At 67.6% G+C, this 56,691-nt stretch carries 53 protein-coding genes (2 of these 53 running past the window's edge); 23 read left to right on the top strand and 30 right to left on the bottom strand.

The window, feature by feature from the left end; genetic code table 11:
* Both NO931_RS04045 and NO931_RS04040 read left to right on the top strand, forming a co-directional pair.
* On the top strand, positions 1-231 hold the final stretch of the coding sequence (locus NO931_RS04045; RefSeq protein WP_256391338.1) for a Na+/H+ antiporter NhaC family protein. Its footprint begins 1,335 nt before the window's first position; 231 of the gene's 1,566 nt are visible here — the last part of the coding sequence; its start codon lies off the left edge, out of view; its stop codon occupies positions 229-231.
* Complete coding sequence (locus NO931_RS04040) at positions 228-506, top strand: DUF7513 family protein (protein ID WP_256391337.1); 279 nt, start codon at positions 228-230, stop codon at positions 504-506. Before NO931_RS04045 ends, NO931_RS04040 begins: the two co-directional genes overlap by 4 nt.
* A gap of 105 nt (positions 507-611) precedes the next feature.
* Here NO931_RS04040 and rpl12p read toward each other — a convergent pair whose 3' ends face one another.
* Genes rpl12p through NO931_RS04025 form a run of 3 tightly spaced genes read right to left on the bottom strand, consistent with a single transcriptional unit; the run spans position 612 to position 2,674 of the window.
* On the bottom strand, positions 612-968 hold the full coding sequence (gene rpl12p, locus NO931_RS04035; protein ID WP_256391336.1) for a 50S ribosomal protein P1: 357 nt from the start codon (positions 966-968) through the stop codon (positions 612-614).
* 7 nt (positions 969-975) lie between these two features.
* The gene (locus tag NO931_RS04030; RefSeq protein ID WP_256391335.1) at positions 976-2,034 is read right to left on the bottom strand and encodes a 50S ribosomal protein L10; all 1,059 of its coding nucleotides are present in this window, start codon (positions 2,032-2,034) and stop codon (positions 976-978) included.
* Position 2,035: 1 nt separating this feature from the next.
* Positions 2,036-2,674, bottom strand: a complete 639-nt coding sequence (locus NO931_RS04025; protein ID WP_256391334.1) for a 50S ribosomal protein L1 — start codon at positions 2,672-2,674, stop codon at positions 2,036-2,038.
* Positions 2,675-2,878: 204 nt separating this feature from the next.
* Here NO931_RS04025 and NO931_RS04020 point away from each other — a divergent pair, with 204 nt between their 5' ends.
* Entirely contained in the window at positions 2,879-3,616 is a 738-nt protein-coding gene (locus NO931_RS04020; RefSeq protein ID WP_256391333.1) for a hypothetical protein, read from the top strand.
* Positions 3,617-3,671: 55 nt separating this feature from the next.
* Here NO931_RS04020 and NO931_RS04015 read toward each other — a convergent pair whose 3' ends face one another.
* Positions 3,672-4,151, bottom strand: coding sequence for a 50S ribosomal protein L11 (locus tag NO931_RS04015; RefSeq protein ID WP_256391332.1), 480 nt, complete (start codon positions 4,149-4,151; stop codon positions 3,672-3,674).
* A gap of 177 nt (positions 4,152-4,328) precedes the next feature.
* Entirely contained in the window at positions 4,329-4,520 is a 192-nt protein-coding gene (locus tag NO931_RS04010; RefSeq protein ID WP_256391331.1) for an HEWD family protein, read from the bottom strand.
* Between the two features lie 263 nt (positions 4,521-4,783).
* Here NO931_RS04010 and NO931_RS04005 point away from each other — a divergent pair, with 263 nt between their 5' ends.
* Positions 4,784-7,909, top strand: coding sequence for an FAD-binding and (Fe-S)-binding domain-containing protein (locus tag NO931_RS04005; RefSeq protein ID WP_256391330.1), 3,126 nt, complete (start codon positions 4,784-4,786; stop codon positions 7,907-7,909).
* Between the two features lie 27 nt (positions 7,910-7,936).
* Here the strand turns inward: NO931_RS04005 and NO931_RS04000 are convergent, their stop codons facing one another.
* The 9 genes from NO931_RS04000 to NO931_RS03960 all read right to left on the bottom strand — a co-directional run bounded on the left by NO931_RS04000 (position 7,937) and on the right by NO931_RS03960 (position 19,173).
* Positions 7,937-8,476, bottom strand: coding sequence for a DUF7974 family protein (locus NO931_RS04000; protein WP_256391329.1), 540 nt, complete (start codon positions 8,474-8,476; stop codon positions 7,937-7,939).
* A 49-nt stretch (positions 8,477-8,525) separates the two neighbouring features.
* Complete coding sequence (locus tag NO931_RS03995) at positions 8,526-9,872, bottom strand: ABC transporter ATP-binding protein (RefSeq protein WP_259371395.1); 1,347 nt, start codon at positions 9,870-9,872, stop codon at positions 8,526-8,528.
* A complete protein-coding gene (locus NO931_RS03990) occupies positions 9,865-11,313 on the bottom strand; it encodes an ABC transporter ATP-binding protein (RefSeq protein WP_256391328.1) in 1,449 nt (482 codons plus the stop codon). The genes NO931_RS03995 and NO931_RS03990 overlap by 8 nt, the downstream gene beginning before the upstream one ends.
* Positions 11,314-12,324 carry an ABC transporter permease gene (locus NO931_RS03985; RefSeq protein WP_256391327.1) on the bottom strand — a complete coding sequence of 337 codons (1,011 nt, stop codon included), beginning with the start codon at positions 12,322-12,324 and terminating at the stop codon, positions 11,314-11,316.
* A 2-nt stretch (positions 12,325-12,326) separates the two neighbouring features.
* Positions 12,327-13,277 carry an ABC transporter permease gene (locus tag NO931_RS03980; RefSeq protein ID WP_256391326.1) on the bottom strand — a complete coding sequence of 317 codons (951 nt, stop codon included), beginning with the start codon at positions 13,275-13,277 and terminating at the stop codon, positions 12,327-12,329.
* Between the two features lie 15 nt (positions 13,278-13,292).
* A complete protein-coding gene (locus NO931_RS03975; RefSeq protein ID WP_256391325.1) occupies positions 13,293-14,951 on the bottom strand; it encodes an ABC transporter substrate-binding protein in 1,659 nt (552 codons plus the stop codon).
* A gap of 392 nt (positions 14,952-15,343) precedes the next feature.
* Positions 15,344-17,170, bottom strand: coding sequence for an acetyl-CoA carboxylase biotin carboxylase subunit (locus NO931_RS03970; RefSeq protein ID WP_256391392.1), 1,827 nt, complete (start codon positions 17,168-17,170; stop codon positions 15,344-15,346).
* Between the two features lie 132 nt (positions 17,171-17,302).
* The gene (locus NO931_RS03965; RefSeq protein WP_310737311.1) at positions 17,303-17,629 is read right to left on the bottom strand and encodes a DUF8022 family protein; all 327 of its coding nucleotides are present in this window, start codon (positions 17,627-17,629) and stop codon (positions 17,303-17,305) included.
* Complete coding sequence (locus NO931_RS03960) at positions 17,629-19,173, bottom strand: acyl-CoA carboxylase subunit beta (protein ID WP_375142031.1); 1,545 nt, start codon at positions 19,171-19,173, stop codon at positions 17,629-17,631. The genes NO931_RS03965 and NO931_RS03960 overlap by 1 nt, the downstream gene beginning before the upstream one ends.
* Before the next feature lie 268 nt (positions 19,174-19,441).
* Between NO931_RS03960 and NO931_RS03955 the strand changes: the two genes are divergently transcribed.
* Positions 19,442-20,800, top strand: a complete 1,359-nt coding sequence (locus NO931_RS03955) for a sodium-dependent transporter (RefSeq protein WP_256391323.1) — start codon at positions 19,442-19,444, stop codon at positions 20,798-20,800.
* Positions 20,801-20,821: 21 nt separating this feature from the next.
* Here the strand turns inward: NO931_RS03955 and NO931_RS03950 are convergent, their stop codons facing one another.
* From NO931_RS03950 to NO931_RS03940, 3 genes are read right to left on the bottom strand one after another with little or no spacing between them, the layout of a single operon-like run.
* Positions 20,822-21,532, bottom strand: coding sequence for an SDR family oxidoreductase (locus NO931_RS03950; RefSeq protein WP_256391322.1), 711 nt, complete (start codon positions 21,530-21,532; stop codon positions 20,822-20,824).
* Between the two features lie 40 nt (positions 21,533-21,572).
* Positions 21,573-22,061, bottom strand: coding sequence for a hypothetical protein (locus tag NO931_RS03945; protein ID WP_256391321.1), 489 nt, complete (start codon positions 22,059-22,061; stop codon positions 21,573-21,575).
* Positions 22,058-22,567 (bottom strand): DUF7344 domain-containing protein, encoded by a 510-nt coding sequence (locus NO931_RS03940; RefSeq protein ID WP_375142030.1) that lies wholly within the window; start codon positions 22,565-22,567, stop codon positions 22,058-22,060. The genes NO931_RS03945 and NO931_RS03940 overlap by 4 nt, the downstream gene beginning before the upstream one ends.
* A 441-nt stretch (positions 22,568-23,008) precedes the next feature.
* Between NO931_RS03940 and NO931_RS03935 the strand changes: the two genes are divergently transcribed.
* From NO931_RS03935 to NO931_RS03910, 6 genes are all read left to right on the top strand, one after another.
* Positions 23,009-23,563, top strand: coding sequence for a hypothetical protein (locus NO931_RS03935; protein WP_256391319.1), 555 nt, complete (start codon positions 23,009-23,011; stop codon positions 23,561-23,563).
* Positions 23,564-23,605: 42 nt separating this feature from the next.
* Positions 23,606-24,169 carry a hypothetical protein gene (locus NO931_RS03930; protein ID WP_256391318.1) on the top strand — a complete coding sequence of 188 codons (564 nt, stop codon included), beginning with the start codon at positions 23,606-23,608 and terminating at the stop codon, positions 24,167-24,169.
* 148 nt (positions 24,170-24,317) lie between these two features.
* Positions 24,318-25,454, top strand: a complete 1,137-nt coding sequence (locus NO931_RS03925) for a S24/S26 family peptidase (RefSeq protein WP_256391317.1) — start codon at positions 24,318-24,320, stop codon at positions 25,452-25,454.
* The gene (locus tag NO931_RS03920; protein ID WP_256391316.1) at positions 25,451-26,713 is read left to right on the top strand and encodes a DUF5305 domain-containing protein; all 1,263 of its coding nucleotides are present in this window, start codon (positions 25,451-25,453) and stop codon (positions 26,711-26,713) included. Before NO931_RS03925 ends, NO931_RS03920 begins: the two co-directional genes overlap by 4 nt.
* Positions 26,714-26,760: 47 nt before the next feature.
* Positions 26,761-27,483 (top strand): glycerophosphodiester phosphodiesterase, encoded by a 723-nt coding sequence (locus NO931_RS03915; RefSeq protein ID WP_256391315.1) that lies wholly within the window; start codon positions 26,761-26,763, stop codon positions 27,481-27,483.
* A 277-nt stretch (positions 27,484-27,760) separates the two neighbouring features.
* Positions 27,761-28,135, top strand: a complete 375-nt coding sequence (locus NO931_RS03910) for a DUF5658 family protein (protein WP_256391314.1) — start codon at positions 27,761-27,763, stop codon at positions 28,133-28,135.
* 279 nt (positions 28,136-28,414) lie between these two features.
* On the opposite strand, the gene NO931_RS03905 is transcribed toward NO931_RS03910, so the two are convergent.
* From NO931_RS03905 to NO931_RS03865, 9 genes are all read right to left on the bottom strand, one after another.
* Positions 28,415-28,816 carry a secondary thiamine-phosphate synthase enzyme YjbQ gene (locus NO931_RS03905; RefSeq protein WP_256391313.1) on the bottom strand — a complete coding sequence of 134 codons (402 nt, stop codon included), beginning with the start codon at positions 28,814-28,816 and terminating at the stop codon, positions 28,415-28,417.
* A 71-nt stretch (positions 28,817-28,887) separates the two neighbouring features.
* Positions 28,888-30,906 (bottom strand): SpoVR family protein, encoded by a 2,019-nt coding sequence (locus NO931_RS03900; protein WP_256391312.1) that lies wholly within the window; start codon positions 30,904-30,906, stop codon positions 28,888-28,890.
* A 16-nt stretch (positions 30,907-30,922) separates the two neighbouring features.
* Complete coding sequence (locus NO931_RS03895) at positions 30,923-32,236, bottom strand: YeaH/YhbH family protein (protein WP_256391311.1); 1,314 nt, start codon at positions 32,234-32,236, stop codon at positions 30,923-30,925.
* A 1-nt stretch (position 32,237) separates the two neighbouring features.
* On the bottom strand, positions 32,238-34,517 hold the full coding sequence (locus NO931_RS03890; RefSeq protein WP_256391310.1) for a PrkA family serine protein kinase: 2,280 nt from the start codon (positions 34,515-34,517) through the stop codon (positions 32,238-32,240).
* On the bottom strand, positions 34,517-36,589 hold the full coding sequence (locus tag NO931_RS03885; protein ID WP_256391309.1) for a PrkA family serine protein kinase: 2,073 nt from the start codon (positions 36,587-36,589) through the stop codon (positions 34,517-34,519). Before NO931_RS03885 ends, NO931_RS03890 begins: the two co-directional genes overlap by 1 nt.
* A gap of 593 nt (positions 36,590-37,182) precedes the next feature.
* Positions 37,183-37,704, bottom strand: a complete 522-nt coding sequence (locus NO931_RS03880; protein ID WP_256391308.1) for a DUF7519 family protein — start codon at positions 37,702-37,704, stop codon at positions 37,183-37,185.
* Positions 37,701-39,224: a DUF58 domain-containing protein gene (locus tag NO931_RS03875; protein ID WP_256391307.1), complete on the bottom strand. Its 1,524-nt coding sequence runs from the start codon at positions 39,222-39,224 to the stop codon at positions 37,701-37,703. The genes NO931_RS03880 and NO931_RS03875 overlap by 4 nt, the downstream gene beginning before the upstream one ends.
* A complete protein-coding gene (locus tag NO931_RS03870; protein ID WP_256391306.1) occupies positions 39,221-39,784 on the bottom strand; it encodes a DUF7269 family protein in 564 nt (187 codons plus the stop codon). Before NO931_RS03870 ends, NO931_RS03875 begins: the two co-directional genes overlap by 4 nt.
* Positions 39,781-40,671 carry a DUF4129 domain-containing protein gene (locus NO931_RS03865; protein ID WP_256391305.1) on the bottom strand — a complete coding sequence of 297 codons (891 nt, stop codon included), beginning with the start codon at positions 40,669-40,671 and terminating at the stop codon, positions 39,781-39,783. The genes NO931_RS03870 and NO931_RS03865 overlap by 4 nt, the downstream gene beginning before the upstream one ends.
* Positions 40,672-40,941: 270 nt before the next feature.
* Between NO931_RS03865 and NO931_RS03860 the strand changes: the two genes are divergently transcribed.
* On the top strand, positions 40,942-42,282 hold the full coding sequence (locus NO931_RS03860) for an isochorismate synthase (RefSeq protein ID WP_256391304.1): 1,341 nt from the start codon (positions 40,942-40,944) through the stop codon (positions 42,280-42,282).
* Positions 42,279-44,144 (top strand): 2-succinyl-5-enolpyruvyl-6-hydroxy-3-cyclohexene-1-carboxylic-acid synthase, encoded by a 1,866-nt coding sequence (menD, locus tag NO931_RS03855; protein ID WP_256391303.1) that lies wholly within the window; start codon positions 42,279-42,281, stop codon positions 44,142-44,144. Before NO931_RS03860 ends, menD begins: the two co-directional genes overlap by 4 nt.
* Before the next feature lie 39 nt (positions 44,145-44,183).
* Here the strand turns inward: menD and NO931_RS03850 are convergent, their stop codons facing one another.
* Positions 44,184-45,101 carry a DnaJ domain-containing protein gene (locus tag NO931_RS03850; protein ID WP_256391302.1) on the bottom strand — a complete coding sequence of 306 codons (918 nt, stop codon included), beginning with the start codon at positions 45,099-45,101 and terminating at the stop codon, positions 44,184-44,186.
* 100 nt (positions 45,102-45,201) lie between these two features.
* A complete protein-coding gene (locus NO931_RS03845; protein WP_256391301.1) occupies positions 45,202-46,158 on the bottom strand; it encodes a dihydrodipicolinate synthase family protein in 957 nt (318 codons plus the stop codon).
* A gap of 171 nt (positions 46,159-46,329) precedes the next feature.
* On the opposite strand from NO931_RS03845, the gene NO931_RS03840 reads away from it, so the two are divergent.
* The 8 genes from NO931_RS03840 (at position 46,330) to NO931_RS03805 (ending at position 54,600) form a co-directional block, all read left to right on the top strand.
* A complete protein-coding gene (locus NO931_RS03840; RefSeq protein WP_256391300.1) occupies positions 46,330-47,217 on the top strand; it encodes a 1,4-dihydroxy-2-naphthoyl-CoA synthase in 888 nt (295 codons plus the stop codon).
* A 333-nt stretch (positions 47,218-47,550) separates the two neighbouring features.
* Positions 47,551-48,354, top strand: coding sequence for an ABC transporter ATP-binding protein (locus tag NO931_RS03835; RefSeq protein ID WP_256391299.1), 804 nt, complete (start codon positions 47,551-47,553; stop codon positions 48,352-48,354).
* The gene (locus NO931_RS03830) at positions 48,347-50,092 is read left to right on the top strand and encodes a hypothetical protein (RefSeq protein ID WP_256391298.1); all 1,746 of its coding nucleotides are present in this window, start codon (positions 48,347-48,349) and stop codon (positions 50,090-50,092) included. Before NO931_RS03835 ends, NO931_RS03830 begins: the two co-directional genes overlap by 8 nt.
* A gap of 118 nt (positions 50,093-50,210) precedes the next feature.
* The gene (locus NO931_RS03825) at positions 50,211-50,621 is read left to right on the top strand and encodes a DUF2178 domain-containing protein (RefSeq protein ID WP_256391297.1); all 411 of its coding nucleotides are present in this window, start codon (positions 50,211-50,213) and stop codon (positions 50,619-50,621) included.
* Positions 50,622-50,630: 9 nt separating this feature from the next.
* Entirely contained in the window at positions 50,631-50,834 is a 204-nt protein-coding gene (locus NO931_RS03820) for a helix-turn-helix transcriptional regulator (RefSeq protein ID WP_256391296.1), read from the top strand.
* A 153-nt stretch (positions 50,835-50,987) separates the two neighbouring features.
* Positions 50,988-51,923, top strand: a complete 936-nt coding sequence (locus NO931_RS03815; RefSeq protein WP_256391295.1) for a 1,4-dihydroxy-2-naphthoate polyprenyltransferase — start codon at positions 50,988-50,990, stop codon at positions 51,921-51,923.
* A complete protein-coding gene (gene menC / locus NO931_RS03810) occupies positions 51,923-52,978 on the top strand; it encodes an o-succinylbenzoate synthase (RefSeq protein ID WP_256391294.1) in 1,056 nt (351 codons plus the stop codon). Before NO931_RS03815 ends, menC begins: the two co-directional genes overlap by 1 nt.
* A complete protein-coding gene (locus tag NO931_RS03805) occupies positions 52,975-54,600 on the top strand; it encodes a class I adenylate-forming enzyme family protein (protein ID WP_256391293.1) in 1,626 nt (541 codons plus the stop codon). The genes menC and NO931_RS03805 overlap by 4 nt, the downstream gene beginning before the upstream one ends.
* 2 nt (positions 54,601-54,602) lie before the next feature.
* Here NO931_RS03805 and NO931_RS03800 read toward each other — a convergent pair whose 3' ends face one another.
* Positions 54,603-54,875 (bottom strand): HalOD1 output domain-containing protein, encoded by a 273-nt coding sequence (locus tag NO931_RS03800; protein WP_256391292.1) that lies wholly within the window; start codon positions 54,873-54,875, stop codon positions 54,603-54,605.
* The gene (locus NO931_RS03795; protein WP_256391291.1) at positions 54,868-55,344 is read right to left on the bottom strand and encodes an Lrp/AsnC family transcriptional regulator; all 477 of its coding nucleotides are present in this window, start codon (positions 55,342-55,344) and stop codon (positions 54,868-54,870) included. The genes NO931_RS03800 and NO931_RS03795 overlap by 8 nt, the downstream gene beginning before the upstream one ends.
* Before the next feature lie 262 nt (positions 55,345-55,606).
* Here NO931_RS03795 and NO931_RS03790 point away from each other — a divergent pair, with 262 nt between their 5' ends.
* A complete protein-coding gene (locus NO931_RS03790; protein ID WP_256391290.1) occupies positions 55,607-56,353 on the top strand; it encodes an NRDE family protein in 747 nt (248 codons plus the stop codon).
* Between the two features lie 240 nt (positions 56,354-56,593).
* Positions 56,594-56,691 carry the 5' end (the start) of a molecular chaperone DnaJ gene (gene dnaJ, locus NO931_RS03785; protein WP_256391289.1) on the top strand. It continues 1,111 nt past the right edge of the window, so the window shows 98 of its 1,209 coding nt (coding positions 1-98); it begins with the start codon at positions 56,594-56,596; the stop codon falls past the right edge of the window.

Here is a 56,691-nt window from a genome sequence, read left to right as displayed (position 1 = left end):
GGCTACATCTTCCCGTGGTCCGGCGGCGTGCTCGTCGGCTTCACCGAGATGCAGACCCTGCCCGAGCAGTACGACTGGTTCGAGACGAGCATGGTCGTCAATCCCGTCGAAGTCGTACCCTTCGTGTTCCAGGGCTGGCTGCTGGTCGCCGTGTTCGTCGTCGCCGCGCTGACCGGCTTCGGGCGGGAGTACACCATCGACCGGCAGTCCGAGGAGGTGGCCCGCGTATGAGCTTCCTCAAGAAGTACACGAAGGGCTGGTCGTTCCGCACCACGAGCCCCTCGCTGGAGCCCGGCAGCACGGTCGACGTGTTCCTCGCCGAGTACGACGCCGCCGAGGACGCCGGCCTCGCGTTCGTCGGCGACACGAAGCTGTACGTCGAGGGCGCGACGCCCGAGCACGTCGAACAGCAGGTCCGCGTCGAGGTGGCGGAGTACGATTCGAACGGCGGCGTCGGCCGCGGCGAGTTCGTCGAGGTCGTCGGCGACAGCTCGTACGCCGGCTGAGCAGCCGCCGATCGACGCATCGCGTTTTCGAATATCGACAGCACGACACAGCCGCCGCTGTCGAACGCGGCGTCGAAAGAAAGTGTGGGATCTGGGGCGTCGAGTTTAACCGAAGAGTTCGCCGAGGCCCTCGCCGCTGGCCTCCTCGTCCTCGTCGTCGTCGCCGTCGTCCTCGTCGGTCGTGTCGGGGAGGTCTTCCTCGGCCTCCTCGGCTTCCTCGTCGTCGCCGTCGTCGGCTGCAGCGCCGCCGGCTGCGCCGCCCGCTGCGGCGCCGCCCGCGGGGACCGCTGCGGCCTCGTCGACGGCCTCGTCGATGTCGACGTCCTCCAGTGCGGCGACCAGCGCCTTGACGCGGGACTCCTCCACGTCGACGCCGGCTGCCTCGAGCACGCCGGTCAGGTTGTCTTCGTTGATCTCTTCGCCAGTCTCGTTGAGGATGAGTGCTGCGTAAACGTATTCCATGGATGAATCACCCGAACATGTTGCCGAGACCCTCTGCAGCGCCGTCGTCGCCGTCGTCGTCGTCTTCGTCGTCTTCCTCGGCGGCGTCGTCGGCGTCGGTCTCGTCCGCTTCGTCGTCTTGGTCGTCAGTCGATTCTTCGTCGGCAGTCTCCGCGGCGGCCGCAGGCGCTTCCACGTCCTGCAGTTCCTCGGGGAGCGCCTCCTCGTCGTCGATCTGTGCGGCCAGCGCGCGCACCTGCGCGTCGGCCTTGGTCACGAGATCGTCGGCGAGGTCGGGGCTCTCGATCGAGGCCTGGATGCCGAGGCTCTTGGCCTCGCCGGTCGCCTTCGCGATGAGCGTCGGCGCCGTGGCGGGCGTGGCGTACTCGGCGTTGATCGAGAGGTTCCGCGCGCGAGCGGCGGCGGTCTGGACGTCCGACCGGTAGGCCTCGACGTCGATGTCGAGATCCTCGGGGTCGAACAGCACGCCCTCGGAGACGACGGCGCGCAGGTCCAGCCCGACTTCCTTGGGCTCGATGCCCAACTCGCTGAGGACGTTCGAGAGGTCCTGAGAGACCTCTTCGCCGGCCGAAAGGACCGTGCTGTCCTCGGTTACCTGAATCGAACCGTCCTGGATGCGGGCCGATGCGCCGACGCTCTGCAGTTCGCCGACGAACGGGCCCGGGTCGACGCCCGTGTCGCCCTCGGGGACGACGATATCGTTGGGCGCGACCTCACCGGCGCCGATGGGCGCGGGCGTCTTGGACGCTTCGAGCTCCTGGTAGAGCGTGAAGGGGTTGTCGTTCGTACCGATCAGACCGACCTGCCCCTCGACGTGCTCGACCAGATCGCCGAGGCCGTCACCGACCTCGTCGAGCGCGCGCTCCAGCAGCGTGTTGCGGCTGACGCGCAGCTCGGCGGTGCCGTGCAGGTCGCGACGCATGTCCTGAAGCTGTCGCGACGGGATGCCGGCGATGTTGACGACGCCGACGCTCTCGTAGCCCTCGAGGATGCCGACGATCTCGTCGACCTCCTCGCGCTTCCACTCGGGAAGGTTCTGGGTCTTGCGCTCGGCTTCCGCGCTCATGTCAGGCCACCTCCACTGCCGGGCCCATGGTGGTCTTGACGTAGACCGAATCCAGGTTCAGCGGGCCCTTCTCCAGATCCGCGTGGAGACGGCGGAGGATCACGTCGATGTTGTCGGCGATCTCCTCTGCGCCCATGTCCTCGGCGCCGACGCGCGTGTGGAACGTGCGTCGGTCGCCGCTGCGGAGCTGGACGGTGTTTTTCATTCGGTTGACGACCTCGACGACGTCGTCGTCCGGCGAGAGCGGCTCGGGCATCTTGCCCCGCGGGCCGAGGATCGTACCGAGGTAGCGACCGACGTCCTGCATCATCGCCTCTTCGGCGATGAAGAAGTCGGTCGCCTCGGCGAGGTCCTTCGCCTCGTTGTCGTCGTCACCGAGATCTGCCAGGTCGTCGCCGCCGATAACCTCGTAAGCGACGTCCTCTGCGCGGATGGCGGTTTCGCCCTCCGCTATCACGACGATCCGCGTCTCCTGTCCTGTACCGGACGGGAGCACGACGGACTCGTCGACGCGATTCGACGGTTCGTTGAGATCCAGATCGCGCAGGTTAACCGCGAGGTCGACCGTCTCGCTGAAATTGCGATCGGGTGCGTCCTCGAGTGCGCGAGAGACTGCTTGCTCTATGTCCTGATCTGCCATCGTTCACCTCCGTAGTACGCAGGAACTGCTCCTACGGGTCAGTGAAACAGGCGGTGCCTGTCTCATCGGAGACGAGGTCCATGTAGAACTTAAAGCCGTCGTTACGGAGCGTGGAGGCGTCTCTCTGAGGCTGAACTACGACCGGGGATCCACCGAGTCGCCGGACGAGTGTTTTCCCGATGGCCGTCGAACTACCGAACGATCGTGCTCCGGACTGTCGCACCGGTCGGGGTGCTGACTGCGCTCGCAGCGCTCGCGCTGGCCGCGATCCATATCGCCGCCCGACGGCTCCGCGTCTCGACGAACTTCCCGCGCAGTGCGTGGCTGTCGACGGCCGGCGGCGCCGCAGTCGCGTACGTGTTCGTCCACGTCTTGCCCGAACTGAACGCCGGGCAAGCGACGCTCGAGGGCACCGTCGGCTTCCTCGAACATCACGCCTACCTCGTCGCTCTCGGCGGATTCGGAACGTTCTACGGCGTCGAACGGCTGGCCCTGATCGGCCGAGACCGAGCGGCTTCGGACGATCCGGACGACCTCGACGAATCGATTTTCTGGGTACACGTCGGCGCCTTCGCGGGCTACAACGGTCTGATCGGCTACCTCCTCGTCCACCGGGAGACGCCGGGCACCCTCTCGCTGGTCCTGTTCGCCGTGGCGATGGGGCTTCATTTCCTCGTCAACGACTACGGATTGCGCCGCCACCACGAGAGGACCTACGACCGGTACGGTCGGTGGATCCTGGCGCTGGCGGTGCTGTGTGGCTGGGCGATCGGACTCGCCGTCGACGTAACCGAGGCTGCAGTGGCGATGCTGTTCGCGTTTCTGGCCGGCGGCGTCATCCTCAACGTCGTCAAAGAGGAACTACCGGCCGAGCGAGATGGCCGGTTCTGGGCCTTCGCTCTCGGGGCGACAGCGTACTCGGCGGTGTTGCTGTTGGTCTGATCGACGCCGCAGCTATACCGATTCGAAGACTACGAGAAAGAAATCGAGCGCCGGATCAGGCGTCCGCGAACTGGTCGTCGTACTCGCCGGCGTCGATCTTCTCTTTGAAGTCGCGCGGGTTCTCGCCCTCGATGGTGACGCCCAGCGAGGTGCAGGTTCCCACGACTTCCTTCGCGGCGTTCTTCTGGTCGTAGGCGAGCAGGTCGGTGAGCTTCTGGTCGGCGATCTGCTTGACCTGATCGACCGAGAGATCGGCGACGAAGTCCTCCTGGGGCTCGCCGCTACCGGTCTCGAAGCCGGCCTCGTCCTTGATGAGTTCGGCCGTCGGCGGGACGCCGACCTCGATATCGAACGAGCCGTCGTCGTCGTACTCGATGGTGACGGGCACTTCGGTGCCGTCGAAGGCCTCGGTCTGGTCGTTGATCTCCTGGACGACTGCCTGCACGTCGACGGGCGTCGGGCCCAGCTCGGGGCCGAGCGGCGGGCCAGGGTTGGCCTGGCCGCCCGGGACGAGCACTTCGATAGTTCCAGCCATACTGAGTACAACCTCCGCGCGATTTTTAAGGATTATCTTTCTGTCCCGTGCGAGTGAGGGCGTGCCACGGTGGGCTCTGGACCGTCGGCGTCCGGCGGCGCGGTGACGGAGGCTGTCGGCATAGCGGGCGCTACGGGTCGGGAGGACAAAAGGAATCGCGGTCGTCCGGCCGCGCTCTCAGGCGTCAGTTCGCTCGATCGGCGTGAACGAGCCCGTGATGTCCCACTCGTGGATGCAGTGTGGGTTCCCCACTGCGCGCTCGCCGTCTTCCGCGACGATCTGCCAGGATCCCTGCTCGTCGTTCCAGGCCTCCTGACGCCCACACAGCTCGCACGTCCGCGAGCGCGGTTTCCGGATCGTTGTCGCCATACTAGGTCTTTCGTCGCCCTCCGTAATAATTGGTTTGCAGGCGTGCTCTCGCTCACCACGTGAGAAACACTCATGATCGTTCCCAACACAGAGCCAATCGTTGTCATACCGCACGATGAACTGGACGAACGCCGCCGCTGTGGGCGGGACAGTCGACCGGTTCGCTGTCGAACGATTGATTACTGTGAGGGCGTGACACTCGTACACCAACCGATCGCGGCGTCTCGGACCGCTCGCCGCCGTGACGCCGCGTTTCCCTTCCAATGAGCGACACCCATCACTCCCCGGAGACCGACCCGAGAGCAGCGTACGACTACCAGAGCGAGACGGTGCGCCGGGCCGGCCTGGTCGACGATCTCGAGGACCGGGTCGACGGCGACGTTCGCTTCGACGAGTACTCCCGCCAGCTGTACGCCACCGACGCCTCGGCCTACGAGGTGACGCCGATCGGCGTCGTCTTCCCGGCGTCGACCGAGGACGTCGCCGCCGTGATGGAGTACTGCTCACGGCGAGAGATCCCGGTGCTCCCTCGGGGCGGCGGGACGAGCCTCGCCGGACAGGCCGTCAACGAGGCCGTCGTGCTGGATTTCACCCGGCACATGGACGGACTGCTCGGCGTCGATCCCGACGACGCGACGGCGCGAGTCCAGGCGGGCGCGATCGTCGACGAGCTCAACGCCGCCCTCGATCCCCACGACCTGAAGTTCGCGCCGGACCCGGCCGCCGGGAATCGAAGCGCGGTCGGCGGCGCCATCGGCAACAACTCCACGGGCGCCCACTCGCTGAAGTACGGCAAGACCGACGCGTACGTCCGGGAAGTCGAGGTCGTGCTCGCAGACGGCACGGTGACGGCGCTCGGCGAGGTGTCGCTCGACGAACTCCGGAGGACGGCCGATCCCGACGGCGACCTCGAAGCCCGGATCTACGCCGCCGTCGCCGATGTCGTCGACGAGCGCAGCGACGCCGTCCGCGAGGTGTTCCCCCAGCTCAAGCGCAACGTCTCGGGGTATAATCTGGACAGGCTCCTCGACGAGGCCGAAGACGGCTCGGTCAACCTCGCCCGGCTGCTCGCGGGCAGCGAGGGGACGATCGCGGTGATCACGGAGGCGACGCTCGACCTCGAACCGATCCCCGAGACGAAGTCGATGGCGCTGCTGACCTACGAGGACCTGCTCGACGCGATGGAGGACGTGGCGCCGATCCTCGATCACGACCCTGCCGCGGTCGAAGTGCTCGACGGCGTGCTGCTCGATCTCGCCCGCGAGACGGAGGAGTTCGGCGACCTCGTCGAGATGCTCCCCGAGGGTACCCGCGCCGTCCTGCTCGTCGAGTTCTACGCCGACGACGACGCCGAGGGGATGGACGCCGTCGCCGATCTGCTCGCCGACCGGGTGCCCGATGCCACGAGCGAGGTGGCGCCGGCCGACGGCGCAGCGTCGATCACGGCGGCCCCGCAGCAGGCGTTCGCCGCGCGCGAGGCGCACGAACCGGCCGAGCGCGCGCAGTTCTGGAAGCTCCGAAAGTCCGGCCTGCCGATCCTGCTCTCCCGGACGAGCGACGCCAAGCACATTTCCTTCATCGAGGACACCGCGGTGCCGCCCGAGAACCTGCCCGAGTACGTCGCGGATGTCCAGCAGGTGCTCGAGGATCACGACACGTTCGCTTCCTTCTACGCCCACGCCGGGCCCGGCTGTCTGCACATCCGCCCGCTGATCGACACCAAATCGCCCGCCGGCGTCGACCGCATGGAATCGCTGGCCGACGCCATCACCGATCTCGTCGTCGAGTACGGCGGCAGCGTCTCCGGCGAGCACGGCGACGGCCGCGCGCGCACCCAGTGGAACCACAAGCTGTACGGCGAGGACGTCTGGCAGGTGTTTCGCGACCTCAAATCGGCGTTCGACCCAGACTGGTTGCTGAATCCGGGACAGGTCTGCGGCCTGTCTCCCGACCGCGTCGCGGCGGCCACCGGTGCCGGGTCGGCGTCCGGCGGTGCGGAAGCGGCGTCCAGCGACTCGGGCGCGGCGTCAAGCGGCGCGAGCGACGCCGACGCCACCCTGCCGGACATGACCGAGAACCTCCGGTTCGATCCCGACTACGAGTTCGACGCCGGCTTCGAGCCGACCATGGAGTGGTCGAACGACAACGGGTTCCAGGGGATGGCCGAGCTCTGTCACGGCTGTGGCGGTTGTCGCGGCGGGCAGGACACCACCGGCGGCGTGATGTGTCCGACCTACCGGGCGGCCGACGAGGAGATCACCAGCACGCGCGGGCGTGCGAACGCGCTTCGGCAGGCGATGAGCGGCGACCTGCCCGACGACGAGGTGTTTTCCGACGAGTTCGTCACCGAGGTGCTCGACCTGTGTATCGGCTGCAAGGGCTGCGCCCGTGACTGCCCCAGCGAGGTCGACATGGCGAAGATGAAAGCCGAGCTGACCCACGAGTACCACCAGCACGAGGGCGCGAGCCTGCGCGATCGCCTGTTCGCGAACGTCGAACTGGCCGCCAAGCTCGGCTCGGCGACGGCGCCGCTCTCGAACTGGCTGACCAAACTGCCGGGCGCCGGCGTCCTCGCCGAGAAGGCGCTGGGGATCGCCCGCGAGCGGGACCTCCCGACGTTCGAGCGCCGGTCGTTCGTCGGCCGGATGGCCGATCGCGATCCCGCGGTCGGCGTCGAGGACGCCGAGCGCAAGGCGCTGGTGTTCCCGGACACGTACACGAACTACAGCGACCCCGAGATCGGGATGGCCGCCGTGCGCGCGCTCGAAGCCGCGGGCGTCCACGTCGCCGTGCCCACCGAAGTCACCGGCAGCGGTCGCCCGGCGTTCTCGAAGGGCTTTCTCGATCTCGCTCGCGAGCGCGCCCGTCACAACGTCGAGGAACTCGCGCCGCTCGTCGACGACGGCTGGGACGTCGTCGTCGTCGAGCCGTCCGACGCCGTCATGCTCCAGTCGGACTACCGCGATCTACTGACCGGCGACGCGGTCGACCGCGTCGCGGGCAACACGTTCGGCGTGCTGGAGTACCTCGACCTGTTCGAGTTCGATCTGCCGGCCGACGCCGACGGCGAATCGGTCACCTACCACGGCCACTGTCACCAGACCGCGACCAAGCGCGAACTCCACGCCCCCGCGGTGCTCGAACGCGCCGGCTACGACATCGACGTGCTCGACAGCGGCTGCTGTGGCATGGCCGGAAGCTTCGGCTACGAGGAAGAACACTACTCGATGAGTCAGGCGATCGGCTCGATCCTGTTCGATCAGGTCGAAGCGAGCGGCGACGAGACGGTGACGGCGCCGGGTACCTCCTGTCGCAGCCAGCTCGCCGAACGCGACGCGGGTGCGGAGAAACCGGCCCATCCCGTCGAACTGCTCGACCGGGCGCTGTGAGCCTGCGTCGAAAGCCCAGACACGAGCTCAGGAGCGGATCTCGATCTCGGTGCTGGCGTACAGCCCTCGCTCGGCGGGATCGTCGACGTCGACGAACGCGGCGATCTCGTACCGTCCCTCGTCGGCGTCGGTCCACTCGCTGGCGCCCGTTTTGAACGTCTGGCGCCAGGTGCGCGAGAACGCCTTGGTCTCGCTGCGGGCGAACGTCAGGTACTCGCGGCGGTCCGGCGGGTCGACGTCGTCGGCGCGGGCGTCCTGCCGGACGCCGTCGATCGACCAGTCCCAGCGCACCGGCGTCGGCGTCCGGATCGCGATCGGGACCGGCGCACGATTTCGCATCACGATTCGGATCCCGACCGGGTCGCCCGGCGCGTACGTCTCGCGGTCCGTCTCGACGTCGACGGCGATCGATCGGTCCCGGAGCGGCGTCGGCACGACGAGCTTGCTGACGCCGCCCCAGTCGAGCATCGACGGGAGGCGATTGCCCGCGGCGTCGTCGTCACCGTCGCTCGGCCCGTGTGGCTCCTCTCCGCGTCGCAGTGCCTCCGATTCGTAGATCCGCCGCATTGGTCTCCGGTACTCGCCGCGTCGGCAAAAGAGTGTGGTCGCCGAACGATCAGTCGTCGGCGGTCGTCTCGGTACCGAGATCCGCGCCGTCGGCGTCGACCCATCCCGCCTCGTACTGCGGGTCGAACAGGTGACACGCGGCCTCGCCGGACTCGGTGTCGCGAAGTTCGGGATCGTCGGCGACACACGGCGTCGCGAACTCGGTCCGGAGCCGGTCGGCCGCCGCCTCGAACTCGTCCCGTGCGACTTCGGCCAGCGCCTCGGACAGCACGGCGTCGGCCGACGAATCGGCGAGTTCGGGCGGGATGTCGTGTCGCTCGCGAATCTCGCGGGCGATCGCTTCGGGCGCGAGGTCGTCCTCGCCGCCGGCGCCGCTCGCCTCGGCGGCGTCGGAGCGGGCCGCTTCGAGATCGACGGCGCCGTCCTCGATTTTCGTCCGCAGCGTCAGCACCGAGCGCCAGGTGGACTGCTCGAACTCGTAGTCCGCCGGCTGGATCACGCGCGGACAGCGCGTGTGGAACTTGCAGCCTTCCGGCGGATCGATCGGCGAGGGCACCGTCCCTTCGAGCACGATGCGGTCCTCGGCCCAGAGCGGGTCGGGCTCGGGGATCGCGGACAGCAGCGCCTCGGTGTAGGGATGGTGTGGCGGCTCGAAGATTTCCTCGGGCGTCCCGATCTCGACGATCTCACCCAGGTACATCACCGCGATCCGGTCGGCGATGTGCTCGACGACCGAGAGGTCGTGGGCGATGAAGAGATAGGACAGCCCGAACTCCTCCTGAAGATCCTCCAGCAGATTCAGGATCTGGGCCTGCACCGAGACGTCCAGCGCCGAGACGGGCTCGTCGCAGACGACGAACTCGGGGTCGACCGCGAGCGCCCGCGCGATGCCGATGCGCTGGCGCTGCCCGCCGGAGAACTCGTGGGGGTAGCGGTTGGCGTGGCTCGCGCTCAGGCCGACCGTCTCCAGCAACTCCTTGACGCGCTCGTCGCGGGTCTGCCCCTCGGCGAGCCCGTGGATGTCGAGCGCCTCGCCGACGATGTCGCTGATCGTCAGGCGCGGATTGAGGCTGGAAAAGGGGTTCTGGAAGATGAACTGCAGGTCCTTCCGTCGCTCCCGCAGTTCGCCGTCCGACAGTTCGGTCAGGTCCTCGCCGCGGTAGTAGATCTCGCCCTCGGTCGGGTCCTCTAGCTGTAGCAGCGTCCGCCCGAGAGTGCTTTTCCCGCAGCCGCTCTCGCCGACGAGGCCGAGCGTCTCGCCCTCTCGAATTTCGAGGTCGACGCCGTCGACGGCCTTGACCCACTCGCGACCGCCGAGCAGTCGATCGACGAAACCGGAGTCGTTGGAGTAGTACTTCGTGAGTCCGTCCGCGGTGATCAGCGGTTCGTTACTCATCGAGTTCACCTCCGTTTCGGTCGCGAGCGCCACGCTCCGACCGATCGCCGCCGTCCGTATCGATGCCGGCGGGGTCCGCTTCCTCGGGCCCGGTGCCGCGATCCGGGCGCTCGCGCGGGTCGGCGCCGCTGATTTCGACCTCGAAGTCCAGATCGCCCGTGAGGTCGCCGGTGTACTCGAGGCAGGCGGCCACGTGCTGGTCGTGCGCCGCCGGATCGGGCGACTCGCCCGTCTCGGCGTCGACCAGCGGCGGTTCGTTGTGGACGCACGCGTCCTCGGCGTACGGACAGCGCGGGTGGAAGTCACAGCCCGGCGGCAGCTCGATCAGGTCCGGCATCGTGCCGGGGATCGTCTGGAGCCGCTCGCGTTCGTCGCCGATCCGCGGGATCGATCCCATCAGCCCGGCGGTGTAGGGGTGTTTGGGATCGTAGTACAGATCCTCGACGGGCGCCGTCTCGACGGCGCTGCCGGCGTACATCACCATCACGCGGTCGCAGATGTCCGCGATCACGCCGAGGTCGTGGGTGATCATCTGGATCGCGGTGTCGAACTCGTCGGCCAGATCCTTGAGCAGTTCGAGGATCTGGGCCTCGATCGTCACGTCGAGCGCGGTCGTCGGCTCGTCGCAGATCAGCAGGTCCGGATCACACGACAGGGCGATGGCGATCACCGCGCGCTGTTGCATCCCGCCGCTGAACTGGTGTGGGTAGTCCGAGTAGCGCTCCTCGGCGTCGGGAATGCCGACGGTTTCGAGCATCTCGATCGCCCGCTCGCGGGCCGCCTCTTCGTCGTAGTCGAGATGGTGACGGATCGCCTCGGCGACCTGCTCGCCGACGCTGTAGACGGGGTTGAGCGCCGTCTCGGCGTCCTGAAACACCATCGCGATCCGGTTGCCTCGCAGCTTGCGCATCGCGTCGTCCGGCGCGCGCAGCAGTTCGAGATAGCGTCGGTCGCCGTCGTGGACGACGAAGTCGTCTTCGGCGACCAGCCCGGCGTCGGCGCCGAACCCGCCGTCGAGGATGTCGTCGAGGTCGATCACGCCCTCGGCCGCCAGTTCCGACGGCGGGACGTCCTCGTACCGATCGTCGCCGGTGAGCTGGACGCCGCTGACGTCCCGGTCGTCCAGCCGCGCGGCGGCAGTCTCGACGTCGTGATTCGCCCGGACAGCGTCGAGGTCGACGACGTTGTCGGGGTACTCGGACTCGAACCGGTCGAGCGCGTCGTCGTCGCGGAAGCGGATGCTGCCGCTCTCGATCCGGCCGGGATACTCCAGCAGCCGCATCAGCGAGAGGCTGGTGACGCTCTTGCCGGCGCCGCTCTCGCCGACGACGCCGAACGTTTCGCCGGCCTCGATCTGGTAGGAGAGGTCGTTAACAGCCTTGACGACGCCGTCTTCCGTGTAGAACCGTACGTTCAGGTCCTCCACTTCGATCAGCGCCATCTACCGGAACCCTCCTTCGGTGCCGCCGCTTTCGCTTTGCGGATCGAACGCCTCGCGGACGCCGTCGCCGACGAGGTTGATCGCCATCACGAACGCGAAGATGGCCAGCCCGGGGAACAGGGTGATCCACCACTGGCCCCGGTGGAGCGTCTGCTGACTGTTCGAGAGCATGCTCCCCCACTCGGCGCTCGACGGGGGAAGCCCCAGGCCGAGGAAGCCCAGCGAGGCCGCCGCCAGCACGACGCTGCCGATCGAGAGGGTCGCCTGAACGATCACGGGCGCCATCGCGTTCGGAACGATGTGCCGGAAGATCACCGCCCGGTCTCTGGCCCCCAGCGCCTTCGCCGCGGTGACGTACTCGTTTTCTTTGACGCTGAGGATCTCGCCGCGGATAATGCGGGCGTAGGGGAGCCAGCCCACCACGACCAGCGCCGCGATCATGTTCCAGTACCCCTTGCCGACGATCGCGACGATGGCGATCGCCAGCACGAGGAACGGGAAGGCGTACAGCGCGTCGACCAGGCGCATGATCGCCTCGTCGATCCAGCCGCCGTAGTAGCCCGCGACCGCACCGAGCGGGACGCCGACGAACACCGCGAGTCCGACGGCGATGAAGCCGATCGACAGACTCCAGCGGCCGCCGAACAGCACGCGCGAGAAGATGTCGCGACCGGCCCAGTCGGTACCGAAGAGGTACTTGGCCGAGGGAGCCTGCGTCGCGACGTCGTACCGGTGCGTGCTCGGCGAGTACGGCGCGATCGAGAACGGCTGGACGGTCGTCCCAGCGATCTCGATCGGCCTGGCGAAGATCGCCAGCAGCGTCATCAGGAGGATGACCGTGAGCCCGAACACCGCCGCACGGTTACCCTTGAACCGCTGCCAGGCGTAGTACATCCGCCCTTTGGCTTCTTCGGATTGCAGTTCGGGTTCCCAGTCGGAGAGATCTTCCCGCTCGTCGACCGTCTGGGTGTCGTAACCCGTGATTCGAATACGTCCTCGTTCCTGTGACATAGTCAGTATCTGATGCGCGGATCGAGCCACGCGTACGCGATGTCCGCGACCAGGTTCGCGAACACGATCGTTACGCCGATCATCAGCACCGTCGCCTGGATGATCGGGAAGTCACGCTGTGAGACGGCGTTCAGCAGCAATCGGCCGATGCCCGGATAGGAGAACACCTGTTCGATGACGACCGCACCGTTGACGATGAAGGCGATCTGGAGCGCCGCCACGGTCACGACCGCGATCATCGAGTTGCGGACGACGTGCTTGATCACAACGGTCCGCTCGGGGAGTCCCTTGGCGCGGGCCATCGTGACGTAGTCCTTGTTGAGTTCCTCGACCATCGAGGACCGCATCAACCGCATGAGCAGAGCTGAGGAGGCGGTGCCGATCGTGACCGCCGGCAGCAGCGTGAACATGATCATGTTGTAGCTCAACAGCGGATAGGACGTGGGCGGTAACACCGGGAACAGGCCGAGCCGGACGCTGAAGATCAGGATCAGGATCAGCCCGAGCCAGAAGTTGGGCAACGAGACGCCCAGCAGTGCGAACACTCGGCTAACTTCGTCGGCCAACTCGCCCTTCTTGTAGGCGGCGATGATCCCCGTCGGGATCGAGATTATCAGCGCGACCCCCAGCGACATGACACCGAGCAGGACGGTGTAGGGGAGCCGCGACAGGATCTCTTCGGTGACGTTCCGCTCGGAGATGATCGACTGGCCGAACTCGAGCTGGATCGCGTCACCGAGCCACAGCACGTATTGCTTCCAGATCGGTTCGTTGAGGTTGTACTGGGCTCGCAACTGCTGGACGGTCTCGTCGTCGATCTCGGAGAACTGCGTCATGTACGCCACGGGGTCGCCGGGCAGCAGGTGCGACATCATGAACGTGACGAGCGTCACTATCAGTAGAACCGGAATCGTCACGAGCAATCGCTTTGCGACGTATCGTCGAAGAGACATTATTTGGGAGGGTGGTTAGCCGTCGTACTCGATCTCCTGACCGAGTGCGGGGCTGTAGATGCCCGAGTAGTCGGCGCTGGCGCTCGGGTGGACCTGGAAGTCGCTGATCACATCGCGCGTCGCCATGAGCCGCTTGCCGTGCCAGAGGAACGTGACGGGCACGTCCTGGGCGAGGATCTCGGCGATGTCCTTGTAGATCGGCCCTCGCTGGTCGGCCCCGAACGTCGTCTGGCCCTCCTGCATCAGGGAGTCCAGTTCCTCGTTCGAGTAGTGATTGATGTTGTACCCGTTCGGCGTGAACTGGTCGGTTGCGAACAACTGGTAGACGAAGGAGTCGGGATCCGCGCTGGCGGTCCAGCCGAGTGCGACCATGTCGCTCGTTTCGGCAGCCGGCCCCGTGATGAACTCGACGTAGGAACTCCACTCCATCACGTTGACGCTGACCTCGAAGTACTCCGTCTCGGAGAGCGTGTTCGCGATGACTTCACACCAGCGCTGGCGCACGGGGTTCTCGTTCGTGCGGATCTCGGTCTGGTACGGCGCTTCGATTCCCTCCTCGCTGAACGCCTCGTCGAGCAGGGTCGTCGCGGCGTCGACGTCCTCGCCGACGTACTCGTCGAGGAGGCGCTGTTCGAAGTCCTCGTCCCAGTAGGGATCTCCGAGGATCGGCGGGTACGGACTCGAACCCTTGACGGCGGTGCCATTGAACACCGCGTCTCCGACGATGTCGTCCCGCGGGATCATTCGGGTGATGCCCCGTCGCATCTTCTCGTTCTGGAACGGGCCGCTGTTGACCGGGTAGATCAGGAAGTCGAAGGTGATCCCGTCGTTCCGGTTCAGCGTGAGATTACCGTCGTCCTCGACCGTCGGGACGTCCATCGGCGGGACCTGATTGATCGCGTTGACGTCGCCCCCCTGAATCGCGTTGAACTGGGCGGAGGGATCGACGACCACTCGCAGGTTGACCTCGTCGAGTGGCGCCTCGCCGGAGAAGTCGCCGGCATCGTTGACGTCGCCCCACCAGTAGTTATCGAACTTGGTCGCGACGAAGCGGTCGTCCTGAGACCAGGACTCGAACTGGAACGGGCCGGTCCCTTGCGACTCGTCGTCCAGCGGCGTTTCGCCGTCAGCAGGGCTCGTCGTTCCGGCGGGGACGATCAAGACGCCCGAGAGATCCGCCAGGAACGGCGCGTACGGCCGGGAGAGGTTGAGTTGGATCTCGTAGTCGCCGAGAATCTCGCTGGAGTCGTACCAGCTCGCCACCACGGCCGTGTTGACGGTTCCCTGATACCGTTCGATCGAGTGCTGGACGTCCTCGGCGGTCATCTCGTCGCCGTTGTGGAACTGGACGCCTTCCCGGAGCATGAACCGGAACGTCGTGTCGTCGACCCGCTCCCAGTCTCGGGCCAGCACCGGCTGGGGATTCAGATCGAAGTCGAACCCGACGAGCGGTTCGTACATCAGATCGATGCAACTGGACGACGAGGCGTCGGCCGACGCCGCGGGGTCGAACGTCGATGCGTTTGCCCCGAGGGTCCCGAAGTCGGCGGAACCGCCGCCACCGCCGCCGCCGCCGTCGACGCAGCCCGCGAGCCCAAACGCGCCGGCTGCGGCGCTAGTTTTGAGTACGTTACGTCGACTGATTCCTTTCGTAAGTCGACCCTGATTTGTCATGATTCATCACCGCACTAGGGCGATATTCAAGAGTCCACATCCATCCATTAAAAACCTGACGGAGCGGCTCATTTCACCGCTAAGACGATGTGGTCGTCGGGATAACTGCTTTGAACTGTTTGAAACTTAAGTCAGGTTCCGCCTATTACTGCCACAGATGGTCACTAGCGTGTAGTTGACAACTAGGCTAAACGAACGCACACAACAATTATCATATCTGTTCGTTAGCTTCCGATACTGACCGCAATCGGACGTACTCGTCTATAACCGTTGTCATCAACGTTCGCTCACGATGGTGTCGCTGACACCCTGACTCCCGCCGGTGCAGCGGCGCTATCGGCGACACGACGGCAGGAGAATCGGTTGATCGTCGGGGCGGACTTCGGCGGCGATCAGTCCAGCACGACCAGCACGTCACCCATGTCGACGCTCTCACCCTCCGAGACGGCGACTTGCGTGACGGTGCCGCCGGACTCGGCGACGACGTCGTTCTCCATCTTCATCGCCTCGAGCACGCAGATCACGTCGCCGGCGGCGACTTCGTCGCCCTCGTCGACGTTGACTTCGAGAATCGTCCCCTGCATCTCGGCGGTGACGGTCTCGCCCTCGCCGGTGATCTCCGTCCCACCGCTGCCCTCGTCCGGGCCGGCGCTGGCCGGGCGTGACGCCGATGCGCCGCCGGCTTCTGCGGTGATCGGGGCCGCACCGCGCTCTTCGAGGTCGACCTCGAAGCGCTTGCCGTTGACCTCGACGGTGAACTCTCGCTCGACGACGTCTTCGTCCTCGCCGTCGGCCTCGGTCTCGGTGCCCCACTGCTGTTGGGCCTCGGCGATCCGGCTCCGGTCGATCTCCTCGTCGAGGTACTTCGTGGTGTGTTTGCCCTGGACGAACGTCTCGTCGGAGAGCATCAGCCGGTGGAACGGGACGATCGTCACGACGCCGTCGATCTCGTACTCGCGGAGCGCCCGCAGGCTGCGCGCGATGCACTCGTCCCGGTCGCTCCCGTAGACGACGAGCTTCGCGATCATCGAGTCGTAGTCGGTGACGATCTCGTCGCCCTGGCGTAAGGCGTCGTCGAGGCGGACGCCGATCCCGCCCGGCGGGTCGTACGTGTTGAGCTTCCCGCCCGTCGCGGGGGCGAACTCGTCGGCGGCGTTCTCGGCGTTGATCCGGAACTCCATCGCGTGGCCGTCGATCTCGACGTCGTCCTGCTCGAAGCCGAGTTCCTGCCCGGCCGCGATCCGGATCTGCCACTTGACGATGTCGATCCCCGTGATCTCCTCGGTGACGGTGTGTTCGACCTGGATCCGGGTGTTCACCTCGAGGAAGTAGAAGTTCGTATCCGGGCCGAGCAGCTCGCCGTCGGCCCGATTCTCGTCTTCCTCGACGAGGAACTCGACAGTGCCGGCGTTCGTGTACTCGGCCTCTTTGACTCCTCTGCGTGCCGATTCGCCGATCTGCTCGCGTAGTTCGTCGGACAGCGCCGGACTCGGCCCCTCCTCGATAACCTTCTGGTGGCGCCGCTGGAGCGAGCAGTCGCGCTCGCCGAGGTGCCGGACGTTGCCCTCCTGATCGGCGACGATCTGCACCTCGATGTGACGCGGGTTCTCCAGGAATCGCTCCAGATACACGGAATCGTTGTCGAAGTACGCCTCGCCCTCGCGCTTGGCGCTCTGAAGCTGGTCTTCGGCTTCCTCGGGCGACTCGACGATCTTCATCCCGCGGCCGCCGCCCCCGCCTTCGGCCTTGATCGCGACGGGGTAGCCGTGCTCGTCGCCGAACTCTCGGACCTGCTCGGGGTCGGTGACGGGATCGGTCGTCCCCGGAACGATCGGAACGTCGGCCGACTGCATGATCTTCCGGGCCTTCGTCTTCTCGCCGAGCGACTCCATCGCGTCGCTGGCGGGGCCGATCCAGGTGATCTCGGTGTCCTCGACCTTGCTCGCGAACTCGGCGTTCTCCGCGAGGAAGCCGTAGCCGGGGTGGATCGCGTCCGCGTTGGCCTTGCGCGCGGCCTCGATGACCGCCTCGTGGTCCAGGTACGACTCGCTGGCCTTCGCGGGGCCGACGTTGTACGCCTCGTCGGCGTACCGAACGTGCCCGGAGTCCTTGTCGGCGTCGCTGTAGATGGCGACCGTCCCGACGTTGAGCTCCTCACACGCTCGCATCACGCGCACCGCGATCTCGCCGCGGTTCGCGACCAGAACCTTCCGGAACATTCTTGACTGAAGCATCAGCGACCACGTACGTTACTTTACCGGTTCAGGCACCCTCGCCCTGTGAGCGCGCCGCCGATTGCGACAGATCGCTAGACGGCGACAGGATCGAGTCTGGTAGCGGCCGGGACGGCGTCAGAACCGGTCCGTCCGGCCGGCGGCCGTCCACGCGTCGGTCGGCGCGTCCAGCGGCACCCGGTCGCTCCGGTCCTGCGTGGCTTCGGTCCGGCCGGCAAAGGACCAGCGCTTCCCGTCCCAGGTCTCCTCGCCCGCCGCCGCGCGCGCCGCGGCGAGTTCCCGATCCCGGAGGTGCGCGCCGATGGCCGCCGCGATGGCCGCCGCTTCGGCGTCCGTGGCGTCGTCCGGCAGGTCGATCGCGGCGTCGGCGGGCAGAATCTCGCCGACCGGCGCCGCGACGTCCTCGGGATCGGTCGCGGTCGGTGTGTCTGAGCTCCCTGCCATCACAGGGGGATGTTACCGTGTTTCTTGTCGGGCTGGTCCTCTCGCTTCGAGCGGAGCATCTCGAGGTCGTCGATGAGCCGCGGGCGCGTCTCGGTTGGCTCGATCACGTCGTCGAGGTAGCCACGGTCGGCCGCCGTGTATGGGTTGGCGAACTCGTCGCGGTACTCGTCGATCAGTTCCTGACGAAGCGCCTCGGTATCGTCGGCGGCCTCCAGTTCGTCGTCGTACAGCAGGTTGACCGCGCCCTGCGGTCCCATCACTGCGATCTCGGCGGTCGGCCAGGCGTAGTTGACGTCGGCGCCGAGGTGTTTCGAGGCCATCACGCAGTACGCCCCGCCGTAGGCCTTGCGCGTGATCACCGTCATCAGGGGCACCGTCGCCTCCGAGTAGGCGTACAGCAGCTTGGCGCCGTGGCGGATGATCCCGCGGTGCTCCTGATCGGTGCCGGGCATGTAGCCGGGCACGTCGACGAACGTGACGATCGGGATATTGAACGAATCGCAAAAGCGCACGAACCGCGAGGCCTTCATCGAGGAGTCGACGGTGAGCGTCCCGGCGTTCACGCGGGGCTGGTTGGCGACGATCCCGACGGCGTGACCGTCGAGCCGGGAGAAGCCGACGACGATGTTCTTGGCGAAGTTCTCGTTGACCTCGAAGAAGGAGCCCTCGTCCATCACCGAGTCGATCACGTCGACCATGTCGTAGGGCTTCTGCGGGCTCGGCGGGACGATCTCCTCCAGCCGCTCGTCCTTGCGGTCGGGATCGTCCCACGGTTCGACGCGGGGCGGGTCCTCGACGTTGTTCTGCGGGAGATACGACAGCAGCTGTCGGATCTGGTCGAGCGCGGTCTCGTCGTCGGGCACCGCGAACTGCGCGACGCCGGTCGTCGAACTGTGGGTCGACGCCCCGCCCAGCTCTTCGTGGGTCACCGACTCGCCGGTGACCGTCTCGGTGACGCCGGGGCCGGTGATGTACATGTGGCTGGTGTCCTCGACCATGAACACGAAGTCGGTGATCGACGGCGAGTACACCGCGCCGCCGGCACAGGGCCCCATGATCCCGGAGATCTGGGGCACGACGCCGCTGGCCTTCTGGTTGCGGTGGAAGATGTCGGCGAACCCGGCGAGGCTGTTGACCCCCTCCTGAATGCGCGCGCCCGCCGAGTCGTTGAGGCCGATGATCGGGCAGCCGACCTCGATCGCGGTGTCCATCACCTTGCAGATCTTCTCGGCGAACACCTCCCCCAGCGAGCCCCCGAACACGGTGAAGTCGTGGGCGAACACGAACACCTTGCGCCCGTCGACCTCGCCGTAGCCCGTCACGACGCCGTCGGTGAGGATCTGCTTTTCCTCCATCCCGAAGTTGTGGTTGCCGTGGGTCCGGAGCTGGTCGAACTCGTTGAACGTGCCGTCGTCGAGGAAGTACTCGATGCGCTCGCGGGCGGTCATCTTGCCCTTCTCGTGTTGACGCTCGATTCGGGCCTCCCCGCCGCCCGCCTCGGCGTCTTCTCGGAGGTCGCGCAACTCCTCGATACGGTCTTCCATCGTCATGCTGGTGACCTCCCGTTTGTCTCCATACCGCGATTGTCAACCAGCACAGGCAAAAAATTTCTGTCGTGTAGCTGCCTCGAACGATGGCCGGTCCGCAGATCGTGTTGTTGTCTCTGTCATTCATACTGAGAAACTGACAGAATTTCCAACACATCTGATTATCGGGTAGCGGCCCCTTAACACCATTCGTGCCGTTTTCTTGTCAGATATGTCCATTTTCATACACCATTTTTATAAACGTCGCCTGTGGAGTCTGGATTGTATGTCCGAACGAGAAACATGGGCGACGAGAGCGGGGTTCATCCTCGCCGCGGTTGGGAGTGCAGTGGGACTAGGTAACATCTGGCGATTTCCGTTCCAGGTGGGCGAGAACGGCGGTGCGGCGTTCGTCCTCGTCTATCTGCTGTTCGTGATCGCCATCGGTTTCCCGGCGATGCTCGCTGAATTCGTCGTCGGTCGGCGCACGAAGCTCAACCCTGCGGGGGCGTTACGTGATCTGGGCGGGCGGACGTGGGAGTACGTCGGCTACATGTTCCTGTTCACCGCGTTCGTCATTCTGTCGTACTACAGCGTCGTCGCCGGGTGGACGCTCCGGTACACCTACGAAGGGCTCGCCGGCGGCTATGCGGCCGATCTCGCAACGGCCGAGGCTCAGTTCGGGTCGATGGCCAGTGGCCTCGACGCTCTCGCACTGCACGCGGTGTTCATGCTATCGGTGCTGGCCATCGTCGGGCTCGGTATCCGGCAGGGGATCGAACTCGCTGTCAAGGTGATGGTCCCGGCGATCATCGTTCTGGTGATCGGTCTCGCCGCCTACGCGTTCACTCTCGATGGCGCGTCGGCGGCGTACTCGTACTACCTCTCGCCGGATCTGTCGGTGATCGCAAACAATTGGCAGTCGATCCTTCCCGCCGCGGCCGGGCAGGCGTTCTTTACCCTCTCGATCGGGATGGGCGTCATGATCACGTACGCGTCCTACCTCGGTGAGGATCGGAACCTCGTCGAGGACGGAATCATGATCATCAGCCTCGACACGTTGGTTGCGTTCGTGACGGGACTGATCGTGTTCCCGATCATCTTTTCTGCCCCTGGAGTCGCTCCCGGCGACCCGGGCGCTGGCGCGATCTTCGTCGTGCTCGCCGCGGCGTTCGCCGAGATTCCGCTCGGCGGCATCCTCGGTGCGGTCTTCTTCGCGACGGTCGCCATCGCGGCCCTGTCGAGTTCGATCAGCATCTTGGAGGTCGTCGTCTCCTATCTGGTCGACGACCACGGCTACGATCGGTTCCGCGCGACGGCGCTGCTGACCGGCGCGATCTTCCTGCTCGGCATCCCGAGCGCGCTCGACATCATCTTCGTCGACGTATTCGACAAGTTCGTCAACGGCATCCTGCTGGTGCTGGGTGCGCTGATCCTCTCGGCGTTCGTCGGCTGGGTGATTCCTGACGTCGGTGCCGACGAACTGAAAAACGGAATCGGTAACCCGCGAAGTCTGGATACAACCTGGCTCTGGCTGCTTCGGATCCCGGTGCTGGTCGTGCTGGCGGTGGTCGTCGTTCTCGGCGTCCTCGAGTACTACACCTTCCTGACCGAAGACTTCGCCAGTTGGCTGTCCGAACTGTAGCCCGCCGGGACTTACTCGCTTTTAAGCTTCTCCGTACACCGGCACGGCGGCGCCGCTGGTCGGACTGGCGCCGTCGCTACAGAGGAAGACAACGACGCCCGCGATGTCGATCGGATCGACCCACGCATCGTGATCGGCGTCTGGCATCATCTCGCGGTTCGCCGGCGTGTCGATCACGCTCGGCATGACGGCGTTGGCTCGAACGTCGCCCTTGTTCTCCTCGGCCAGCGTCTCGGTCAGCAGCCGCACGCCCGCCTTCGAGGCGCGGTAGGGACCGTCGCCCTCGCCGCCCGACAGCGACGAGCGGGAACTGATGCTGACGATGGCGCCCTCGGCGTCGCGCAGTTCGGAGAGCACGTGCTTGCTCGCCAGAAAGGCGCTCTTGAGGTTGACGTCGAACAGCATGTCGAACTCATCGACCGGCGTCTCCTCGATCGGCTGGCCGCCGCGCCAGGTGCCCGCGACGTTCGCGAGGTAGTCGATCCGGCCGTGGTCGTCGGCGATCTCGGCGATGCCATCCTCGACCGATGCCTCGTCGGTCAGGTCGATCCGGTAGAACTCGGTCCCGTCGTCGGGGTCGAGCAGCGCGTCCTCGTTATCGGGCTCGATCACGTCGACCGCGGCGACGGTCGCACCCGCGTCGCGGAACCGTTCGACGACTGCGCTACCCAGCGCCCCGCAGGCGCCGGTGACGACCGCAACTCTGTCCCCGAAGTCGAAACTGACGGACATACTGGTACTCGCGTCGGCCCGGAAGTTGAATCTGTGGCTCCTACGCGCCGTGACCGGGGCCTCGATTTCGTTTCCCTCCTTTCCCGGGTTTCTCGCACGGGGATGCCCCGGACGCGTCGACGTCCCGAACGAGTTCGACCGAGACGTCTTCGCCGTCGGCGTCGATCGTCACTTCCGCGGCCCCGGCGAACTTGTCGAGAGAGATGGTGACGGTTTCGGCTTCGCCCGGAGCGAGCCCGTCGATGGTGGCGCTCTCGTGGGGAAATCCATCATTCAGTCTGTGATGGCTTCCCTCGACGGTCACCGACTCGATCGTCGCGGGAAATCTATTCGTCACCGTCACGGCGGCGCCGCAACCGTACTTCGATGTCGCGCGCACGTCGACGCCAAGATCGGCGCTGTCGCCGTCGGCGACGTCGACGATCAACTCTCGATCCGCGCTGGCGGCGCCGAACCCGCCCGTTGCGCCGACGAGCGTCGCCGCAGCCAGAAGCGTGCAGATCGCGCCGATCCAGGTGAGCCGGGTCATCTGTCCGAAAGCGCGAACTCGTCGCTACCGAGTCGGTTGCGCGAGGACTGAAGCGCGTGGGCCGCCGACGTCACCCCGAACGTCGCGACGATCAGCACGCAGAGCGCGATCCAGGGCAAGCCACCGAACGGCCCGACATCCAATCCGACCAGCCCGACGAGCGCGCTGCAGACGCCCGTAACCCCGAGGTAACAGTGGCTCCACGGGATGTCCTCGCTGGGGACGTACTCCAGGTACAACTGCGCTTCGCGGGCGCGATCAGTCAGCAGGACTTCGCCGCGCATGTTGTCGTACTCGATCACGCCCGCCTCGTCCATCTTGGGTAGATGCGACTGCCTGAGTGCTGTGTAGACTCGCTTGCGTTCGTCCGCGTCGACCTCGTCGACCGAGACGTCGTTCTCCCACGCTGCGACGTGGTCGACGAGTTCTCGGAGTTCGATTCGCTGCCTGTCCTCCTGTCGCTTCAGGTAGTGCAACACCTGTCGTCGTCGCCCGTTGCTCAACACTTCGAATATCTCCCCTCGCGGAAGCGCCGGCTCCGGCGAGGACCACAGGCCCACTGCCGCCGGTACGTCAGGTCCTTTCATGCGTTGTGTCTCGTGCGTATTTTCCGCCCCTCCAGCGCGACGCGACTCAGCCTCGCACAAGACTATCGCTCGACTGCATATAAATTTACGCTATGTTTTACGGTTGTACTATATACCATCTCTGTATGAATAGAACGCAGGGTGGCTTTGTATACGTTCAACTCATTCCTGAACACAATACAGTGGTCGCCTGGAACCGTTCAGACCTTCCCACGTGAGTTCCCAGGCCCTATTTTCCCACAGCCTGGGAGTGTATACAAAAGAGGGTATGATCCGTTGGAGTGGATAGAGCGCACCGGCGAACCCGGTCGACGGACGATTCGCGGTTCGGACGGTCACGCGCTCGGAGGACTACCAACAATGGAACGACGCAAATTCCTGTTCGGAATCGGAACGGTCGCCGCTGGCGGGGCGGCTGCAATGGGCACCGGCGCGTTCACCAGCGTCGAGGCTGATCGCGGTGTGTCGGTCACGGTTGCCGATGACAGCGGGGCTTTCCTGGCCCTGTCGGAGAGCGACGGACCGAACGCGGCGTACGCCGAAGTCAACGGCGGCGAACTGTCGGTCAGTCTCGACGCCGTCAACGACAACGCGGAGACGATCGTGCGCGACGTGTTCGACATCACGAACAACGGCACCCAGGACGTCTACGTCTGGGCGGAGGAACCGTCCTCCGGCGAGCTCACTGAGGGGAGCCTCAGCATCTTTGCTGACGCGACCCCGAACGGCGATCAGGACGACTGGAGTCTCAACGCACCTGCGGGCAACGTGGACACGTCCGATCCCTCGGACAACCTCAAGCTCGGCCCCGGCGACACGATGGCAGAGGTCGGGTTCATCGTCCGCGACGACTTCGATCCGTCCAACTACGACGGGACGATCACGCTCGTGGCGAAGACCGAGGACGAACTGTAACCTCGCTCGTTCACCGATGACTGTACGGACGAGGGGCGGCCTATGAGGCGACGATCGTTCGTCGTCGGTCTCGGCGGCGTCGCGACTAGCCTCGGGCTCGCGGCGGGCAGCGGGGCGTTCACGAGCGTCGAGGCGGATCGGACGGTCAACGTCGACGTCGAAGAGGATTACGACGCCGTCTTGAAACTCGAGGAAGTCGGCGCCGGCGAGCGCTCCGAGATCGACGGTGGGACCGTCGAGTTCGAGCTTCCGGGCGACGACGACGGCGATTACGCGGGAACAACCCCGACGGGACTCGGCACAGACTCGACCTACCGGTTCGCCGGCGACGCAGCAGACTCCGAGGGCGGTGGACTGTTCACCGTCACGAACCACGGCACACAGCCGGTCGCAGTGTACGGCGCCCAGACGGTCCAGAACGACGTTCCGTCGGTCTCGGTGTTCGACGTCGAAAGCGGAGCGGTGCTGACGGAATCAGCTCCATCGGAGTCGATCGGCGTCGGGGAGTCACTCGCGTGCGGGCTCGAAGTCGACACGCACGGCGTGGATGTTCGGAACGACGAGTACCAGGTCGCGCTCACGATCGGCGCCGCGGCCACGGTGTGACGCGGGGTCGGTCGGTACGAGGCGCGATTTTTTAAGTACACTAATCCAAGAATTTTAAATAGATATAGTAATTAACAATACTATAGATGAGAAAATATCGGGCTGGGCCGTGGTCTCCTCAAATAGATGACTGCCACGGTCCGCACGTATGATCGGTAGCTCGCGCGTCAAAACGGTCGTCGGTGGGGCGGTGCTGATGCTGTCGGCGACGCTCGTCGTTGGCAGTCTGCTCGGCCAGCCCGTTCTGCTGTCCTACGTCGAGACCGACAGCATGGAGCCGACGTTAGCGCCCGGTGACGGGTACGTTTCGATTCCCGCCGAAGTCGCCGGTCCCGTCGAGGAGGGAGATATTATCGTTTTTCGGGCCCAGAAGCTCCACGGCGGCGGTCTCACAACCCATCGCGTCGTCGAGGTCACGGACCAAGGATACGTCACGAAGGGCGACGGGAACCCGTTCACTGATCAGGACGGGACCGAACCGTACGTCACAGACGGACAGGTCGTCGCAACGGCATGGCAGGTTGACGGCAATCCCGTCGTCATCCCGAATCTTGGAACGGGGGTCGAAGCGTTGAACGACGGCGTTGGCGCGGTACAGACGCGAGTGACCGGACTGACCGGGATACGCGCAGTACAGCACACTCACTGGTTAACGTTGCTGCTGTTCGGCGTCGGCGTCCTATCGCTCGTCGCCGGGTCGCTGAAGGATGAGGAACCCGGGCGCAGCCGCGATCGGGACCGTTCGCGTACCGGCGTTTACGACGGGCGTACCGTCGTGGTCGCCGTAGCGGCGGTCGTGTTCCTCGCCGCTGCCGGCAGCATGCTGGTCGCCGGCGGGACGCAGGAGTACGGCATCGTGAGCGCCGAGACGAACTCCGAGGCCGCGAACGTCATTCCGACCGGCGAAACTCGCGATCGATCAGTCACAGTCCGGAACAGAGGCGTCCTCCCCGTGTACGCCGTCACTGAACCCACAAGCCCAGGCGTGGATATCGCTCCGCGGCACCAGCGGGTCGGGTCTCGGGACGCTGCCGCAGCGACGCTGAGCATCACCGCACCGTCCGAGACCGGGTACTACGTCAGGTCGCTTTCCAGATACCAGTACGTCGCCGTCCTTCCGCGGTCCGTCGTGTTGGCGGCCCACTCGGTGCATCCGTGGCTAGCTGTCCTGACAGTTGCGTCCGCACTCGCGGGAGGGACGGCCGGCGCGCTACGAATAGCACTAGGGACTGGATCGATCCGAACACGGACTTCGAACGCTAGCCGAACGATCTCTCGACGATGACAGGCACGACTGACACGCCGGAGCAGCCGTCGAAAACGGTCGACGACACGCCGGGTGGGATCACACACAGAGCACGGGAGTTCGCTGCGACCCAGCTTCCACTCGTCGTTGCCGGGTTGCTGCTGCTTGCGGCGCTGGGGGCCGGCGTCACGTATGCGCCCCACGTCTCTCCCGGCGAACAGACCGAGAGCGAGGTCGTCGGAACGTGGTCCGACGCCGGTCGGTTCGACCACGCCGCGACGGTCCAGCGCGACACCGAGGTGTTCGCGAACGGAACCGAACTGGACGATCGGTCGACGTACTTCACGCGCGCCAGTCCGGAGCTGAACGTCGAGTACGCGTACCGTCATCGGGCGACGAAACCGGCTGCGGTGCGGACGAACCTGTCGCTCGTCGTCCGATCGACCGACGGAGACGACGTGCTCTGGGAGACGACCGAGCGTCTCGATCGAACGTCGTCCGGCGCGCTGGCGCCGGGCGAACGCCAAAACGTGACTGCGACCGTCAACGTCTCGCGAGTCCGCGACCGCATCCGACGGATCGAGACCGACCTCGGCGCTGCGGCAGGAGAACCATCGATCCGGGTCGTCGCGGTGACTGACGCGACCGTGACCGTCGCCGACGAGACCGTCGATCGCAACCGCGAAGACGTGCTGACGATCACGACGGACGGCGGTACCTACGACGTCACGTCCGAGGGCGGGAGTTGGTCGGACGACGTGACTCATCAGCGGACAGTTCCGGCCGAGTACGGCCCGCTCCGGTCGCTGGGCGGGCCCGCACTGGCTCTCGGTGCGATCGCGGGGCTGGTTGGTCTGGGGTGGGCGCACCACACCGGTCGTCTCGGCATCGACCCGCAGCGACGCCGTCGCCGCGCTGTCCGTCGGGAGCGCGAAGAGTTCGACGACTGGATCACCGTCGGGCGGTTGCCCGACGATCTGGGCGGGCGAACGACAGTCGAGACCGAATCGCTCGAAGGGCTGGTCGACGTCGCCATCGACAGCGACCGGCGCGTGGTCGAGGACCCATCGACTGGACTGTTCGCCGTCCTCGACGGCGACGTCGCGTACACGTTCGATCCGCCCGGTACCGACCTCGTTCCAGTCGAGGATTCTGAGCACGTCTCGGAGTCCGACGCCTTCGATGAGACCGAGCCTGCAGATGACGGCGCTGAACCCTCCGATCCGGAGGTTACGGACATCAACGACCTGCTGGGCGACGATTTCGACGTCGAACCACCGCCGTCGGCCGACGAATAGATCGCGACTCTCGGGAGACGACAGTCGTCCTCCCGGGAGACATTTAGGTGAGTGCCAGCCGAAGGGGTCGCCGGATGGAGATCGCCCACCGCGGCTACGCCGCCGAGGCGCCCGAGAACACGATCGCCGCGCTCCGGCGGGCCGGCCGGCGCGCCGACGCCGTCGAGATCGACATCCGACGGTGCGGGTCGGGAGAGCTCGTCGTGCTCCACGACGCCGAGGTGGATCGGCTCACCGACGGGACGGGCCAAGTCTCGGAGCTGTCGCTGTCTGAACTGCGCGCGCTCGACGTGCTCGGGTCGGGCGAGTCGATCCCGACGCTCGACGACGCGCTCGCGGCTGTTCCACAGGGTGTCGCGGTCAACGCCGAACTCAAGGCGTCGGGGATCGCGGCCGACGCGGTCGCCGCCCTCGACGCGGTCGCGAACCGGGCGATCGTCTCGTCGTTCTCCGAGCAGGCGCTGCGGGAGACTCGGGCCTACTCGGCGTCGATCCCGACGGCGTATCTCGCCGACCGGCTCCGCGATCGTCCGGTGACGACCGCCGTGGAACTCGACTGCCAGTTCGTCCATCCGCGATTCACGCTGTGTTTCTACTCGCCGCTGGTCGCCCGCGCTCGCGAGCTCGGCCTCGGCGTCAACGTCTGGACGGTCGACGACCCGCTGGTCGTCCGAGCGCTGTGTCGCCTCGGCGTCGACGGCGTCGTCACCGACCGGAGCGGCGTCGTGCCGGACCGTTACCGCACCGTCGCCGGCGTTCGCGAAGCGTAGGCGGGTCCTACCGGCCGAGACGGCGCTTGTCGGCCGCAAACGACGCTGATCGAGGGAGATCTCGTTTCCCTGATCCTCGAACGCGTCCTGATACCGTCCCGGTAACCGCTCGCTTCGCAACGGTATGGTAAATATATCAATCAGGCCATCTCCCGTCAGCCGAGCGTACCGGCCGCCGCTCTCGCGGAGGCCGTCGCTCAACAATGATCTGGGGGGATCGTCGACGGCGTCGAGCGTATCACGAGGTTCGAATACCGCGTTCGGAGGTGCGAGAGCCGTGACGCCGGGCAGCGACGTGTTGCTCGGCGGCGTCGACGCCTCGCCGTCGCGCTGGCTCGCCAGCGTCGGCTCGCTGTGGGGGCTGGCGATCGCCGTCTACGGCGTCGGCGATCTCGCCTCGACGCTGGTTGGACTGCAGCTCGGCGCCAGCGAGAGCAACCCCATCCCCGCGGCGCTGATCGAACTTGCACCCGGATTTCTCGGCGTTGCTCTCCTGCTGACGCTCTGGAAGGCGGTGACGATGGCGGCGTTCGCGCTCGTCGCCTGGCGCCTGCCCGCGCCGTACGCCGCCGCCATCCCCGCCGGCCTGTGTCTGATCGGCCTGACCGTCGTCAGCTGGAACGCGTCGGTCATCCTCACCGTGTCGACGTGACGCCGCACCGCGATCGCACCCGGCCCACCACGTTGCTGCGCGACGATCGTCTCATTCTCGTCGCGGGCCTTCTGGGGCTGACCGCGTGGCTCCGATTCGATGCCGGAGCCGCGCCGGTCTTGCTCACGACAGCCGGCAGCGACACCCTCCAGCGCCTCATCGCGCCGGGCTCGCTGGCGGCGTCGCGCGAGGACGCGTCGGCGTCACACGGAGGCGTGTTGGCGTCGAGTCGGGGTCACGAAGCGTCCCGTCGGCAGCGTCGGCGCCGGACGCCGATGCTCACTCGCCGACGACGGTCACCGTCACCTCCCGCGATCGCGGACCGTCGAACTCCAGCAGGAGTATCGACTGCCAGCGCCCGAGCGCTAGGTCGCCGTCCTCGACCGGGATCGACTCGCTCGCGCCGACCAGCGTCGCGCGCAGGTGCGAGTCGGCGTTCCCGTCGAGCTGGTCGTGGCGGTGGCCCTCGTCAGGGACGAGCTCCTCGAAGAAACCCTCCGTGTCGTCGCGAAGCCGCGACTCGTTCTCGTTGACGCTGATCCCCGCGGTGGTGTGCTGGACGAACACGGTGCAGATCCCGGTTTCGACGTCGTCGGGGATCGACGCCGCGACGTGATCGGTCACGTCGACGGTGTCGGTGCGCTCGTCGGTCGAGACATCGAATGAACTCGTCGTAGCCATGCGTGAATGGTCGAACCGCGATCAAAAAGACGCGTCGGGGCGATTCCGCCGGAGCGCCGGAAGGTGCCGGGTCAGGCCAGCCAGTCGTCGGGCTTGGTGTCGTAGTCGACGTCGCTGGCGGCGATATCCTCGACCTCTTCCCAGGGGAGTTCGCGCTCCTCGAAGGTCGACCCGTCGTAGCGGATCAGCAGGCCTTGCTCCTCGGGCTCTGGCTCGCGGTTCCGGCGCTTGGCGACCTCGATGTCGTGCTCGTCGACGGTCTTGACGATCGTCATCAGGTTCACCGGGCGCCCCCAGAGGTCGAAGACGCGTTCGAGCGTGCGCTGGGCCTGCTCGATGTCGAGCATGACGCCGTTGTACCGGTGCGCCAGCAGCAACTCGTTGCGGTTGTTGTAGTTGCCGTCCTGCACGACGATCGTCGGCTTCCCGAAGTTAGTGAACTGCAGCAGGAGCTTCTTCTTGACGTCCTCGTAGTCGGTGCTGGCGACGCGGTTCTGCCCGGCGGCCTGAGAGTACTCGTAGGTGAAGTACTCATTCTCGTCGACGAACTCCTGGGTGAGGAACTCGTCGAGGAAAGTCACGTCGTTGTGGCTCTCGCGGATCTCGCGCATCCGGTCCCAGCCCCGCGCGTGGTCGATGTCGTCGAGCGCCTCGTCGACGCTCTCGTACACCGCGTCGTCGAACAGGTACCGCCCGATCCGTTCGAGTTCCGACTGACCGACGCGCTTGAGGAAGCCGCGGTTCTGGCGCTTGGTCAGCGAGTAGTGCCGGTGTGCGAGCCCCTCGTAGGTCAGCACCTTCCAGGGGTACTTGTCCACGTCGATCTCGCCGTCGCGCGCTCGCTGGAGCGCCTCGCGGTCGACGTACTCGTCCGGCAACTCGGCGACGGCGTCCAGCGTGTCGCTCGTGATCGAATCGAGCGCGTCCGGGGGCTCCAGTTGCTCCAAGATGTCGTCGAAGTCGACCGTGTCGGCGACGTTGCGCCACGAGATTCCCTCGACGCGCAGTAGCTTGTCGAGCACCTCGCGGCGGTTCGTCGTGTTCTCGACGTACTCCCAGAGCTCCTTGCCGAGCTTGTAGGGGTTCAGCCCGGGCGAGCCGAGCACGCGCGCCTGGTGGTCGGCGTAGCTGAGGAACTCGTCGGCGCCCGCAAAGGCCTCCTCGCCCATCATCATCGACTCCCAGTAGGCGGCCCACCCCTCGTTCATCACCTTCGTCATCTTCTGGGCGGCGAAGTAGTACGACTCCGCGCGCAGCATCTCCATGATGTCGCGCTGCCAGGGCTCGAACTCGACGGCCTTGCCGGCCTCCTCGTCGTACCGCTTGCCGTGTTCCCGGAGGAACGCGATGACGTCCTTTTCGGGCGTCTCGGGGAAGGATGCGGCCGCGCCGTCGCCCTCCTGGTCCTCGACCCACTCCTCGTCGAACACTTCTTCGAGCACCTCGTCGCTCAGATCCAGTTCGGAGAGCTTCTCGGCGAGGTCGTCGTCGAGCTCCTCGTCGTCGGCGTCGGGCCCGCCCAGCAGGTGCGACGCCGAGAACGTCTGGTGCTGGTCGATCGTGTCCTCCAGTGTGAGCACGTTGTCGATCCAGCGCTCGACTTCGGCCTGCTCGACGTCCGGGTCGGCCATGTACTCGCGGATCGACCGGCCGTGGCGCTCTAACATCGCGGCGGCGTCTACCTCGTCGTCGCCCCGCGCGTCGGTGAACATGCCGAACCACTCGTTGTTCGCGAAGAAGTCGGCGTGGGCCTCGACGTGCGTGATGACGGCTTTCTGGTCGGCGAGCTCGTTGGACTCCTGCAGGAAGGCGTGCGAGGGGTTGTCGTTGTTGACGATCTCGAACGCTTTCCCGCCGCCGTACTGGCCTTGCTTCTGTTGTTTGTCGTACTGCATCCCCCAGCGCCAGTGGGGGTAGCGGTGCTGGAACCCGCCGTAGGCGATCAGCTCGTTCATCTCGTCGTAGTCGACGATCCAGTAGTTGACCGGGTACGGCGCCAGCCCGAGCTTCTCGGCGAGCAGCCGCGCCTCGTCGACGGGTTCCTGCAATTTCGATGCCTCGCGCTTGGCCTCGTAGCGGTCGAAACTCATGGGTTCACCTGGGTGCTCACTGTTCTGCCTCCTCCTCGGTCGAGAGGATCTCGTAGATGGCGTCGGTCACGTCGTCCTCGCTGGAGACGTACGCCACCGCAACGTCGTCGCCGTCGCCGAAGTGGCTCTCGACCTCCTCGGCGTGGGTCGCGTTGATCGCGTTGCCGCTGGGCTGGGTCTCCACGTACGCGTGGAGGTTCGCGGGGATCTGCTCCATCAGCGGAACGACGCGCTGCTCGGTGTCGTTCGAGGAGTTCTCGCTGTCGCCCGCCGCGAACACGTAGCGGTTCCACTCGTTCCAGGGGTACTCCTCCAGCAGTTCGGCGGCCAGCTCGTACGCCGAGGAGATTTTCGTCCCGCCGCCCGAGCGGATGCCGAAGAACTCGTCGCGTTCTACCTCCCAGGCCTCGGCGTCGTGGGCGATGTAGACGAACTCGGCGTTGTCGTACTTGCCCTGCAGGTACCAATCCAGCGGCGTGAACACGCGCTCGACGAGTTCGCGCTTGTTCTGGCGCATCGACCCCGAGACGTCGCGGATGTTGAACACGACGACGTTCTTCTCGCGCTCCTCGATGATCTCCGGATGCCGATACCGCTCGTCTTCGCGGCGGAACGGGACCTGCTTGATCCCCTCCCAGCGGATCTTCTGCTGGACGGGCTCGCGGTCGACGTTGTCCTCTAACTCGTCGATGCTCGACCACGTCGTCCGCTCGTCCCGGGGGACGTCGTCGTACGCGTCGTCGATCCACGCCTTCGAGACGGGGACGTTCTCGCCGCGCGCCCACTCGAAGGCCCGATCGGGGCCCCACCCGTCGATCTTGAGCACCTCGCGGAGGAACTCCTCGTCGAAGTCCATCGCGAGCTTGCGCTTGAGCCCTTCCTTGAACATGCGCTCGAAGTCGAGCGTCGAGTCGGGGCCGGTCCGCGTCAGATCGGTGAAGGGGCCTTCCTTCTCCTCGATCACCTTCTTGCCCTTCGGATCGAGTTCGAGCCCGAGTTCCTCGTCCAGCTCCTGGGCGAACTCCTCGGGGTCCATCTCGTAGTACTCGTGCTCGGCGCCCTCCTCGCCGGGATCGCCCTCCTCGTCGCCGTCGCCCGGCTGGGGCTGTGGCTGGCCGACCGGGTCGCCGACGTCGGCGTCGCCCTGTCCGACGCCGCCCTGGTCGCGCTGGTCGTACTCGAACTCGGGGAGGTCGACGATCTTGATCGGGATCCGAACGTCGTCCTTCCCGCTCGATCCGAGATCGCCGTACTGGATAAAGTCGGCCAGATCCTCGCGGCGCTTTTCCCCGACTTCCCTGAATCGTTCGAGGTCGTCTTGCAGTCCCATGCTAATCCCACTTGTAGGCGATCTGTCCGACCACGTGGCGACTCGTCAGTTCAGCCGACGCCTCGCTGTAGTCGAACAGATCCGTCATGTTCTCGATCGTCCGTTCCTTCACGGTCGCGGTCTCGGTGTCGGCCGGCGGGTCGTCCCACTGGCGCGGGTCGAAGTCCTCGTGGATGCGCGCGACGTCGTCCCAGTCGTAGCTCTCCAGCAGCGAGCGGATGATCGGAATCTCGGTCAGGTCGACGTCGCTCACCGAGAAGTCCTCGTCACGGCGCTCCCACGCGTGTCGGTTCAGCGCCGTGATGATCTTCTCGGTGCGGAACTCCCGGACCGCGGGACCGGGCTCGTCGCCCGCGTAGTTGTCCTCGGAGAACCGGCCCATGTGCTCGATCTCGAACACCTTCATCTTCAGCGGGTCCGGCTCGACGCGCTCGCCCCGATCGTTGGTGATGCGCTCGTCGGTCGCCCAGGCGTACACGTGCTGGATGTACTCCTCGACGGTCGAGGTCTCGACGCGCTTGTCCCGCATCATCGCCTCCAGAACGTCGTCTTCCTGCTGCTGGAACACGTAGTTCTTCACCGGCACGACGCGGTTCTCGAACTCGGTGCGCTCGCCCGCCGAGAACACCGGCGCGTCGTCGAGATCTTCGGCCATCGCGTTGAGCACGTCGCGGGGCATCACGACGTCCTGAACCGGCAGCTCTGTGTGGTGGCGATCCCGCTCGGTCTGGAGCAGGCTCGCCAGCTCGTCCCGCGTGTAGGTCACCGGGATGCCGTGCTCGCCGCTCGTTTCGTCCTCGAACTCGAACTCGTCTTTCTCGATGCGCTCGTCGCCGTCCTGCAGGTATCCCCGATCGAACAGGATCGCCTTGTCGACCAGGTCGACGCCCGCTGGCAGGTCACCGTCGTCGAGTCGCGTGACGACGGCGTACATCGCGGCGGCCTCGACGGCGTGTGGCGCCAGCTCGCGGTCGGTGATCTCGCCGTCGGCGTCGCGCACCCGCAGCGAGATCGACTCGCGGATCTTCTCCGCGAGCTCCTCGTACTCGCGGGCCTCCCAGACCTCGTTCTCGCCGGTCAGCTCGCGCCGGATCAGCTCGGCCTCCAGCGAGTGGTTGGTGAGGTAGGTGAACTCGTGCTTGTCGAGCCGCCGCTTCAGGGCCTTCAGCGGGTCCGTCCCGTTGCGGTCGGCGTGCTGGTTGAGCTGGGCGTCGAGATCGGGGTTCGAGATGATCAGCATCTGCGTGTCGATGTCCATCCCGATCCCCTTGTCGAGCTTCACGGTGCCCTCGTCGGGCACGTTCAGCAGTTTCTGGAGCAGATCGGCGTGCTGGGCGGCATCCTCGACGATGGTAAGCAATCCGTTGCCCTGCGAGAGCACGCCGTCGTAGCTGAACGCCTGCGGGTTCTTCCGCCCGCGCGAGTCCAGTTCTTGGAGCATTCCCTGCATCCACGAGCCGACGAGCCGCTGCTTGGGATGCCCCTCGTCCTCGGAGTGGAGCACGCCGATTCCCTGTCCGACGCCGACGACGTAGTTCTTCACCCGCAGGTGCTGGGGATCGGTGATCGTCGCGAACAGCTCCTCGGCGCCGTTGCGGCGGTACTGCTCTTCGAGGTACTCGTAGGCCTCCCGCGAGAACGGATCGAGACGCTGGTCGACGTGGAGGTCGATGTGGTCCTCGGTCGACTCGTTGAGCTCGGCGAGTAGTTCCTCGCGGACGTCGTCGGGGAACACCGACAGCGGGTGGACCTGCACCGGGCTCTCGTACCAGTCGTCCTCGTCCTCGACGGCCTGGTCGCCGTAGCTGAGCCCGCGGCTCTCGACGGCGCCCTCGACGTTCCACTCGACCGTGTAGCGGCGTCCTTCCGGCGTTTTCGAGTACTCCCGGAGGCCGTTGATCAGGCAGCGCTTGAGCTCGGATTTGCCGGTCGCGGTCGGGCCGTCGAACCAGATGATCTTCTCGTTTTTCCCGCGCTCGGCCGCGATCGTCCGGAGGTCGTCGACGAACGCGTTGAGCACCTCGGTGTTGCCGAGGATGGCATGCTCGCCGTCGTTGTGCGGATCGTCGAAAAAGCGGTAGCGCTCCGCCTCCTCGCCCTCCTCGACGACCGTCCGGGTGCCGGCGGCCTCGATCGCCTCCAGCAGGTACTTGCTGGCGTGGGAGGCGATCTTCGGGTTCTCGAACACCTGGTCGACGTACTCCCCGAGGCTCATCGGCTCCTCGTAGGCGCCCTCCAGCGCGCGGTCGGCCGCGGTGACGTACTCGTCGCCTCGACTCATTATTCCTCCAGCTCCGATTTGGCGACCTCAGCGCCGGCGAACTCTAGCACCTCCCGCGCGCCGTCCTCGCTGTACCCCTGCTCGATCAGCGCGTCGATCCACTGGTTGCGCTCGTCGTCGTCGAACTCGTTTGCGCTCACCAGGGCGCTGAAGTTGATGTTGTGCTTCTTGTCCTCCCAGAGCTTCCGCTCGAGGGCGCGACGCAGGCGCTCGTTGTCCTGCGGGTTGAACGCTTCGCCCTCTCGCGCTCTGCGCGACACCCAGTTCGAGACTTCCTGGCGGAAGTCGTCCTTGCGGTCCTCGGGGATCTCCAACTTCTCCTCGACCGAGCGCAGGAACGTCTCGTCTGGCTCCTGCTCGCGGCCGGTGAGCTCGTCCTCGACGGTGTCGTCGTCGATGTAGGCCATCACGTGGTCCATGTACTTCTCGCCCTGGCGCTGGATCTCGTCGACGTCGTAGGCCAGCGCGTGACGGACATCCTCGATGGCGCGCTCGCGGTACTCCTCGCGGACGGTTTCCAGGTAGCGGTAGTACCGATCGAAGTTCTCCTCGGGGATCGAGCCGTGGTGTTCGAGGTTCTCCTCGAAGAAGTTGAACACCGTCAGCGGCGAGAGGAACCCGCGCGAGCGGTGCTTCGAATCCATGATCGCCTCGGCGATCTCGTCGCCGATGAACCGGGGCGAGATGCCGTCCATCCCCTCGCCGATCTCGGCCTTGGATTCGGCCTCGTCGCGGAGCTTCTTGATGTCGATGTCGTCGGCCTCGTCGACCTCGCCGTTGTACGCCTTGGCTTTCTGGAGGAGATCCACGAGCTCGGTGTCGGGCTCCTCGATCCGCGTCAGGACGCCGAACAGTCCCGCCATCTCCAGGGTGTGGGGTTCGACGTGGATGTCGGGCACGTCGGCGTTGCCCAGCATCTTGTCGTAGATGTCGGCCTCGTTCTCGTAGCTGAGGACGTACGGGAAGTCGATCCGCTTGGTGCGGTCGTTGAACGCTTCCATCTTCTCGTCGCCCTTCTTGTCCTTGTACTCGGGCATGTTCGTCCGCCCGACGATCACCTGGTCGATGTCGATCCGCGGGTTGGACTTGGGCTTGATCGTCTGCTCCTGGGTGGCGTGCAGGAAGTCGTAGAGGAACTCCCGCTGGAGCTTCAGCAGCTCCTCGCCGGAGAACACGCCGCGATTGGCGTTACAGAACGCGCCCGAGTAGTCGAACGCGCGCGGGTCGGACTCGCCGTAGACGGCGATCTTGCTGTAGTTGACGTCGCCGGTCAGTTCGGTCTCGTCCTGGTTCTTCTTGTCCTTGGGCTCGAACGTCTCCAGGGCCTGGCGCTTGTTCTCGTCGGCGGTCAGGCGGACGATTTCGACGTGGTTCGCCAGCACCTCCTTGAGGTCGTCCTCGTAGTGCGCGAGCAGCCGGTCCATGTAGAACTCGCTTTCCGGATCGAGCGACTGCTCGTTACGGATCGTGTACGGCGCGTCGAGGCGCTCGTTGATCCCTTCGATCACCGACTCCCGTTGCTCCTGTGGGAGCAAGACGAGCGGATCCTGGTTCATCGGCGACCGGACCGTGTCGTCGGCGGGGTCCTGATCGTCGATCACGCTACAGAGGTTCGTCCACCGGAACGTGTACATCCGGCCCTCGTCCCGCAGCGTGTAGTCCTCGAAGTACTTGCGGACCTGCTTGTCGAAGTGGGACTTGCCCGACCCGACCGGTCCGAGCAGGAGCTTGATGCGGCGCTCGGGGCCGAGCCGCCTGGCGCCGCTTTTGACCTTGTTGACGAACTCGTGGATCGACTCGTGGACGACGCGACCGAAGAATCGGTTCTCGCCGTCGTGGAGCGGATCCTCCGAGGCCAGGCGGTACTCGACGACGCCGGTCTCCTCGTCGTACTCGGTACCGTAGTGGTCGAACATATCCGCCACCCGCTGGTGGGCGTTCCGGGCAATCTTCGGGTCCGCGTAGACCTCGTCTAAGTACCACTCGAAGGACTTGGTCTCCCGGAGGTCTTCGGGCATCGACTGCCTGTACTCCTGGCTCAGTTCGTCGAGGGTCTCTGTATCTCCTGACATTGTATCACTGGCGGCCGAGTTCCACCGTAGGGCCCCGCAGGGGCGGTCGTCCGCGAGAGATCGTCTCGCAGGGCGGCGTTCGAAGCGTGCCGACGCCACGCCGCGACGTGGCCGACGCTCGACGGACGCAACCGTCCGGCGCGACGAAGACGCGGTGCGCCGGCGGGACGAAGGCGCCGCTGGCGGAAGGCATCGTCCGCGCGGCGCCGCGAGGGCGAGGGTCGCGTTGGTCTGTCATGTGGTGTCGTTCCCCAAACCTCTCCGCGAGACGACGGCTTCGGCGGCGAACGACGACACGATACGACGCGAACGGGCTCGGGTGCGGGGTCCGGCGGGCGGCCACCGGGGCGTGTACTATGTACGGGAGTCACGACGTATAAGTGTGTCCCCAAACCCTATTTACCAGCATACTTTCTCTTATAAAGCTTGTCGATATCGTGTCGGTCGAGCCGGCGACGGTGGTACCTCGTCGGTTGGTACGTGACCGCAGTTTATAACCAGCGGGGGCGGCGCCGCTGCCGAGCGGCTCGGTATCCGGTCGATGGCGACCGCTCAACGGCGTCAGAAAGCGTTCGCAGCCGCCGGACGACGGCTCAACTGTCGGCGTCCGAGACCGGCATCAGGTGGAGCCCCGAAGCCAGCGCCACGGCGCCGAACGTCAGCAGGATGAGCGCGGTCATCGGGCGCCCGCCAGCGGTCGCCGCGTACGTTCCGTAGGCCAGCCCGCCGGCGACCGCGGCGACCGTGACGGTCCCCGAGAGATGTGCGAACTCGGCGTCCCGCGTCGCGGCGTTTCGCCCCACCTGTTCGCCGAGTTCGATCGCCCCGGTGCCGGCGTCCCACGCGAGCACCGCCAGCGCGGCGCCGACGAGCGTCGTCGGGACCGGCGCTCCGGCGACGCCCGCCAGCAGCGCCGCCAGGAACAGGCCGAAACCCCCGACCGAGACGACGGAACGATCGCCCCGCCGGACGCCGACCGCGAGGACGGCGACGCCCGGTGCGCCGAGCGCGAGCGCGGGGAGCGAGCCGGTCGCCAGCGCGACGGTCGCTGCGACGCCCGCGAGGACGGCGACTCGCCCGCTCGTTCGGGTGGGCGACCGATCGACGCCCGTCACGCCGACCACCTCTCGCCGGCCCGCGAAATCGCCGCAGCGAGCGACTCGTCCCACTGCCAGTCGGCGACGCGGGGGCCGGCCCGGCGCAGCTCCGAGAGCCGGAGCGCGCGCTCGACGTGGGCGACCGTCTGCCCGGAGGTCGCCGTCGCGGTGGGGTCGGGACTGATCGCGGTGACGAGGTGGCCGCCGGCGTCCAGCAGCTTCGCCTGCTCGATGACGTCGTCGTCACAGAGCGGCGAGAACAGGATCACCTGCGAGTGGCTGGGCAGCTGTCGGCGCAGCGCCGTCACGCTGATCGGCCGCTGGACGAGATCGTCGGCAGAGTCGGCGGTCAACAGGGGATGCTCGACGAACAGGTTGCGCGCCCTCGCGCGGTGGTCCTCGCCGCTGCCCGGCGGAAGCCACGGGTCGGTCGCGCCGACGACCGCGACGCCGACCCGATCGCCGCCGTCGATCAGCGAGGAAAACACCTGCATCGCACCCTCGACGGAGCGCTCGACGGCGCTGGACGAGGCGTCGTCGGGCCGCAGCCACGCCTCGGCGCGCACGTCGATCAGCAGGACGACCGACGCCGCCCGCTCCTCGCGGAACTCGACGGTCGAGAGCTCGCCGGTTCGGGCCTTCCGGTTCCAGTCCACTCTGGAGAGCGGGTCGCCCCGCTGGTACTCTCGGGTCGCGTAGAACTCGGCGCCGTCGCCGCCGATGTCTGTCTCGACGCGCCCGGCGTACGGCGTCGTCAGCGACTGCAGCGAGAGATCGGTCGACGGCGGCAGCCCGCCGGGCGTGCAGTACACCTCGTCGTCGGTCGTCGACCGGACGCGCGCGTCGCGCTCGACGGCGCCGCTGTATCCGCGTGCGATCGCTCGCACCAGCTCGAAGCCGTGGCGTCCGCGCTCGGCGCTGATGGAGTAGTTTAGCTCGACGGTTTCGCCGGCCCCCAGCTCCGTCGCGAGCCGCGGCGCCCCCTCGACGACGTGGAGTTGCGGCGGGACGCCGTCGACGATCCGCAGGTCCGGGATCGCCGCGCCCTCGTTCGTGATGCGGACGGTCACGTCGACCGCTTCGCCCGGATCGGGTCGGTCGTCGCCGAACGCGCGTTCGATCCGCAGCTCGACCTCCGGTGGCCTGGCCATGTGGGCGTACGCCGCGTAGGCGACGCCGACCGCGCCGACGAGGAACGCCGCGGGCGACTGGGCGAGCGCGCCGACGCCGATCGCCAGCAGCGCCGCGGCGTCGATGCCGTTCCATCGGCCGGTGAACCGATCCTCGATCGACGCGATCCGTCGGTCCGCCCCGGCGTCGTCATCGGCTTCTCCGCCGGCATCGACTCGTTCCACGTCGGCGTCGTCGACGCTCGTCCCGGCATCGGCGTCGTCCGTCGTCGTCGACGCCGCTGTCGGGTCGTCCGCTTCTTCGACGATCGCCGCGCCGCCGTCCGTGCGGTGGGAGTCGCCGTCCGTGCGGTGGGAGTCGCCGTCCGTACGTTCGGCGCCGGCGTCCGATCCGGGGTCGTCGGTCACGATTCGGCCCTCCAGATCCGTTCGAGTTCGGCCGCCGCCCGCTCCGCGCGGACGCCGTAGGACGACTTCCCGCCCCAGCGGATCCGCAGTCGCGTCAGGAACGGGATCCGGTCGCCGGCGGCGTCGCTGAAGAAGGCGGCGGCGACCGGGTCGTCCGTCCAGTCGCCGGCGTCGAGCCGGCGCTCGGCCTCGGCCGCCGACAGGTCGCGGCGCCGTTCCAGGACGGCTCGCGCGACCGGATCGAGGCGAGCTTCGACCTCCTTGCGGCCCTCCAGCGAGTGGACCTCGAACGTCGCCGCCAGCGCCTCGTCGAAGTCGTCGCCCGGCGTCGGGACGCCCGAGACGAGTTCCGGATCGCCGGTGTCGGCGCCGACGAGCGGCGACCGCCAGGCGTCGCGGGCGTACCGGCCGCCCTGGAGCACCGCGAGCGCGCCGACGGCGCCGACGTAGAACCGGCCGGCGGCGGCCGCCCCGCCGAGCGACGGGACGAGGAAGACGGTCAGCCCGGCGACCGCGAGGAGGACGCCGACGCCGGTGAGCACGCGGCTCGTCGCGGTCACTGCTCGTCACCCCCGTGGGCGCGCTCGATCCCGCGAAGCGCTTCGACCGCCCGCCGCTCGCGCTCGTCGGTGACCGGCCGGTCGCCGTAGCGCACCGCCTCGAACAGTTCGGTGAGTTCCTCGACCCGATCGCGATCGAGTCCGGCGTCGACGGCAGCGGCGGCGAACTCCGCGGGCGTGCTCGTCCGGGGATCGGCGACGTCGACGCTCTCGGCCATCTCGCGCCAGGCGCGGTACACCTCGTTCTCGGCGCCGTCCTCGGCTCCTTCGATCCGGTCGGCGGCGCGTCCCGCCGCGGCGCCGATCGACTCGTCGTCGCGCACCTCCGCCGCGACTTCGGCGCGCGTCGTGTCGTCGTCGTCATCTCGACCGGGGATGTACTCCGCGCCGAAGATGGCGATCGCTCCGACCAGCAGCGCGCCGAGCAGCGCGATGGTGACGAACATGTTTCCGCGTCCCACCGGCTCGCCGAGGCCGCCACCGCCGCCACCGACGCCACCGCCGGACGAACCGCCGCCACCGCCGGACTCGTTGCCGGTCGGCATCGGGAACCCGTCGGGCGGCTGGAGCGCGGTGAGCCACAGGTGATTCACGACGATGATCAGCAGCAGGATGCCCAGCAGCACCGGAATCCCCTTGAGCGCCCACCGCTGATCGCCGATCCCGCCGCCGTTGATCGCGTACACCGCACCCACGAGCAGCGCGAACAGGAGCGCGACGGCGACGGTCGCCGCGGTCGTCGACCACGGGACGTCGATCCCCCCGCCCGGCGTCGCCATCGGGTTCGATTCGACGACGACGGCGTTCGGCAGCGTCGCCGCTCCGAGCCCGAGGGCGCCGATACAGAGGCCGGCCGCGACCGCTGGTCCGAGGGTGTCAGATCGCATTGATAGCGTGACCGAGCGTCGGCGCCGACCGATCGACGGCGCCGCGTCGGCGGATTGCCGAACCCTTCGGAGGACCCGGAAAAAAGCGTACCGGTAGCGGTTCCCACGGAACGCCGTGCCGTGACCACCGGCGGTCGGTACCGACGCTCGCGTCGAACGGATGCGAGACTGGGGTCGACAACCGCACCGGACCGGGCGATGAGATCGGTTCCGACGGCCTCCCGAACCAGAGGGACAGGCTAAATAGTCCGGCCTCCCGAGTGACGTGCGATGGAATCGCTGCGCAGCGGTGACGACCGCCGAGATCCGGCGGACGGACCGCTCGTGACCCGGCGCCGCGAACTCGCGGACGTGTCGCGCCGCGCCGTGCTCGACGCCTTCGAACCGCCGAGAGGCCTCTGGACGCCGCCGGACGGCCCGACGATCGCGGGCTGGGGCGCGGCGTCGACGATCGCCGCCGACGGCCCCGACCGCTTCGACGCGGTGCGGGACGCCGCGGAACGCCTGTTCTCGGGCCTCGACGCCGACGGCGAGGCGGCCGTCGCCCGCCCGCGGCTGTTCGGCGGGTTCGCGTTTCACGACGATCACGAGCCTGCTGGACTCTGGGAGGGGTTCCCCGGCGCCCGCTTCGTCCTCCCGCAAGTGCAACTCGCCTGGAGCGACGACGGCGTCTGGCTGACGGTCGCGGCGGTCGATCCGCCCGATCCAGACGCCGTCGATCGGCGTCTCGACGCCGTCGCCGAGGAGATCGAGGCCGCCGACGCGACAGGCGACCCCTGCGATCCTCCCGGCGTCGTCGAGCGCGAGCGGACGACCTCTCGCCGAGAGTGGCGACAACAGGTCCGGGCCGCAGTCGAGCGGATCGAGGGCGGCGACCTCCGGAAGGTCGTGCTCGCGCAGGCGCTGTCGACCGAGCTCGCCGCGCCGCTATCGCTCCCCGACGCGATGGCCCGGCTCGATCGCTCCTACCCGGACTGTCACCGGTTTCTCGTCCAGCCCGAGGCGGGCGCGAGCTTCTTCGGCGCGACGCCCGAGCGGCTCGTCTCGCTGTCGGGGCGCACAGTCAGGACCGAGGCGCTGGCCGGCTCGACGGGCCGGGGCGACACGCCCGAGGAGGACGAGTGGCTCGCCAACGAGCTGCTGGGCAGCGAGAAGGACATCCACGAGCACGAGCTGGTCGCCGAGGCTGTCCGCGACCAGCTCGCTCCCTTCGCCGGGTCGGTCCGGACGGGCCAGCGGACGGTCCGAAAGCTCCCGACCGTCCAGCACCTCCAGACGCCGATCACCGCCGAGCTAGACGACGTCGAACACGTGCTCTCGCTGGTCGAGGCGCTGCACCCGACGCCCGCGGTCGGCGGGCTGCCGCCCGAGACCGCCTGGGAGACGATCAAGGAGACCGAGACGTTCGATCGGGGCTGGTACGCCGCGCCGGTCGGCTGGTTCGACGCCGCCGGCGACGGCGCCTTCGCGGTCGGCATCCGCTCGGCGCTGGCCCGCGGCGACCGGGCGACCCTGTTCGCCGGCGCCGGCATCGTCGCCGACAGCGACCCCGACCGCGAGTGGGACGAGGTACAGCTGAAGTACGGGCCGATGCTCGACGCGCTAGAATGAGCCACCCCAATCGAAACACGCTGTGGGCCGAGACGCTGATCGCGGAGTTGGTCGCCGGCGGAGTATCGGCGGTCTGCGTCGCGCCGGGCAGCCGCTCGACGCCGCTGACCGTCGCCGCCGCCGATCATCCCGATCTGACCGTCTTCTCGCACTTCGACGAGCGCTCGGCGGCGTACTTCGCGCTCGGCCGCGCCCGGCGGACCGGCGAGCCGACGCCGCTGATCTGCACCTCGGGCACCGCGGCGGCGAACTTCCACCCCGCCGTGATCGAGGCTAGTCAGGCAAGAGTCCCGATGGTCCTCCTGACGGCCGATCGTCCGCCGGAACTCAGAGACAGCGGCGCCAACCAGACGATCGATCAGGAGAAGCTCTACGGCGACGCCGTGCGCTGGTTCCGGGATCTTCCGGAGCCCGAACCGACGGGGCGGAAGCTCCGGCGCCTGCGGACCGATGCTGCCCGCGCCATCGCCGAGTCGACCGGCGTCCCCGCCGGGCCGGTGCATCTCAACGTCCCGTTCCGGAAGCCGCTGGAGCCGATCGAGGTGTCCGACGACGTGCCCGACGACCTCGCCGAGCGCGAGCCGCTCGGTGCGGCGGGGAGAGGTGGCCCCTTCGTCCGGTCGACCGGCGGGCGGCCGACGCTCGACGACGCCGCGCTGGACCGGCTCGCAGACGATCTCGCGGGCGCCGACCGCGGGCTGATCGTCGCCGGGCCGGCGGATCCGATGACTGCGGCCGCGGACTCCGACACTGCGGCCGCCGACGCCGGCACTTCCGCCGCGGACGCCGCGGCGTCGCCCGGCGTCGATCCCGACGCCGTCGCCCGGCTCGCCGACCTGACGGGGTTCCCGATTCTCGCGGACCCGCTCTCGGGGCTCCGCTTCGGCTCGCACGCCGACGCGGCGCCGGTGCTCGGCGGCTACGACGGCTATCTCGACGACCGGGTCGTCGGCGACTGGCCCGATCCCGAGGTCGTCGTGCGCTTCGGCGCCTCGCCGACCTCGAAGCCGCTGCGGAACTACCTCCGAGACGCTGACGCCCGCCAGTACCTGCTCGATCCCGCCGGCGAGTGGCGCGACGCGACGTTCACGACGACCGACCTTCTGAGTGCCGACCCCGAGCGAACGATCCGGACGCTCGCCGAACGGCTGTCGGCAGACGCCACAGCGGCGTCGGCCGACGCCGCAAACTGGCGCGACCGCTGGCTCGCCGCCGAGCGCGACTACTGGGCGGCGATCGACAAGTTCGACGACGATCTCGATGAGGGCGAACCGTACGAGGGGGCGGTCGTCGCGGCCGCGATCGAGCGCGCCCCCGACCCGGCGACCGTGTTCGTGTCCAACAGCATGCCGGTCCGCGACCTCGACCGCTTCGGTCGACCGCGGGGCGCCGATCTCACCGCGCTGGGGAACCGCGGCGCCAGCGGCATCGACGGCATCGCGAGCACGGCGCTGGGCGCGGGCAGCGCGACCGACGACCCGCTCGTGCTCGTGACGGGCGATCTGGCGTACTACCACGACATGAACGGGCTGCTGGCGGTCGCGCGCTGCGGCGTCGACGCCACGATCGTCCTCGTCAACAACGACGGCGGCGGCATCTTCCACCTGCTGCCGATCGAGGCGTTCGATCCGCCCTTCACCGACCAGTTCAAGACGCCCCACGGACTCGACTTCGCGCCGACCGGCGAACTCTACGGACTCGACTTCTCTCGCGTCGAGACGCTGTCGGCGTTCCGCGACGCCTACGACGCGTCGCTGGCCGCCGAGGGTACGCAAGTGATCGAGTTCCGGATCGACGGCGAGGAGAGCCACCGCACGCGCGAGGCGATCCACGACGCCGTCTGCGAGCGACTCGGACGGTGAGTTCCCCAGCGCCGGCTGCGACGCCGCGGCGCCCCGTCGTTACCACCGGAGGACGAACGCGACGGTGACGGAGTACCCGAGCGGGATCCAGCAGCCGAGCACCACGGTCAGCGCCATCACCGAGAGCATCTCGACGCCGAGCGACAGCAACGCCGCGGGCGCGAGCACGCTCCAGGCGCCGAAGACCATGCCGGCGATCAGCGGGCGCGTGATGAGATACCCGATCAGAAGCAGTACCAGCGCCGCGACGACGCCGTTGATCAGCAGCGGAAACGCGGGCGTCACCGCGCTGTAGAGCAACGCCGGATACAGCAACCCCAGAATCGCGATCTGGACGAACTCGTTGCGCGTCAGCGACGGTCGCTCGCCGATGAACGACCTGTCGGCCGGCTCCCAGTCGTGGACGGTGTACCCGCCGTCGCCCGCCGCGCTCGACGCCTCGGCGGACTCGCGCCGGGCGTCGGCGTCGTCGGGCGTCCACGACGGGTCCGACCGTCGCTCGGCGGTGCGGCGTCGGCGCCGCTGTTTGCGGTGCTGGCTCGTTCCGCCCCCGCTTTCTTCGGCGCCCGCCGCCGCTCGGGCGCGCTCACGCGTCGAGGACGACCCGCTAGCGGTCGATCCCGACCCGCTGGCGGTCGATCCGCTCTCCTCGTCCATCGATTCGTCGCCCCCGCTTCCGCCCGCGTTCGTCCACGGCGAGCGCTCGTTCCCGGCGGCGTTGGCGCCGTCGAGGTGGCGCACGTACGCGTCGTGGCCCAGCCGGTCGTACCGGGCCCGCTCGGCCTCGTCGCCGAGCACCTCCTCGGCCCGAGTAACCGCCTTGAAGCGCTCGGCGGCGTCGTCGCGGTCGCTGACGTCCGGGTGGTACTCCTTGACCTTCTCCCGGTAGGCCGACTGGATGTCGTCCTGGTCGGCGGTCTCGGGCACGCCGAGCACGTCGTAGAACGTTTCCGTCATCTGTGCGCGTAGCTATTGGCTTCCCGATATGTCTCGTCGCGTCAAAAACGGTTCGGTGCGCCGGCCCCGCTGCACGGCGTCGTCCGGGCGCGGGCCGAATTTACTCGACGAGCAGCTTGTCGTCGTCGTGCAGGTCGACCAGCGCGTCCTGCAGCGCGTCTTTCTGTTCGGTCGAGAACGACCGCAGCGGGCTCCGCATCGGGCCGACGTCGAACCCGCGCAGGTCGAGGGCAGCCTTGACGCCCGCGAGGAACGGTCCCCGCTCCATCGCGTCCAGCAGGTCCGAAAGGTCGCCCTGCAACTCGCGAGCGCGCTCGTCGTCGCCCGCTTGGACGGCCTCGTAGAGGTCGACGGCGAGCTCCGGGAAGGCGTTGGCGACCGAAAGCACCGCGCCGTCACAGCCCATCGAGAGACCGACGTGAGCCAGTCGGTTCGCTCCGATCAGGTAGGTAAAATCGGGATGTTCGCGGAGGCTCCGCTGCATCTGGACGACGTCCTCGCTGGTGTCTTTGAGCCCTTCGACACCGTCGATCGCGGCGATGCCGTCGAGCGCCGCGGGCGAGAGCTCGTTGCCCGTCATGTCGGGGAACGTGTACGCGTAGACGGGAGTGTCGACGGCGTCGGCGACGCGGCGGTAGTGCTCGACGAGGCCGTCGTCGTCGACCGGGAAGTAGTACGGCACCACGACGACCAGCCCGTCCGCGCCGGCCGCCTCGGCGGCGTTGGCGCGCTCGATCGTCTCGCGGGTGCTTTCGGCGCCGACGCCCGCCAGCACGGGTACCTCGCCGCCGACCTCGTCGACGACGGTCTCGACCACTCGGTCACGCTCCTCGGCGGTCAGTAGCGGAAACTCGCCGTTCGTCCCGAGCGCGAAGACGCCGTGGACGCCGCGATCGACGAGGAACCGCGCGTGGGTGGCGGTGGCGGCCTCGTCGACCGATTCGTCCTCGGCGAAGGCGGTGATCATCGGCGGCACGATGCCGTGGAGTCCCAGCGGATCGTCTGCGCCGGGATCGGTTCCAGCCGCAGCGTCGGCGTCAGGATCGCCCGCGTTCACGGTCGCTCACCCGTTTTCGGCGTCGAACTGCGGTCGCGGCGTCGCTGGTTCTCGGTCATCTGTCTCGCTCGGAGCTACGTCGGCATCACGTCTAATGGTTGGGCTGACGGCAGGGCCGTCCGACGCCCGGACGGCAACCTATTTGCCCGTACCGCCCCGAGTCACGCGAAAATGGTCTCGGAGATATTCGACCCCGAGCGCTGGGAGCCGATCGAGGCGTTCGACTTCGACGACGTCACCTACCACCGCTCCGCGTCGGGCCACACCGTCCGGATCGCGTTCGACCGGCCCGAAAAGCGGAACGCCTTCCGTCCCAAAACGGTCGACGAACTGTACGACGCGCTCGACCACGCCAAGCGCCAGACAGATGTCGGCTGCGTGCTGCTGACGGGCAACGGCCCCTCGCCCGACGACGGCGGCTGGGCCTTTTCGTCGGGCGGCGACCAGGGAATCCGCGGCGCGGACGGCTACGAGTACGAGGGCGACGAGGAGCGCGCCAGCGAGCACGGGCGCCTGCACATCCTCGAAGTCCAGCGCCTGATCCGGCACATCCCGAAAGTCGTCGTCGCCGTGGTGCCGGGCTGGGCGGTCGGCGGCGGCCACAGCCTGCACGTGGTCTGTGACCTGACGATCGCCAGCGAGGAGCACGCCAAGTTCCTCCAGACCGACCCCGACGTGGGCAGTTTCGACGCTGGGTTCGGGTCGGCCTACCTCGCGCGCCAGATCGGCCAGAAGAAGGCTCGCGAAGTGTTTTTCCTCGGAAAGACCTACAGCGCCGAGGAGGCCGCCGACATGGGGATGGTCAACGAGGCGGTTCCCCACGAGGAACTCGAAGAGCGAGCGCTGGAGTGGGGCGAGCGGATCAACTCGAAGAGTCCGAACGCGATGCGGATGCTCAAGTACGCGTTCAATCTGGATTCCGACGGACTGGTCGGTCAGCAGGTGTTCGCCGGCGAGGCGACGCGGCTCGGCTACATGACCGACGAGGCCCAGGAGGGCCGGGACGCGTTCAACGAGGGCCGAGAGCCCGACTTCGACGAGTTCCCCTGGAAGTACTGATTCGGCGTCGAGCGACGCCACGCGAGCACACTTTTCGACCGGTACGGACGCCGCCTCCCGGACTACCGACGTTCTCTGCAGCGTCGTCGCTGCGTTTCGTGCGAGTCTCCGATGAGCAGACGGCGCCGTCGTCGCCGCCGCGGCGACCGATTATCGGTGAGGGTGTGGTCCCACCGACAGCTTTAATGCCAGGGGTGTAAAGAACGTTTTACTGTAAAGGAGTGTTTACACCCCCATGCCCCTCGAGCACCCCGCCGCACCACCGGCGTCCACGACCGCCCGAGCTAGTGTCGCGAGTCGCAGAGTCGCTGCCCTCCCGGCGGTGACCCGCCCATGACCGAGGACGCGATCGTCGCCGACGGGCTGACGAAGCGCTTCGGCGAGAAGACGGCGGTGAACGACGTCTCGCTGTCGATCCCGAGAGGAACGGTCTACGGATTCCTCGGCCCGAACGGCGCCGGCAAGACGACCACGATGCGGATGCTGACCGCGCTCACCGAGCCCACGGCCGGGTCGGCGACGGTCGCCGGCGTCCCGGTGTCGAACCGCCGCGAGCTCACCCAACACATCGGCTACCTGCCCGCCGATCCGCCGGTCTTCGACGAGCTCACCGCGTGGGAGCAGCTCCGTCACGTCGCTCGACTTCACGGCATGTCCGACGGCGACGCCGACGAGCGCATCGAGACGCTGCTCGACCGCTTCGGCCTCCTCGCCGACGCCGACGAACGGATCGCGTCGTACTCGACCGGCATGGCCAAGAAGGTCGGGATCATCGCGGCGCTGTTTCACGAGCCAGACGTCGTCTTTCTCGACGAGCCCACCAGCGGCCTCGATCCGCGCGCGGCTCGCACCGTTCGGGACACGATCGCCGATCTCGTGACCCGTGAGATGACCGTCTTCCTCTCGACGCACATCCTCCCGATCGTCGACGAACTCGCCGACACGATCGGCGTCATCAACGAGGGCGCGCTCGTCGCGGAGGCGCCGCCCGCGGAACTCAAGGCTCTCGCCGACGAGTCGCCGGATCTCGAAACCGCCTTCCTGGAGATCACCGCCGAACGGGAGCCCGACGCCACGGACACTCGATCGGCGGAAGCCGGAGCCCCGGCCTCCGACGGGGGCCGAACCGATGTCTGAGAAGTCGCCCGATCTTTCGGACGCGGCCTCGTCCGCGACGACGCCGGCTCGGCGTCACGACGCGGCGTCGCGACGGCGGCTTCGGACTGTGGTGCCGTCGCCCCGACCGAGCCTGGAGGTCGCGAGAGTCGAGCTCCTCCGCGGCTACCGGTGGGTGAGACATCAGGACCTCTGGCTCGCCTTCACCGTCCTGATGGGATTCGTCGGCGCGTTCTTGCTCCTCGAAACGTTCGAGGCGGCCAGATCCGTCGGCTCGACCGTCTCCGCTGGCGCACCCCTCCCCTCGTGGCCGGTGATCGCCACGAGCGTTCTCTGGCTCTTCCTGACGATCCTCCTCGTGGCCGACAGTCTCGGCGGGAACGGCGACCTCGACAACGACAATCAGTACCTCACGATTCGACCGGCCGCCGACATCGTCGGCGGGTTGCTGCTCGCCGCGGCGGCCAAGTTCTCCGTCTACACGATCGGGCTGGGAGCGGCCGTCGGTGCCGGGCTGGTCGCGGGAACCGGCTCGTTGCGTCCCTTGCTCGGAATCACCGCCGTGGCGGTCGTCATCCCGGTCACGGCGGCCGCGGTCGGCTATCCGATCGGCTTCGCGCTCAAGGGGATCGCTCGCCGATCGCGGAACCTCCAGCGGCTCACGACCGTTCTCGGCGTCGGCGTCGGGACCGCGTACGTCGTCCTCTCGGTGACCGGCGAACTGTTGACCATCGTCCAGCGGCTGGAGCCGGTGCTGCAGTCCCCGCCGCTGGCGTGGTTCGGACAGCTCGCGTTCGCCACGACGCCGAACGCCGGCGTCGACGTCGCCGGCGCGATCGCCCTGCTCGTACTCGCGCCGGTCGTCACCGTCGGCGGGACGGCGCTCGCGGTGCCCGCCGCCCGGTACGCGTGGCTGGCAGACGGCCCCGCTCCGGACGCCGACGACGAGGAGTCGGAGCTGCCGACGGCACCGAGCTCCCACCTCGACGCCGTGCTCGCGGCCGTCTGCCGAACGCCCGCGACGCGCGGCATCGCGAGCACGACGCTCCACCGAGCGGTGCGCTCGCCGTTCCAGTTCGTGTTCGTCGCCCCGCCGCTCCTCGCTGCGATCGTCTTCGTCGAGACGGCGGTGACGACCGGGGCGGTCCCGTGGTACGTGCCGTGGTTCGTCGTCTGGTACGGCGCGTGGGCGTCCGGCGCCGTGGTGCCGTTGAACCCGCTCGGGAACCAGGGCGCGGTACTGCCGACGCTGCTGACGGCGCCGGCGCGCGGCCGACACGTCGTCCGCGGCAACGTCGTCGCGGCGTCGCTCGTCGGCGCCCCGCTGACCGCGGGCATCGCCGTCGTCGCGGGTCAGATGGCCGGCGCGCCTCTCCGGGAGCTGATCGGCCTCGGCGTCGCCGGAGGCGCTGCGGTCGTCGGGAGCGCGGTCGTCGCGACCGGTATCGGATCGGCGTTCCCGCGGTTCGATGCGGTCAGTCTGGACGCCGCCAGACGGGCGGTACCGCCGAGCAAGCGCGCGTACAGCATCTTCTCGACGTACCTGAGCGTTACCGTGTTCGCGGTGGCTGTCGTCGCCAACGAGACTGCACGCACTGTCGCCGCCCTCGTGCTCTCGGAGCGGCTGCCCTTCGGCCTCGACGTCGGCGTCGACGCGCTGCGAGCGCTCGGCTGGGTCGTGATCGTCGGGAGCGCTCTCGCGATTCCGGGCGCCTACCGGCTCGCCGTTCGCCGTATCGAAACGTATCGGGTCGCCTGAGACCGGGCGAGAGCCGGAGCCGAACGCGATTCTCGGAACGGCCGCCCTCCGACCGTCGATCGAACGCCAATTTTAATACCGGGTGTAAAAGACTCTTTACTAGCCAGGGCCGTTCGCCATGACAACCATCACAGTGATGTCGCGACTCGGACGCCGGACGTACAGACGGCTCGTGTACGGCATCGTCGCCGTCGCCGTTCTCGGACTGTTCGTCGGGATCGCACTCGGGCAGCACCTCGCCGGCGCGGTCGTCTACTTGCTCGGCACGTGGATCGGCGGCACGATCACCGTCGCCGCGCCGCGACTGAGCGATCGGACGCTCCAGGACGAGCGGGACTACGAGTTACACAACCACGCCAGCGGGCTGGCGCTCCGGGTCACGATGGTTCTAGGCCTGAGCGTGCTTCCGGTGCTGTACGTCCTCGACGCCGGCGGCCAGTTCGAGATCTCGGGGGCGGTTTCCGGGATGGTTCTCACCCTCTCGGCGCTGTTCCTGTTGTACGGCATCTGTTACGGAATCGTCAAATAGCGCACTTTCATGCAGAACAATCTCTCCGAGCGACGCGAAGCCGAGGGCATCAGTCAGGGCGATCTCGCCGAGGCCGTCGACGTCACCCGACAGACGATCAACGCGATCGAACGCAACCGATACGATCCGTCGCTGGAACTCGCGTTCGATCTCGCAACTCACTTCGACTGTGCGATCGAGGATATTTTCGACCCCGACGACGGCGAGGACTGAAACGAGTCCCGAACCGCCGTCCGGTGCGACGATCGAATGAGTGCTTCCGGGCGGTCGAGCGCGTTCGAGACGGTACGTCGACGCCCTACAGTCCCTCTCGCCGCTCGCGCTAGATGCCAAGCTTAACACGCGACCGGTCCCGATTTCGAGCCAATGAGTACCGACGTGAGCCGGGGCCGAGCGTGGCTGATGGCCACCCGTCCCCAGACGCTGCCCGCGGGCGCCGCGCCGGTCGTCGTCGGCGCCGCGATCGCGGTCCACGAGGGCGTGTTCGCGCCGTGGCCGGCGCTGGCGGCGCTGGTCGGCGCCCTGCTGATCCAGATCGGGACGAACTTCGCGAACGACTACTACGACGCCGTCAAGGGCGTCGACGACGAGAGCCGCGAGGGCTTCACCCGCGTCACCCAGTCGGGGCTGATCCCGGCCGAGCAGGTCAAATTCGCGATGGCCGCCACGTTCGGGCTGGCGATCCTCCTGGGAACGTACCTCGTCTACGTCGGCGGGCTCCCCATACTGGTGATCGGTCTCCTGAGCGTCGCGAGCGGCTACGCCTACGCGGGCGGGCCCTATCCGCTGGGATCCCACGGGCTGGGCGATCTGTTCGTGTTCGTCTTTTTCGGCGTCGTCGCCGTCGTCGGGACGGTGTACGTGCAGGCCGCGGCCGTCCTCGCGGAGCCGCTGGCGACGACGATTCCCGCGGGGACGATCCCCGCCGTCGCGATCCTCGCCAGTCTGCCGGTCGCCGCGATCTCGACGAACATCATCGTCGTGAACAACGTCCGCGACATGGAGACCGACCGCGAGGCCGGCAAGTACACCCTCGCCGTGCTGATCGGCTACCGCTGGAGCCGCGTCGAGTACGTCGGCCTGCTGGCGCTGGCCTACGCCGTCCCCCTCCTGCTGTGGGCGACTCGCGACGCGTTCGGCCCCGGCGTCCTGCTGCCGCTGCTCACGATTCCGCTGGCCGCGAGCGTCGCCCGAACCGTCTGTACGCGCACCGACGGCGAGGCGCTCAACCCCGCACTGGAACGCACCGGGAAGCTGCTCGCGGCGTTCTCGGCGCTGTTCGCGCTCGGAGTGGTGATCTGATGGACGCCGAACTCCGGGAGTTCGCGATCGATCTCGACGCCCCGCTCGAAACGGCCGCGGGAACGATGGAGCGCCGCGAGGGAGTTCTGCTTCGCGTATCGGAAGTGGCCGCCGCGGGCGTCGGCGAGGCGACGCCGCTGCCCGGCTGGACCGAATCCCTCGAAACCTGCCGCGACCGCCTCGACGCGGCTGCAGACCGGCTGAACGACGACGACCCCGCAGCCGCGCTCGAAGCCGTCGACGGGTCGCCCGCCGCCCGCCACGCCGTCCACCTCGCGCTCGCGGACCTCCGGGCGCGACAGGACGCCGTCCCGCTGTACCGCTATCTCGGCTCCGTCGGCCGCGTCGAGCGCGTGCCGGTCAACGCGACCATCGGCGTCGGCTCGCCCGACGAAGTCGCTGCGGCCGCCGAGGGTGCCGTCGAGCAGGGGTTCCGATGTCTCAAACTCAAGGTCGGGTCGGACACCGTCGCGGAGGATGCCGAGCGCGTCGCGGCCGTCCGCGATGCGCTCCCGCGCGGGGTGGCGCTCCGGGCCGACGCCAACGGCGCCTGGGATCGCGAACGAGCGAGCGAGGCGTTCCGAGCGTTCGCCGACAGCGGCGTCGAGTACGTCGAGCAACCCCTCGCGCCGGACGATCTCGACGGACACGCCGCGCTCCGGCGTGACGCCGTTGGCGTCGGCGTCGCGCTCGACGAGTCGCTGCGGACGGCGTCGGTCGACGAGATCGTCGAAACTGGCGCGGCCGACGTGATCGTGCTCAAGCCGATGGTGCTGGGCGGGCTCGACCGCGCTCGCCGAGCAGCGCTGCGCGCGCGCCGCGTCGGCGTCACGCCGATCGTGACGACCACCGTCGACGCCGTCGTCGCCCGCACGGCCGCGGTCCACCTCGCGGCGTCGATTCCCGGGATCGATCCCTGCGGGCTGGCGACGGCCGACCGGCTCGCGACGGATCTCACGCCCGATCCCGCGCCGGTCGAGAGCGGCGATATCGCGATTCCGCAGGACGACGGACTCGGCACCGCCGGGCCGTGGGACGGAGGTGCCGACGCGTGACGGACTGGCCCCAGTCCGACTGGCTCGCGGCCCGCGCCGCGGCGTCGCCCGACGCCGAAGCGGTGATCGACACCGGGGCGAGCGCCGATGGTGACGCCGACGCGGGCTCTGAGGCCGACACCGGGGCGAGCGCCGGACGCGCCGCCCGCTGGTCCTACGCCGATCTCGATGCCGCGACCGACGCCGTCGCCCGATCGCTCGCGGCCCGCGGCGTCGCCCCCGGCGACCACGTCGGGACGCTGCTCGACACCGGCCTCCCGTTCGTGCTGGTCGTCCACGCCCTCGACCGGCTCGGCGCCGTGCTCGTCCCGCTGAACGTCCGGCACACCCCGGGAGAGCTCTCGCGAGCCTGCGAGAACGCCGACGTGACGACGCTGCTGTGCGACGCCGACACCGAGGCGAGCGCCCGCGAGGCCGCCGAGCGGTGCGCGGAGCCGCCCGCCGTGGTGTCGGTCGACGCGATCGACCCGAGCGCGACCGATCCGAGCGCTTCCGACCGGGATATCGACGACAGCGTGTTTCCCCGCGTCGAGCGGACCCCCGTCGACGTGCGCGTGATCCTGTTCACTTCGGGGACCACCGGCGAGCCGAAAGCCGTCCCGCTGACCGCGGGCAACCTGCTCGCCAGCGCCGTCGGGTCGGCGTTCCGGCTCGGCGTCGTACCCGACGACCGGTGGCTCTGCTGTCTCCCGATGTACCACATGGGCGGGCTGGCGCCCGTGCTCCGGTCGACGCTGTACGGCACCACCGTCGTCCTCCAGTCGACGTTCGACGCCGAGCGGACGCCAGCGGTCGCCCGCGAGTACGGCGTCACGGGCGTCTCGCTGGTGCCGACGATGCTTCGGCGGATCATCGATGGGGGCGCGGAGCTGCCCGACTCGCTGCGGTTCGTCCTGCTCGGCGGCGCGCCGGCCGGCACCGACCTGATCGACGCCTGCGAGCGCCGCGACGTGCCCGTCAACCCCACGTTCGGGATGACCGAGACGGCCTCGCAGGTCGCCACGGCGACCCCCCGCGAGGCGTTCGCACACGAAGGAACGGTCGGGCGACCGCTGCTCGGAACCACGGTGACGATCGTCGACGAGGACGGCGATCCGCTGCCGGCCGGCGAGACGGGCGAACTCGTCGTCGACGGGCCGACCGTGACGCCGGGCTACTACGGCGACGCCGCGGCGACCGAGGCGTCGTTCGGCGAGCACGGGCTGCACACCGGTGACGTGGGCTACCGCGATCGGGGCGGGCGCCTGTGGGTGCTCAACCGTCGCGACGACCGGATCGTCACCGGCGGCGAGAACGTCGACCCCGGGGAGGTGGTGGAGGCGCTCCGCGACCATCCGAAAATCCGCGACGCGGCGGTGCTCGGGATCGACGACGCCGAATGGGGCGAGCGCGTCGCCGCGCTCGTCGCGCCCGAGGACGCTGCGAACGAGCGGGACGCGGTCGAGACGCTCGACGCCGACGCGGTGCGCGAACACTGTCGCGAGCGCCTCGCGGGGTACAAGCTCCCGCGGACGGTGGCGTTCGCGGACGCGCTCCCCCGAACGGCGTCGGGCACCGTCGACAGGGAGCGCGTGCGCGAGACGCTACGCGACGCGGACCGGGAGATGGCGGGCGAGAAGTAGCTTCAGTCGCCGTCGGTGGCTTCGGAGACGGTGATCGCGCCGTGGCTGGTGACTGTGATCTCGCAGTTGGCGTAGGTGAACTGGACGCGGACCGGCTCGCCCGCCGGGAGCGGATCGTCCGACTGGACTACGTCGTCCAGGCGATCCCCGTCGATGGTGCTGTACAGCGACGGAAGCTCGTCCTGCTCGCGGTTACGGACTTCGGCGACGGCCGCGATTACGGCCGCGCTCGGTTGTTGGCCCGGGTCGAACGTGAACCGGTGCTCGTCACTCATCGTCATCCTCGACGACGCTCCGGCCGAAGTGATCGAACGGCTGGACGCGGGTGCTCTTGAGGATCTTCGAGTTCACGACGTCGAGTCCGAGGTCGTGGAGCGCGTCGCTGATCCGAGCGATGTCGTCGGTGTCGGTGCCCACGGCCTCGACCTGCAGGTTGTCGCTACCGTTGAGCACCTCTTGTGTCTGCACGACGCCGTTGACCGAACAGGCTTCCGTGGCGAGGCGGTCGCGATCGGCGCTCTCGGCGCTACAGATGAACAGCACGTGCAACTGGAGTCCCGCCTTGTCGTAGTCGATGTCGGGATGATACCCCCGGATGATCCCCTCGTCTTCGAGTCGCTCGATGCGGTTTCGTACGGTGCTCGCCGACACGCCGACGCGCTCGCCCATCTCCTTTGTCGTCAGGTGTCGCGCGTCCTGTTGGAGGAGAAAGAGGATCCCCTTATCGACGTCGTCGAGTTCCATCTCATGGTCACTCTGTTGCACCCCTAAATCACGTTTTCGTATTTTATGCCCCAAGACATTCATATTTTATAAAATTAAGATTATACGTTGCGGATTCCGTATATGTCTGCTACTTCTCTCGTTGTTGCAGGTACAAACACTACGAAATCAACACTGCGGAGTGCGGTCACAGAACGGTGCCCTCCATCGATTTCGGCCGACAGTGATCGGCGTGCGCATCGTCGACAGTGGGTTTATCGGCGCCGTCCGCGTACGTGTTCGCGTGTGCACGCTGACCCTCGCCTGGCAGGTGTTTCCCGACACGCCCGTCGCGGTCGCGGCGAACCGCGACGAGGCCGACGGTCGGCCGTCCGAACCGCCGGCGGTGCTCGAACGCGATCCCCGCGTCGTCGCGCCGCGGGACGCCGAGGCCGGGGGGACCTGGATCGGGTACAACGAACGGGGCCTCCTCGTCGCGATCACCAACCGGTGGAACGACGCCGACCTCGCCGGCGAGCGCTCGCGGGGCCTGCTCGTCCGCGACGCGCTCCGCCGGCCGAGCGCCGAGGCTGCGGGTCGATTCGTCGAACGAGCGGTCCGCGACCGCGAGTACGAGGGGTTCAACCTGGTGATCGCCGACGCCGGAGCGGCGCTGTACTACGAGTGGGACGGGAGCCTCGACTTCCTGCAGTTCGATCCCGGCGTCCACGTCGTCGTCAACGTCGGCGCCGACGGCCGGTTTTCGATCCCGAAGCGACGCCCTGACGCGGGCGAACGACAGGCGGAGAACGCGACCCGACTCCGCGAGGCGCTCGCGGTCGAACCCGGCGAGACGGCGACCGGCTGGATCGATCGGGCCGGCGAGGCGCTGGGCGACCACGAGTTCGGCGTCTGCATCCACGGCGACGGCTACGGAACGCAGTCCTCCTCGCTTATCGCGATCGGCCGGTCGGGCGCGACCTACCGGTTCGCCGACGGGCCGCCCTGCGAGACCGACTACGAGGACGTGACGCTGGCGCTCGACGAGTGATCGGCGAGCGCGATTGACGCCCGGTGGGCCGGTCGGGACGCCGCTGACGCCGCGGCGTCCTACCGATGCGGCTACTCGGCGACCTCCTGCCGGCGCGGCTACTCCGCGGCGGTATCCAACTCGCCCGTAGCCATTTTCTGGGTGACCACACTCGCCCGCGGCTATTTCGCGGCGGCGTCGCGCCCGTCCCGGCCAAGCCGTTCTTTTCAAGTGTCCCAACCGTCTACGGGGCTACAACGAATGAGCGAGGACTTCTACGATATTCTCGGCGTGAGTCAGGACGCGTCCGAGGACGAGATTCAGCAGGCCTACCGGAAGAAAGCCAGCGAGCTCCATCC

The sequence above is a fragment of the Natronoarchaeum rubrum genome (genome assembly GCF_024494695.1).
The sequence above is the reverse complement of the archived record's forward strand: the minus strand, read 5'-3'. Positions and strand labels throughout refer to the sequence as shown.

What these genes read in the sequence shown, in the direction of transcription:
- NO931_RS04040 (WP_256391337.1), top strand. Translation starts at nt 228, where the DNA reads ATGAGCTTCCTCAAGAAGTACACGAAGGGCTGGTCGTTCCGCACCACG.
- rpl12p (WP_256391336.1), bottom strand. Translation starts at nt 968, where the DNA reads ATGGAATACGTTTACGCAGCACTCATCCTCAACGAGACTGGCGAAGAG.
- NO931_RS04030 (WP_256391335.1), bottom strand. Translation starts at nt 2,034, where the DNA reads ATGAGCGCGGAAGCCGAGCGCAAGACCCAGAACCTTCCCGAGTGGAAG.
- NO931_RS04025 (WP_256391334.1), bottom strand. Translation starts at nt 2,674, where the DNA reads ATGGCAGATCAGGACATAGAGCAAGCAGTCTCTCGCGCACTCGAGGAC.
- NO931_RS04015 (WP_256391332.1), bottom strand. Translation starts at nt 4,151, where the DNA reads ATGGCTGGAACTATCGAAGTGCTCGTCCCGGGCGGCCAGGCCAACCCT.
- NO931_RS04010 (WP_256391331.1), bottom strand. Translation starts at nt 4,520, where the DNA reads ATGGCGACAACGATCCGGAAACCGCGCTCGCGGACGTGCGAGCTGTGT.
- NO931_RS04005 (WP_256391330.1), top strand. Translation starts at nt 4,784, where the DNA reads ATGAGCGACACCCATCACTCCCCGGAGACCGACCCGAGAGCAGCGTAC.
- NO931_RS04000 (WP_256391329.1), bottom strand. Translation starts at nt 8,476, where the DNA reads ATGCGGCGGATCTACGAATCGGAGGCACTGCGACGCGGAGAGGAGCCA.
- NO931_RS03995 (WP_259371395.1), bottom strand. Translation starts at nt 9,872, where the DNA reads ATGAGTAACGAACCGCTGATCACCGCGGACGGACTCACGAAGTACTAC.
- NO931_RS03990 (WP_256391328.1), bottom strand. Translation starts at nt 11,313, where the DNA reads ATGGCGCTGATCGAAGTGGAGGACCTGAACGTACGGTTCTACACGGAA.
- NO931_RS03985 (WP_256391327.1), bottom strand. Translation starts at nt 12,324, where the DNA reads ATGTCACAGGAACGAGGACGTATTCGAATCACGGGTTACGACACCCAG.
- NO931_RS03980 (WP_256391326.1), bottom strand. Translation starts at nt 13,277, where the DNA reads ATGTCTCTTCGACGATACGTCGCAAAGCGATTGCTCGTGACGATTCCG.
- NO931_RS03975 (WP_256391325.1), bottom strand. Translation starts at nt 14,951, where the DNA reads ATGACAAATCAGGGTCGACTTACGAAAGGAATCAGTCGACGTAACGTA.
- NO931_RS03970 (WP_256391392.1), bottom strand. Translation starts at nt 17,170, where the DNA reads ATGTTCCGGAAGGTTCTGGTCGCGAACCGCGGCGAGATCGCGGTGCGC.
- NO931_RS03965 (WP_310737311.1), bottom strand. Translation starts at nt 17,629, where the DNA reads ATGGCAGGGAGCTCAGACACACCGACCGCGACCGATCCCGAGGACGTC.
- NO931_RS03960 (WP_375142031.1), bottom strand. Translation starts at nt 19,173, where the DNA reads ATGGAAGACCGTATCGAGGAGTTGCGCGACCTCCGAGAAGACGCCGAG.
- NO931_RS03955 (WP_256391323.1), top strand. Translation starts at nt 19,442, where the DNA reads ATGTCCGAACGAGAAACATGGGCGACGAGAGCGGGGTTCATCCTCGCC.
- NO931_RS03950 (WP_256391322.1), bottom strand. Translation starts at nt 21,532, where the DNA reads ATGTCCGTCAGTTTCGACTTCGGGGACAGAGTTGCGGTCGTCACCGGC.
- NO931_RS03945 (WP_256391321.1), bottom strand. Translation starts at nt 22,061, where the DNA reads ATGACCCGGCTCACCTGGATCGGCGCGATCTGCACGCTTCTGGCTGCG.
- NO931_RS03935 (WP_256391319.1), top strand. Translation starts at nt 23,009, where the DNA reads ATGGAACGACGCAAATTCCTGTTCGGAATCGGAACGGTCGCCGCTGGC.
- NO931_RS03930 (WP_256391318.1), top strand. Translation starts at nt 23,606, where the DNA reads ATGAGGCGACGATCGTTCGTCGTCGGTCTCGGCGGCGTCGCGACTAGC.
- NO931_RS03925 (WP_256391317.1), top strand. Translation starts at nt 24,318, where the DNA reads ATGATCGGTAGCTCGCGCGTCAAAACGGTCGTCGGTGGGGCGGTGCTG.
- NO931_RS03920 (WP_256391316.1), top strand. Translation starts at nt 25,451, where the DNA reads ATGACAGGCACGACTGACACGCCGGAGCAGCCGTCGAAAACGGTCGAC.
- NO931_RS03905 (WP_256391313.1), bottom strand. Translation starts at nt 28,816, where the DNA reads ATGGCTACGACGAGTTCATTCGATGTCTCGACCGACGAGCGCACCGAC.
- NO931_RS03900 (WP_256391312.1), bottom strand. Translation starts at nt 30,906, where the DNA reads ATGAGTTTCGACCGCTACGAGGCCAAGCGCGAGGCATCGAAATTGCAG.
- NO931_RS03895 (WP_256391311.1), bottom strand. Translation starts at nt 32,236, where the DNA reads ATGGGACTGCAAGACGACCTCGAACGATTCAGGGAAGTCGGGGAAAAG.
- NO931_RS03890 (WP_256391310.1), bottom strand. Translation starts at nt 34,517, where the DNA reads ATGAGTCGAGGCGACGAGTACGTCACCGCGGCCGACCGCGCGCTGGAG.
- NO931_RS03885 (WP_256391309.1), bottom strand. Translation starts at nt 36,589, where the DNA reads ATGTCAGGAGATACAGAGACCCTCGACGAACTGAGCCAGGAGTACAGG.
- NO931_RS03865 (WP_256391305.1), bottom strand. Translation starts at nt 40,671, where the DNA reads ATGCGATCTGACACCCTCGGACCAGCGGTCGCGGCCGGCCTCTGTATC.
- NO931_RS03860 (WP_256391304.1), top strand. Translation starts at nt 40,942, where the DNA reads ATGGAATCGCTGCGCAGCGGTGACGACCGCCGAGATCCGGCGGACGGA.
- menD (WP_256391303.1), top strand. Translation starts at nt 42,279, where the DNA reads ATGAGCCACCCCAATCGAAACACGCTGTGGGCCGAGACGCTGATCGCG.
- NO931_RS03850 (WP_256391302.1), bottom strand. Translation starts at nt 45,101, where the DNA reads ATGACGGAAACGTTCTACGACGTGCTCGGCGTGCCCGAGACCGCCGAC.
- NO931_RS03840 (WP_256391300.1), top strand. Translation starts at nt 46,330, where the DNA reads ATGGTCTCGGAGATATTCGACCCCGAGCGCTGGGAGCCGATCGAGGCG.
- NO931_RS03835 (WP_256391299.1), top strand. Translation starts at nt 47,551, where the DNA reads ATGACCGAGGACGCGATCGTCGCCGACGGGCTGACGAAGCGCTTCGGC.
- NO931_RS03830 (WP_256391298.1), top strand. Translation starts at nt 48,347, where the DNA reads ATGTCTGAGAAGTCGCCCGATCTTTCGGACGCGGCCTCGTCCGCGACG.
- NO931_RS03825 (WP_256391297.1), top strand. Translation starts at nt 50,211, where the DNA reads ATGACAACCATCACAGTGATGTCGCGACTCGGACGCCGGACGTACAGA.
- NO931_RS03820 (WP_256391296.1), top strand. Translation starts at nt 50,631, where the DNA reads ATGCAGAACAATCTCTCCGAGCGACGCGAAGCCGAGGGCATCAGTCAG.
- NO931_RS03815 (WP_256391295.1), top strand. Translation starts at nt 50,988, where the DNA reads ATGAGTACCGACGTGAGCCGGGGCCGAGCGTGGCTGATGGCCACCCGT.
- menC (WP_256391294.1), top strand. Translation starts at nt 51,923, where the DNA reads ATGGACGCCGAACTCCGGGAGTTCGCGATCGATCTCGACGCCCCGCTC.
- NO931_RS03800 (WP_256391292.1), bottom strand. Translation starts at nt 54,875, where the DNA reads ATGAGTGACGAGCACCGGTTCACGTTCGACCCGGGCCAACAACCGAGC.
- NO931_RS03795 (WP_256391291.1), bottom strand. Translation starts at nt 55,344, where the DNA reads ATGGAACTCGACGACGTCGATAAGGGGATCCTCTTTCTCCTCCAACAG.